The organism is Microbulbifer maximicatervae (SeqCode), assembly GCF_052468155.1.
Genome location: NZ_CP174335.1, coordinates 4615682 through 4673352, shown reverse-complemented (window position 1 = coordinate 4673352; position 57671 = coordinate 4615682). Strand labels below are relative to the sequence as shown.

Here is a 57671-nt window from a genome sequence, read left to right as displayed (position 1 = left end):
GTCGCTCGCAGAGTGCCGGAAGAGCTAGGATGCCAACTGCAACAAGTATTTGGTATGGCTGAGGGTTTGGTTAACTATACCCGCTTGGATGATGATGATGCTTTGGCTTTTTGCACCCAGGGATGCCCCATGTGTCCTAATGATGAAGTCCGGGTAATTGACGAGAACGGAGATGCGGTGCCTGCCGGAGAGACCGGTATGCTGATTACTCGAGGTCCATACACAATACGCGGTTACTACAAAAGTCCTGAGCATAACAAAAATACTTTCGATAGTGAGGGTTTTTATCGTACCGGGGATTTGGTGCAGCGCGATGACCGTGGATATTTAAAAGTAGTGGGTCGGCAAAAGGATCAAATCAATCGCGGTGGAGAAAAGATAGCGGCTGAAGAGATAGAAAGTCTTTTGTTACGTCATGCATCCATTGCTCAAGCGGCCTTGGTAGCAATGCCGGATGATTTACTGGGTGAGAAAAGTTGTGCTTTTTTAGTGTCAAGTGATGATAGCTTGCGCCCTGTAACTCTGAGAAAGTACTTGCGAGAGCTCGGGGTAGCTCAATTCAAGCTGCCAGATAAATTTAAATTTGTGCAGACTTTGCCGCTTACTCCGGTAGGAAAAATAGACAAGAAAGTTTTGCGCAAAGAACTGCTTGAAAGTACAGCCGCTCCAAAAATTTAAGGTCTTAATATTTATGTCAATTCCATCACTGGATAACTATAGTCTACCCACGATTGATTCTCTCCCCCAAAATAAGGTGGGCTGGAAGATTGACCCCTCCAGAAGTGCTTTGCTTATTCATGATATGCAGGAGTATTTCGTCCGCTTTTTTGGTGAAGGAAGCGAGTTGGTCCGCAATATAGAAAACAATATTGTTGCGGTGCGGGTTTGGGCTAAAAAGCATCAGGTACCGGTAATTTATACGGCTCAACCCACTGAGCAAAGCGATAAAGATCGCGCATTGCTAAACGATATGTGGGGGCCAGGACTTACCAAAGCTGACCCCAGCTTACAAAAAGTAGTGCCTGCTTTGGCGCCAGATGAAGATGATATTGTATTGGTTAAGTGGCGATATAGTGCTTTTTACCGATCTGAGCTTCAGGAAATTCTTGCGGAGAAAGGAAGGGATCAACTCCTGATATGCGGTATATATGCGCATATCGGCTGTTTAACCACAGCATTGGATGCTTTTATGCGAGATGTTCAGCCATTCATGGTGGCTGATGCTGTTGGTGATTTCTCTGAAGAAGAGCATCTTATGGCACTTAAATATGTAGCTAATCGTTGCGGAAGTGTTATTGCAACAGATGATGTCGTATCTCTCGGGGTTTCATCAAAGGATAAGTTAACCTGGTCTTTTCTCAAGGAGCAATTGCTGGAGCTGATTGATGAAGAGCCTGACCAATTTGATGCAGATGAAAATCTCATTGATTATGGACTGGACTCAGCCCAGCTAATGGGCTTGATTACTGATTGGCAAAAGCTCGGAGTCCAAATGACATTCGAAGAGCTGGCTGTTGCCCCCTCACTCAATGGGTGGTGGAAGCTGATTCAGGGTAAATACCCTGAATTAAAAGAGTAGTGGACATATGAATTTTTCAGGGAAAAGGGTTTGGGTTACTGGTGCCGGACGAGGAATTGGAGCAACCATAGCGGATTTGTTTTGTGAACATGGTGCTGCTGTATTTGGTTTCGATATTAAATTTCCAGAGGCTGAGTATGGATATGAGACTGTCCCTTTGGATCTTTCAAATTCGGATCAGATTGCTCAGGTTTGTAAGGGATTACTTACTGACAACATGGGCCCGGATATTCTAGTTAATGCAGCGGGTATTCTACGGGTTGGAGGTATATCCGAACTGACACTTTCCGATTGGCGTGATTGCTTATCAGTAAATGTGACAGGCCCCTTTAGTTTGATAAGAGAGCTGGCGCTCCATTTCAAAAATCAGGGTAAAGGGGCTATTGTAAATGTAGCCTCTAATGCAGCCCATGTTCCAAGACTGGGAATGACGGCATACTGCGCATCAAAATCTGCCCTGGTTGGACTGAGCCATTGCGTAGCTCTTGAGCTAGCAGAATATGGTGTCCGTTGTAATTTAGTTTCACCAGGATCTACAGATACTGAGATGCTGCGTGAACTGTGGGGAAGTGAAGGCAGTGAGGCTGCTACTGTTGCCGGTAATCCAGAAGGATATAAGCTGGGTATCCCCTTAAAAAAAATCGCGAGTACTTCTGATATAGCAAATACTGTTATGTTTCTAGCCTCGGATATGGCTGCGCATATCACCATGCAAGATATTGTTGTTGATGGTGGGGCAACTTTAGGAGGCTAAATTTGCCTTTTTCTCTCCTGCAAATTTTGATTTGCGTTGATAAGAGGGATAGTACACTAAAAATCACCCCCTCAATCGTTTTTTGTGTGTGCATTAAAGTATCTGTTGTGGGTAGAAAGGTGGGCTTACTTTTAAGTCTCTATTTAATTTTCTTTGGTTGTTTACTTACTTTTTTGATGTGTCCTTTTTTGCTGTATTTTTGTCTTAATTTAATGTTGTGATGATGTGGAATTCAGAAGTGTATTTTGCGTAAAAAATAGTGCTTTAAAGTTGGTGCGGTATTAATGTCTGCAACCATTGCCTTGTTTTTTTAATCCCCTTCGACCCTCACTTTATCCTGTTTCTGGTTTTTCTTTTCCCTTAAGCTTGGTAGAGTTGCGCGCGATTCAAATCATACTCTTTAGGGAAGGATGTTGTGAAATTTAAAAGCAGTTCAGTAGTCGTTGCATGTGGTGTGATCTTGAGCGCTTGTGGGGGAAGTGATAGCGGCGGAGGTTCCTCAATCTCAGAGGCGGCGACTCCCTATCTATATTTCAATTCAGCAAAAGTGTTCACTTTTGAATGGTCGGATGTTGAGGGGGCTACCTATTATCAACTTCTTGAGAACAAAGATGGGCAATCTGGCTATGAAGTAGTTAGCGATAAAATTTCTGCAGGTTCTGAAATTGTAGAAATTAAGGTGCCTCTATTTGAGCGATTGAATGCTCGCTATATATTGCAAAGCTGTGATGATACAACTTGCCTGGATTCAAATGAAATATCGATTGATGAGGAAGTTGTCGATAGTATTGGTTATTTCAAGGCTGGTAATGCCGAAGCCGGTGACCAGTTTGGTTGGTCCGTTGCGATTAGTGATGACGGCTCTACCATAGCTGTTGGTGCGACTGGCGAAGATAGTAATGAGTTAAATGAATTTAATAATGCAGCTAGCGGGTCAGGTGCTGTATATATTTTTGATTACGGTGAAGATGGCTGGGTTTACCGAGCTGTTTTAAAAGCTTTAGAGGTTGAAAGTGGAGCTGCATTTGGATCTGCAGTGAGCCTTAGTGGCGATGGGAATACTTTGGCTGTTGGTGCCTACAAAGAAAATGGTGAGGATGATAACTTTTCAGCTGGCGCAGTTCATATATTCACCCGTGAGGATTTGGAGTGGACTCACAGCGCTAAATTAAGAGCAGATAATCATGGCTATTATGATTTCTTTGGTCGGGCGTTGAGTTTAAGTGGTAATGGAACAACCCTGGCAGTAGCAGCCCCATATGAAGATAGTAGTGCTACCGGTGTTAATAGCGGCCCTGATAATGACGAAGCTCTGGATTCTGGTGCGGTGTATATCTTCCAGTATTCTGGGGTTGAGTGGAGTCAAGAAGCTTATTTGAAGGCAAGTGATAGTAATTCAAATATGGACTTCGGCTCATCCGTTAGCTTGAGTGATGATGGTTCCATGCTGGCGGTTGGTGCTATTGGTGGGCATGGTGGCAGGGGAGCAACTTATATCTTCTCCAATAATGGTGGCTGGGCTCAACAACAGTTGCTTACTGCAGATAGTGCAAGTGTGGGCGATCGCTTTGGTTGGGATGTTAGTTTTAGTGGCGACGGCAGCCTGCTTGCTGTGGGTGCCCCACTTCAGGCTGGTGCTTCAGAGGACCCCGATGATCGTGATGGCTTCAATAATGGTGCTGTCTATCTATTTTCATATGAGGAGAATTCTTGGTACCAAAGTGCCTACCTTAAAGCGAGTAACACCGATGAAGATGATGCTTTTGGTACGTCTATTAGCCTGAACAATGATGGCTCACTACTTGCGGTAGGTGCTCAGGAGAGTAGTGCTGGTATAGGTTTCTATGCTGATAGCAATGACAACTCGGCATCTAGGGCGGGTGCGGCCTATATGTATTCGATGGTTGATGGGCAGTGGATTGAGAGCACTTACCTGAAAGCTAATAACACCGATGAGCGTGACTACTTTGGAACTTCAATCGCTTTAAGTGGCGATGGTGATACCCTGGTAGTGGGCGCTCCAGAAGAGCAGGGCTCGGATACTGGGATTATGGCTGATCCAGATTTAAATGATGCGGATGCTGCGGGAGCTATTTATATCTACTAGCTAGACGATATCTTTCTCAATCTCTAGGAATATTTCTATATCAGTTGGACCCATATTCGTGGGTCCAACCATGCTTTACCAACCTGTCTTCTGTAAGTTGAGACCTCAATTTCTTTCCTTTATTTATCTCTCTGAATTTTACTGTTGGTACGATCGAGAGATTAGGGCTCAATTTTTTTAGCCCTATACTTTGAAGATTCTATTTACTTTGCATATTTAGCAAGCAATGGTAGGTGATTGGATTTTCTTTTTGCCAGTTAATGATTAACTTCTTTCTTGGTTGTCAAAGGTTAGGGTTTTTCATTTTGGTGTTGGGTGTCTTGATTTCAAGTATTATTAAACTAGGGTGAATTTGAAAAAGATAATTTTAGCTACCCCCAATTGATTGCGAGCATATCCAATCATTATCGCTCACACGGTTATAATTTAGAGTGCCTGCACGATCACTAGCTCAAAACGCACTATGTGCTGTTTGTGAAGTTAGTTCAATGGGAATTTTAACCTAATTCAGAAAACTCTTCCCTGCTACGGTAATGAGAGCTTATTTCTTCAAGCTTTTGAACAGTCAGAGGGAGGATCCCAGTATAAATAGCAGTTGTTGGTTGTTAGCTGAGGTTTCACAAGCCCGGCACATAAAAAATATAGGCACGAAAATGATCTTATTGGAATTTATTGCGTTTGTTTTAATGTCAAAGCTGCGTAGAATCGGTGGATATTTTTAGTATTTTGATCGTAATTGAGTGAGCCGATTAAAAAGGCTTTACAAACTTGAAGGTTTCGAGTGAACCGAGAATTTTCTAAAAGACCCATCCCCTTAAAGGAGAACGGTAGCGTGACATAAGAGTAAGTAAAAGGCGCTGACCCAAGGTGCGCGAACACCCGGGGCCAGCTAACCAAATTGATACATGTCCTATCAAAATGGCTATATGGATAATACGCTAGAAACCCACTCGTCTTCAATAAAGTGGAGTACATTCAGTAGTTTGGGACCGATTCCCAGGCTCTGGAAGTCTAGCGCCCGCCTTTTCCTCTTCTGTGCCTACCGCCCTCGCGCACCACCCCACATTTCCTCCAAACGTTGAATCACAAGTTCCCCCATCCCGGAAGTGCCCAAACTTTGATTATTGAAGGAAATGAGAATGTTGATTTTAAAGCGACGGACAGGTGAGTATCTAAGAATTGGATCAAATGTCTCAGTCACAGTGCTGGAGGTAAAAGGTAATCAAGTTAAGATAGGTATAAGCGCACCCAAGTCACTGCCTATCCACCGTGAAGAAGTCTATGTGAGGATCAAAAAGAAACAGAAATTGGAGGCTTGAATATGTCGTAAGGAGACAATTCCGGGGGGCAGGCGATTAAGAAACTAGACTCCAAGCATAAAGTTTTAGCCTTTGGCTGGCAGGCGATATACGCACTCTGGTTCGAGTGTCTCTTTGCTGCCAAAAGGCTCTTTTGAATATCAAAGCTAGTTAGGTGGCGGAAGGGCTAATTGTTTTCTGTTAGGTGAACTTTAGAACTCTCCGTTTCTTTTTGTATTACAAGTTGAACTTGCAATCCTTGCTAAAAAGCCAGTTTTTATTTATGCCCCTTTGAAGATACCTTCCACCTTATCTCGATGCAGCGATATTTCCGAGCTTCTTTCGCAATTGCACTCAATAGGGCTTGGGTAATCTCTTCTTTTCGGTTTGTATCGCAATCCTCGATATATAGCTCACTGATAATAGCCCAGGCCGCCGAGCTTTCACTTTCTGGAATAATATTAAAGCTGATATACCCCTCAAGGTTGTGGTCTTGTTCCACAACTAGCACTTGATGCTCTTTCCTCTGAAATAACCTATTTTGCAATTCAAATTGGGTAATATGGAAAGAGTCAGTTGAATTATTATGCCTGGCTAAGCAGCGCATCATATTGTAGAGATAAAAACAGTCGGTGGGATGGGCGTGGCGAACAAACATATCAGTACCAATTAATCAGTATTTCTTTGAGTAGGCGTTTGATAGCTTGGCACATCCTTGTGCCAAGTTATGTCATCCTGGAAAAGGCTAACAATAGGAGTTAAATTGATTTGGCTGTTTCTTGGATGAGGGTAAACCCTTCATCTAGCCATCCGGTGATGCCGCCGATCATTTTCTTGACCGGCCTGTTAAGCGTGGCCAGCCTGATAGCAGCTTTTTCTGTCGCATTACAGTGTGGGCCTGCACAATAGACAACAAATAAAGTATCTGAAGGGTATTCGCTCAGCCTGTCTTTATTGATACGGCTGTATGGTAAGGATTCAGCTGTTTGTATATGTCCGTTTTTATAGGCCTCTTCACCTCGCACGTCTAAAAGTACAAAGTCCTTGCGATTTTGGCTGACTGCGTGGTGTACATCCCAGCAGTCTGTTTCAAAAGATAGGAGGTTTTGGAAGTGGTTTAGCGCATCTTGGCTGTTGGCAGCGGGTACTCTACTTACGGCTGAACTCATATATTACTCCCGGTGGTTTCTCGGTGTTCGTCAGATTTCCAAGTGGCGATAGTGTCCCTTTTTGATTGCTCCCGGGCGATCTACCTCTGAGCCAGATAGCATTAATTTTGCGCCAATTCTGCGTGCAAACTTGTGGGTCGGCCTTGGCTAGTGGGGTTCGGCTTTACTTATTTGAGGATGATGGTGATTTACCGATCAAATAATGCTTCAAAGCTTGAGGGTTTTATTCCCGGCATTGCTTTCAATAACTGCTCAACTGGGTATGCTGGATTGGATTTATTCGTTAACCTAATTTAATTAACTGCTGAGGGTTAGGGGTACCTATGTCGACGTTGGCACAAAAGCCTAATAAGAGCCAGAAAGTGGCTGTTCTCGCCCACCGGCAGGTCTCACTCTTCGAACTCGGTTGCGCTACCGAACTCTTTTGCCTACCCCGACCTGAACTTAGCGAGCTCTACACCGGTGAAATTGTGACTTTCGCTGAGGAAAACCCTCTGGCGACCGGCGGTCTGGCTCTGGCTTGTCGGCGGGTAGAGAGTTTGATGGATTATGATCTGCTGGTGATTCCCTGTTGGTCGACCAATGCACAACCACAAGATGCTTATTTGGAGCGCGTACATAGGGCGGTGGCTGAGTTTGCCGCTGCCAGCCGCCAGATTCTTACTTTTTGCTCCGGTGCTTTTCTGCCTGCGGAACTGGGACTATTTGATGGTCGGCAGGCGACTACCCACTGGTTGTTTGCGGATCGTTTTCGTGAGTGCTTTCCTGCGGTGGAGTATGTGGGAGACGTTCTCTATGTGTGGGAGGATGCACTGGCTTGCGCAGCGGGTAGTAGTGCCGCCATCGATCTGGGCATTGAGTTTTTGCGGCGCAATCACGGTTATGAATTAGCCAATTCGGTGGCTCGTCGGTTGGTGATGGCACCCCATAGGCAGGGTGGCCAGGCCCAATATGTGGAGATGCCCGTTGCCAAACGGCCAGACCACTTCTCCGCCGCGCTGGATTGGGCGATTGGCAATTTGGATGGCGCTATCAAAATTGATGATATGGCGCAGCGCGCTCATTTATCCCGCCGTAGTTTTGACCGAAAGTTTCGCCAGTCGATGGGAATTGCTCCCAAGGAGTGGCTGATTCAGCAGCGCTTGCGGGCGGCGCAGAAGGCGCTGGAGTCCGGTAGGGAGTCTGTAGATCGGGCAGCCCAACTGGCTGGTTTTGAGAGTAGTGCGACCTTGCGTCACCATTTCCGTCGGGCGTTTGGGATCTCACCCAGTGAATATCAGCGCCAATTCCAGGTTTCCGCCAAAGTGGCGCTTGAGGCTTAACGTTGGCCGCGTGTTGGTACGGCTATGGGGAGTCGGTACCTTTGGTTGATACACCCCCGGGCACTAAAGGGGTATGATTCGGTCTCTATTGCCTGATGACAGTACAGACTACGAAGGAATTATGACGAAACAGCGCGTATTAACCGGTATTACAACAACCGGTACTCCACACCTGGGGAACTATGTGGGTGCAATCCGCCCGGCGATCGCCGCGAGTCAGGATGAAAACAACCAATCGTTCTACTTTCTGGCCGATTACCATGCACTGATTAAGTGCCAGGACCCGGCACAGGTCCATCAGTCCACCCTGGAGATCGCTGCAACCTGGCTGGCCTTGGGCCTGAATACCGACAATGTGGTGTTCTACCGTCAGTCCGACGTCCATGAGATTCCTGAATTAACCTGGCTGCTCACTTGTATGACCGGCAAGGGCCTGATGAACCGTGCCCACGCTTATAAAGCAGCGGTAGATGCCAACCGTGCCGATGGCGAAGATTCCGATTTTGGCGTCACCATGGGGCTGTATAGCTACCCGATCCTGATGGCCGCCGACATCCTGATGTTCAACGCCAATAAGGTGCCGGTGGGTAAAGACCAGGTACAGCATATCGAAATGGCTCGGGATATTGCCCAGCGCTTCAACCACCACTACGGCGAGCACTTCGCTTTACCAGAAGCGGTAGTTGACGACCACGTAGCTGTGCTGCAGGGCCTGGATGGTCGCAAAATGAGTAAGAGTTACGGCAATACTATTCCGCTGTTCCTTCCTGAGAAGAAGCTGAAAAAGCACATTAATAAGATCAAAACCAACCTGCTGGAGCCAGGTGAGCCAAAAGATCCGGATACTTCCACTGTATTCCAGGTTTGGCAGGCATTTGCCAGCGAAGAACAGACAGCAGAAATGCGCAAAGCTTTTGAGGAGGGCATTGCCTGGGGTGAGGCCAAGAAGCAGTTGTTTGAGCTGGTGAACGGCCAGATCGGTGAAGCTCGCGAGCGCTACAATGAGCTGCTGGCTAACCCGGACCAAATTGAAACGGAGCTGGAGAAGGGGGCTATTAAGGCTCGCGCTTACTCTGCGCCCTTTATCGAGAAGTTGCGTCACGCGGTTGGTATCCGCAAGATAGGTTAAAGCTTTTCCTGAAAAAGCAGGAGGCCATGGAGTAGCGGCCTCCTTTTAAATAAAAAATAATAAATGTACAGGGTGCAAACATGGAAAACGTTCAGGCAAATCCTGATGCCGGCAATAGTGCCGATAATAAAAATGGCTGGATTAATCGAGCGCTCAATTTTATTGAGGTTGTCGGTAATAAATTACCCGATCCGGCTGTTCTGTTTTTGATCTTGATGGTGGGAATCTGGGTACTCTCCTGGCTTCTCTCTGGTGTTAATTTCGAAGCCTTACACCCCGCTACCGGCGAGGCGATACAGGTAACCAACCTGCTTTCCAGTAGTGAAATGGCTCGCTTCCTGTCTGGCATGGTAACTACCTTTACCAGTTTTGCGCCCCTGGGGGTAGTACTGGTAGCCATGCTGGGGGTCGGTGTGGCTGAGCAGAGTGGCTTTATCAATGCGGTATTGAAAAAGCTGCTGGCGGTAACGCCGCAGATGCTTCTGACACCTATGTTGATTTTGGTGGCCATCGTCAGTCATACAGCCGTAGATGCAGGTTATGTATTGGTAATTCCTCTCGGAGGGGTGATCTTCTATGCGGCAGGGCGCCACCCTTTGGCGGGTATCGCTGCCGCATTTGCCGGAGTTTCAGGCGGCTTCTCTGCCAACTTTGTTCCTTCAGCGATTGATCCCTTACTGCAAGGCTTTACCCAGACAGCGGCACAAATCGCCAACCCGGAAATGCAGGTAAACCCCCTTAACAACTGGTTCTTTACTTCGGCATCCTGCCTGCTTGTGACCCTGTTGGGGTGGTGGTTGACGGATAAAGTCATCGAGCCCCGCCTCAAGAATGTAGAGGTGGATGGCGATGAAGCGGATATGCCAGTAATGCAGGAACTGGGCGCCCGCGAGAAAAAAGCCATGTACCTGGCGGTAACTGTGATGGTGGCGGGTATCGTGGGGCTTGTGGCCTGGATGCTGCCAGAGACCTCAGCCTTGCGCGATGCAGAAGGGGAATTAGCCTCCTTCACTGCGCCAATTATGAAGTCGATTGTGCCGCTGATCTTCCTGCTGTTTGTGATTCCCGGTGTGGTGTTTGGCTATGCGGCCGGTACCTTCCGCCAGAGTAAGGATGTTATTGATGCGATGTCCAAAACCATGGGCTCCATGGCTTATTACATCGTGATGGCTTTTTTCTGTGCGTTGTTTATCTCTGAGTTTGCCCGCTCCGGTTTGGGTACGCTGCTTTCGGTAGAGGGAGGGAGCTTGCTCGCGGCGATGGAGCTGCCGGGCCCGATTACCCTGATGGGCATTATTGTACTGGTAGCCTTTATCAACTTATTTGTGGGATCTGCCTCTGCCAAGTGGGCGCTGCTGTCCCCCATCTTTGTGCCTATGTTGATGCAGATCGGTTTCTCCCCTGATCTCACCCAGGCCGCTTACCGGGTAGGTGATTCCTCCACCAATATCATTACCCCGTTGATGCCTTACTTCCCCTTGGTGGTTGTGTACTGCCAGCGCTATGTGAAGGGAACGGGTATTGGGACACTTGTATCCATTATGTTGCCGTACTCCATTGTGTTCCTGATTTGCTGGTCACTGTTCCTGGTGGCTTACTGGACACTGGGGATGCCTTTGGGAGTGCAGGCTAGTTATACCTACCCCTAAGGGTGCAAGGTGCTTTAAGGTCAATTGATCGAATGACACCCTAAATGGATGGGTGGTGGCTTGCGAGCTGCCACCCAACCCCCTCTCTGCCCAAGCCTTTCAGTCCTTCCCGATAGCTTAAATAATTTGGTACGACCGTGCGCTTTTGGCGTGGCTAAACCACCTTTTCATGCTGTTTTTTTGTCATTAACCGCCGCGAAGACATTTTTAATAAAAAAATGTTCCAATAATGTTGTAGATGATAACGATTCCTATTAGGATTCGCGACCAGTTACTTGTATCACAGTCTAAGTGTGATTCACATAAATTCAGTTGGCATTGAGGGACCTTCATGAGTACCGCTCGAACAAAAAGTATGCAAAAAGCTTCTCCTGTAATTTCTGGAATCAGTCGCTCTGTATTGGCGTTGGCTATTGCTGCGGGCGGTTCTTCTGTGGCGTTTGCTGCAGAAGATAAAAATGAAGGAATTGAAGAGGTTAGTGTTATCGGAGATCTGAACCTGGATCGTCAGACCTCCATTGGTAAACTGGATATTCCGGTCGATGAGACCCCGTATTCGATCACGCTACGGGATAAGGACTTTTTTGATGCGACTGGCTCTAAATCCATACAAGATGTTTTGCAGTATTCTGCCGGTGTTAACGGTGGTTTGTTTGGTGTAGACGCTCGCGGGGACTGGTCCACAATTCGCGCTGTTGAACCAGTACTGTTTGTTGATGGTCTCCAGTCTATTTTTGGTAGCTATACGAGTTCCAGAGCAAATCTTTATTCATATGAGCGTGTTGAAATCCTGAAGGGCCCTTCATCTGTACTTTACGGGCAGAGTTCTACAGGCGGTATTGTCAACTTAGTTTCTAAGCGCCCCAAAGAGGAATTTGGGGGTGAGGTAATGGTTCAGGCTGGTGATTACGACCGCATGGTAGTCGCGGGAGATGTTACTGGCTCTATCGACGGGTCTGGAGAGTGGCTCTACCGCGTGGTTGGTTACAATCGAGAGGCTGATGCCCAGGTTGATCACGTTGAAGATAACAGTACTTTACTAATGCCTTCGATTTCCTGGCGTCCGAATGCTGATACTGAAATCACTTTTATGGCGAGCTATCAGGAAGATGAATCAGGTACTACCGCAGCATTTTTACCCTGGGGTGGCACCATTGTTGAGAACGTAAATGGTGAAATCCCTACTGACACTTTCCTGAGTGAGCCGGGTTGGGATAAATATGATACAGAGCAGACTGGTTACAGTTTGTGGTTAGATCACAGATTCAGTGACAATTGGGGAGTTAACGCGGCTCTTCGGTACTCTGAAGGTACAGTGGACTACAACAGTATGTACGCTGACTTCTCAGCTAGGCTTCGCCTACAAAGAGATATACGTGAAGTATCACGTACCGTCTACATGAAGGACGCTAACAGCGATTTCCTTATTTTTGACTTGCGACTTTCCGGGGAAATCTCAACTGGCCCGTTGGAACACCAGATTTCTTTTGGCTTGGACAGCCAGGACGCTCAAATTGATGAGAGTACTCTGAGAGCGAGAAGTTATGGTGGCGTGATCGATATTTTTGATCCTGTTTATGGGTATGTACCTACGGGCCTTGAGGATCTGGCCAGAACGAAAACTGTTACCGATTCTGAGCAGGTTGGATTTTATTTCCAGGATCAGATTTCCTTCGGTAACTTTATTCTGAATACCGGGATTAGGAAGGATAACACCAGTAGTCAAGCAGATAGTAATGACCCTGAAGCGGATCAAAGAACTCACAAGGAGGATGCTGTAACCAAGCGTTTTGGTTTGATGTACGCGTTTGATAATGGCATTTCACCTTACGTTAGCTACTCTGAATCGTTTGAGCCGATCGTATCCGACCCGGATGGTATGGGGCGTGACTTTAAAGCGGTAGAGGGGGATCAGGTTGAGGCTGGTGTTAAGTTTCAGCCTGAGGGAACCGATATCTTGATGACGGCGTCTGTTTATGAGATCAAGCAAAAGAATCGTTTGACTTATGGGGATTACGGGCTTTTCGAGCAAATTGGTGAGGCGAAAGTTGATGGTTTCGAACTTGAGGCCAGCGGTAAGTTAGGCAATCTCACTCTTATCGCTAACTATAGTCAAATAGACACTGAGATCACTGAGAGCAGCAGCTCCTTTGAGCAGGGTTCTGAAATCGAAGGCGTGCCAGAAGAGCAGTTTTCTATTTGGGGAGACTATGATCTGAGCGACTGGGTTCCAGGGCTTACTATTGGCGTTGGGGCGCGTTACGTAGGAGACAGTTACACCGGTATCGATAAAGTACATGCACAATATGTTGTTTTCGATCCAGAAAATGCAGCTTATTACGATTCGGAGTTTGCTCATTTCCCGACAGAGAACCCTTCGTATACTCTGTATGATGCGACTATCGGATACACCCTTGAAAGCTGGAAGTTCCAGCTGAATGCGAAAAACTTGACCGATGAAGAGCATACAACGGTTTGCCTGAGCCGCGGTGACTGCTTCTACGGTGAGCGTCGCTATGTAACTGCGGAAGCACGCTACATTTTCTAAGTTAGTGTAGACTGGGAGCTTGTCCACAGGGGGAGTCTGTGGGCGGGCTCCCTTTTTTACGTTTAAGCAACCAGACGAGAGGCGAGCCTCTCGCTGTTATGGTTATGCCAATGTCTTTTTATATGATTGCAGGAGTCTCCAGCGCCTTTGCTTTGGCCGGGATTTTGCTCCTTTATTCCGCCTGGTCCCGCAGAGGGGCAGAGCCCATGCGCCGTTGGAGTGGCTGGGGAGCCATGGCGTTGTCGGCTTTTGGGTGGAGTTCAATTGTTGGGGTGGAATATGGGATCAGTATTGCCACTTTAATTGTGATGCTCGGAGTCTTTGCTTTATTGGCTCTTAAGGGTGACTGGCCCAGTGGCCCTAGGCCCATTGAAAAGCAGCGCTCGGGAACACCCGAAACGCAAGCCCTGCTTCCATTGTGGTTGCGGGGCTTCTTGCGTTTTATGGCTGCCTTTCTTTTGCCCGCGGCTAGTGGTTTGATCGCCGGTTTGCTTTTCTTTGGTTTTACCGGGTTTTCTGAAACTGTCCGCTTGGTCGGCGGAGCCTTCCTGTCGGTGATAATCTGGACCCTGGCGATGGTTTGGTGCTGTGCCGATAAAAAGCTTCTGCGCCCTTCGGCTGCCATGTTGGCTTTCTCGGTGGTCAGCGGCTTGTTGCTGACCTTTGCGCTTCCCGCTTCGGCAGCATAGATCAACGGACTTGAGTAGGAATTTAACGTGAAATTTTCCTTTAAACCGACCCCAGGCTTTGTCCGTGATATGACCGATGGACACTCAGTTCTCGGCCTGGCGGTATCCACTCTTTTATACATTGTTTGTGTCAGCGGAACACTGGCGGTTTTTTACAATGAGTTCGAACGCTGGGAGCAGGCCTCCGAGTTTGAGAACCTCAATGTTGAAGCCTCTGTGTATCGGACGGCTACAGAAAATGCTATTGCGTTAGCTAAGCAGGAAAAAGAGGATCTCGATTCAATTACCTTCACCATACCCAATCAGGATAAGCCCAGATTGATGGTTGAAGTTGGCGATATGGAGCGATATGTCGCTGAAGATGGTTCCCTGCTGGGCAAGGTGGAGCATGAGTGGACCCACTTCCTGGCCTACCTGCACTACGCGCTCAACCTTCCTGTTGGTTATGGGGTCATCCTGGTTGGTTTGATCGGGATGGTGATGTCCGCTCTGATCGTCTCCGGTTTGCTGGCCCATCCCAAAATTATTAAAGACGCTTTCTCTTTCCGTCTTTCTGGCTCCAAGCGTCTTCAGCAAGTGGATTTGCACAATCGCCTGGGGGTTTGGGCCTCTCCCTTTCATCTTGCCATAGCCATTACCGGGGCTTTTATCGGGTTGTCCCAGGTAGCCGCTTTTGCAATTGCCGGCGTATTCTTTGAGGGTGATACGGAAAAGGTAGAGCACATGCTTTACGCGGATCATCCGGTGATGGAGGAAAACGCCCCTGAAGTTGATTATCCGGATTATGCTGCAATTCTGGCAACAATGGATCGTATCGCACCGGAAGAAGAGCGCACTCGTTTAGAAGTGGCATTTCCTGGACGTGAAGGCCAGGTTGTTGAGGTGTGGACCCGGGTCCCAGAGCGTTTGGTCTGGGGTGAGCGTTACCATTTTAATCCCGATGGCAGCCTGATTGAAAAAGAGGGTTGGTCTGAGGGAGACGCGGCTAAACAAGTTTACCTTTCTACGTACCGTTTACACTTTGGCCACTTTTCCGGTTTCCCAGTGAAAGTTGCTTACTTCCTGCTGGGGGTGGGGATGTGTTTACTGGTGGTATCCGGCATCAATATCTGGTTTGTTCGCAAGCGTCAGCGCGGCAATCCCGCCGTACGTTTGGAGCGAGTCTGGATTGCTCAGGTATGGGGTGTACCATTTGCGATTGCTCTGAGTGCGGTGACTTATCTGGCGTTTAAGCTAAATGCTGCGCAGGTGTTCTGGTTGGTGACCTTGGCGTTAAGTGTTGCGGCTGCCTTTATGGGGACAGTGGCCAAGTGGTCTATGTCTCTGCGTATTGCCACAATTATCGCCTGCGCCGGTGCAGTTGTAGTGCACGTTGCTCAGTTTGGTGAGGATTCCTTTGTGAGAGCATCACTGGTCGTTAATGTTGTGTGGTTGCTAATTGCTGCTGGAATCGCGGCCTCTTGCCTTTATAGCAGGGCGCGTCAGTCGGATAGTGAGCCTGTTTCCGCCGGTGCCAATCCACTGGGTAGCAACTAGATTTTTTGGGGTCCCGCAGTGCCTCTGCAGGACCCCAAAACTTCCATCGGACTTACAAGATCCCTTTCAATTAATTGGCAGGGCGTAACATCTCGATATGCGGGATGCCGTCTTCCTGATATGGCTCAGACACCTGCTCAAAGCCAAACTCCCCGTAAAATCTATCCAAATGTTGTTGAGCTGAAATGCGAATACCAGTGTTGGGGTATTCCTCGCATGTGTGCATTACGGCTCGGCGAATCAGCTCCTTGCCCAGGCCTGTTCCGCGACTGGCTTCTGCGGTTAACACTCTTCCTATCGAGGGTTCCCGGTATTTAAGGCCTGGGAAAACAACTCTCAGGTAGGCCATAACCTGCGGGTTATTTTCGTCTCCCTCCCAGCAGATCAGGTGCCAGGAGTGCTGGTCTTTGCCATCGGCATCCTGATAGGGGCAATCTTGCTCTACCGTAAAAACTTCCTGCCTAACTCGCAAAACTTCGTAAAGTTGACTGAGCGTAAGCTCTTTAAAGCTGCACCATTGCCACTGCATAAAGGTGAATTCCAAATTATTGTCACTAATTTTGTATTGTGATTGGAGTTAAAAGGTATAGATTATTTATAAGATCGATTAATTTTAATTGGATGCCTGATTGCCGGCTCTATGAAAGAATCCATGCTTGAGGTAATGGATAACTTGCGAGATAACTTTTTTATCTTTCATCATAAATACATGGGTCACTGGCATTTGCAGATGATCATTCATGCCATCCAGTTTTGTGCTGGATACGGAGACTTTACCATCATCGGTTTCTGGGATAAGGCGGGATAGAATCAGGTTGATGCTGCGAGTACCGGCAATAATACCTACATCAAAATCTGCACTACCGAGCTTGTTGGGGACGCTCATCTCACCAGTACCCAGCTGTAGCCCAGCATCGCCAAACATAAATTTGAAGCCGGGGAATGTTCCCAGTTTATCAACTACTTCGCTGCCTTTATTGGGTGGGCCCAACATGACAACGCGATTCAGGTTTTTGATTTCAGCTGAATGTAGATATTGCCTTACCAGAATGCCGCCCATGGAGTGAGTGACAAAATTGATTTCTTGCGAGTTACCGCACTCCTCGACAGCAGGCGCTATGGCCATGCTGGCCAAGGTTTCAATGGAGTGCTTGGTCGAAGGGTAATCAATATTGACCGTTTGGAAACCTTCGGCATCTATGGCCTTTGCCAATTTCTCCATTGAGCTATCTGATTTGGCTAATCCATGCAATAAAATCACACAAGCGGAGTGAGTACTTGCTGATAGCAGCGTAAATGCAGCGGCAATTATAAAAGCGAACTTTTTCATCGGTTTGAACTTCCTGTCGACTTCTCGTGCCTATTCGTGTGGCGTTGTTGTCGGAGCAATTAATTTGGATTGGGTTGAAGTTGGCAGTGTTGGCGGAGAATGTCCGCTGCCCGCTCCGGTTTATCGGGGGTGATCACGATAGTTTGTGTGGCCAGGCGCAGTACGACAGATTTTTGCTGATCGGTAGCAAATGCGCGATAGCGCCCCAACTTTTGGTTTTGAAACAGGCCTATATAGCCAAATAAGCCGGAATTGCCAAAGATGCGGACTGATCCTTGCATGGCGGTTGAGTCGGGGAATGCTTCAGATAGCCCCTCCAAGGAGATGGTGGTTTTCCAGCCCGGGCGCAATATCAAGAGGTTGCCATTTTTGATGGCGTAACCACGGATGGCAAAGAAGGCACTGAGAGCCAGTATTGCAGGCGGAAGTGCTATGGCAATGCTATAGAGGGTAGATGGAGCAGCTGGTGCTCTCGATGCCAGAAAGAGCGGCAGTCCCAGTAGGAGTAATGTGCATATGGCACTGATAATTTGGAGCTGGCGGCTCCACGGCGCTTTAAACGCGATTGTTGGCATACTTGGTTTAACTCAACGGATTACCTGAATGCCTCAATCATAGTGCTATTGGAATCTGCTTGGCAAAGGTAGAGATGGTTTGGTTTTAACGGTTGCTCGCTATGGATGACTGTATTTTGATTAACGAGAATTCCCAGTCAGCCCTTGTGGTTGAAGGGGGTGCTATGCGGGGGATTTTCGCTGCTGGCGTATTGGATGCATTTTTGGAGGCGGACTATCGGCCATTTGATTTTGCGATCGGTGTATCCGCAGGCTCCACCAATTTGATTGGTTATCTGGCGGGAAACCATGGGCGAAGTCGGCAAATACTAATGGACCATGCCCGGCGGGCAGACTTCATTGACTGGCGCCGCTATCTCCGAGGCGGTCATTTTTGTGACATTGGCTGGTTGTGGCATGAGTCATATCAGGATATTCCGCTCAGTGTCGATAGTTATGTTGAGAATGGAATACCGCTTTATGCCGTGACTACCAGTATCAACACGGGGGAGGCTAGATACCTGAAAGTAACTCCGGAAAATATGCACGAGGTTTTCCCGGCCTCTTGCGCCATTCCGGTTGCTTACCGGGGGTTTCCTGAAGTGGATGGGGAGCCTATGACCGATGGCGGTCTGGCTGATTCGATACCGATTATTCAGGCCTATCAGCAGGGGGCCAGAAATATAACCGTTATTCTTTCGCGCCCTCTGGGGTATCGGAAAATTAAGGGGCCTGCTCCAAAATTTATCAAACAGTTTTTCCGTGATCATGCCCGGCTATTTGAGGCCGTGCTGGAGAGGGGGGAGAAATATAATCGGGCTCTGGAGTTTATCGAGGTGCCTCCAGAGGGTTGCCAGGTTTCGGTTATTGCGCCTCCAGACAATTTCCCGGTTAAGCGCTTTACTCAAGAAGCAGAGTTGCTCGAGGAAGGTTATGAGAGCGGCAGGGCCCGGGGTTGGGAATTTCTTCGTGAGCTTCCCGATCAGCGGGACTCTTTGCCGTCAATTGAATAGTAGCGCCAGTATAAAGGGGTTGATTGAGCTTAATCAGAATGTGAATGGTGAGGTAGTCGACTGGTGGAAATACGTTTGCTCGGAGTGACAGATGCGCCCGCCATATCAGCTTTTTATTTATCTAATGAAGAGCACCTGAAGCGCTGGGAGCCCATCCGCGAGCCCGGTTTTCACAGTTCCGGGTCCTGGATTCGACGCATAAGCTCTGGAGGAATTTTAAAGTTTGCTGCATTAGAGTCCGGGTGTGATCAGTTACTGGGCGTTTGCTCCTTGACGAATATCATCCGAGGCCCATTTCAGGCCTGTAATATGGGATATGCAGTTGACCAGTCCCACGAGGGGCGGGGCTTAATGAGGAGCTTGTGTCGTCATGTCGTTGATTATGCTTTTGACACCTTAAATTTGAATAGGGTGATGGCTAACTATATGCCTGGTAACGATAGGTCGGCAGCTTTGCTGGAGGCGTTGGGCTTCGTTGTCGAGGGTAGGGCGGCAAAATACCTGAAGATCAATGGATGTTGGGAGGATCATATCCTCACGGCGAAGCTAAGCCCAAGATCCTTGGATATTTAATGATGTTCGTTGAATGGGGCGCCAAATGGCATTTACTTCACTGTGTGTCTATAGGAGTCTTGGGTAGGACTGAGATATTGTTGCTAACCTATTGCGATTTCATGGACGACTTCGAATAACAGTTTTGCGGAAGGAGATAGGGATGAATGGGAAGTGCCTATGCGGTGGGGTTGAGTTCCAGTTGGAAGAGCCAATTCCAAACCTTTACCAATGCCATTGCTCGCTCTGCCGCAAATTGAGTGGTTCCGCCTCGGATACTGCCATGTTTATTAGCCGGGATCAGTTTCGCTGGGTGCGGGGCTTAGACAGAATCTCTTCATTCCGGACTCCTACGGGCTATCGATCTGACTTTTGCAGTGGATGCGGAAGTACAGTTCCTCACTTAATGAGTAATACAACGCACTTCTGGGTACCTGCGGGATTGTTGGAGGGGGATATTGATGGGAAAGTCGTGGCCCATCTTTGCACTGAATCCAAAGCATCCTGGGATGAAATTTCTGGTGAAGCGGAGTGCTTTAACGAAATGCCGGAGCTGGAGCGATTGATGCATCTATTGCATGGCGGCGAAGAAACGGTGGATGGGGAATGGGAGGAGAGTCAGGCGGCTTCAGCTGAAGTTTAAAAACCCAAACTCTTTTCTAATTGGCGCATACAAAAAAGCCCCGCTCTTGCGAGCAGGGCTTTTTTGTATATGGCGGACCGGACGGGACTCGAACCCGCGACCTCCGGCGTGACAGGCCGGCATTCTAACCAACTGAACTACCGGTCCGCATTCCTGCTTCTCTTGGATGCTCTTGCCGGGCAAGAGTAAGAGAAGTGGTGGGTGGTACAGGGGTCGAACCTGTGACCTACGGCTTGTAAGGCCGTCGCTCTCCCAACTGAGCTAACCACCCCGTGTCAGGAGCTGCGTATCATAATGATTTTTTTACTTAGGTCAACAACTTAGGGAAGTTTTTCTAAAAAAGTTTGCGTCTGGCTTTAAGTGTGAGAAGCGGGGGTGTATTTGAAGAAATTGCTGCTCGTCTATTGGCAGTATTTGGTAATAAAACAGGGGGCTACTTCCATTACCCCGATTTTCTATTAATTTTGTTAGTCGGTCTGCACAGTTTGTGGTGGGGAGCGGGGAGGTGGTTGTGTGTTGAAAAGTGGTTTTGAATTTTTCATATACAAAAAAGCCCCGCTCGTGCGAGCAGGGCTTTTTTGTATATGGCGGACCGGACGGGACTCGAACCCGCGACCTCCGGCGTGACAGGCCGGCATTCTAACCAACTGAACTACCGGTCCGCATTCCTGCTTCTCTTGGATGCTCTTGCCGGGCAAGAGTAAGAGAAGTGGTGGGTGGTACAGGGGTCGAACCTGTGACCTACGGCTTGTAAGGCCGTCGCTCTCCCAACTGAGCTAACCACCCCGTGTCAGGAGCTGCGTATCTTAATGATATTTTTTTTGCGGTCAACAATTTTGTTGGGAGATTTTTAAAAATTTTTTTAAGAATAAAAAACATCCAAAAATTGTTTAAAAATTAATTAATTAGAGGATTTTTTGAGGATTTTTTAAGCTGTTTTTATCGATCAAAATCAGCTGCGTAGAAATTCAGAAAATAAAAAATCAGGCTGGAGAAAATTGTTGCAGAAAAATATTGTCGGCACTGCGCTCGCACTATTTTTTTACGCTGAGAATTGGTTATTTTTTTGTGGCTCTTTCAAATTTCCAGCGTAAGCAACTGAAAATAAAATATTAGAAAAATGAAAAGATGTGAGGCACAAACAAAAAAGCCCCGCTCTTGCGAGCAGGGCTTTTTTGTATATGGCGGACCGGACGGGACTCGAACCCGCGACCTCCGGCGTGACAGGCCGGCATTCTAACCAACTGAACTACCGGTCCGCATTCCTGCTTCTCTTGGATGCTCTTGCCGGGCAAGAGTAAGAGAAGTGGTGGGTGGTACAGGGGTCGAACCTGTGACCTACGGCTTGTAAGGCCGTCGCTCTCCCAACTGAGCTAACCACCCCGTGTCAGGAGCTGCGTATCTTAATGATATTCTTCGTGGCGTCAACGCCTTTTTTGAATTTTTTTTTGTCTTTCAATGAGTTAACGCGCTTTTGTGTGAATTCGTGGGCGTGTCCGCCGGGGGGTGACACTGTTATAATCGCCCCAATTCCCGTTAGTTAGAGCGTGAGAAAAGCTGTGACACAGAAGACCTGGCTGGCCCAACTTGTACTGGCATTCGGTATGTTTTGCCTGTCCATCGCTGCACATGCGGTAGTGGAGACACAAAAATTGTCCTCTCCCGAGCTGGATGCAAGGTATCGCGTGCTTATTGAAGAGATGCGCTGCCCCAAATGTCAAAACCAGAACCTGGCAGACTCCGATGCGTCTATTTCCTCGGACTTGCGTCGTGAAATCCGCCGTTTGCTGGAGGAAGGATTTACGGACCAGGAAATCGTTGACTACATGGTGGCCCGCTATGGGGATTTTGTGCTCTACCGCCCACCTGTTCAGAAAAATACCTTGATCCTGTGGTTGGCTCCGGGAGTTTTTGCCGTTTTCGGGCTTCTGGCCTTGATTGTGATCGTGATGCGCTCAAAAAGTGGTACCGGGGCTCGCCAAGATGACGGCAGTGGGGAACTCACTGATGATGAGCGGCGTCGATTAAAGCAGTTGTTGGGAGAAGGAGCTGTAGATGAAGGTGATAGCGGGAAGGAAGGTAAATGATTGATATCTGGTTTGGTGTAGCCCTATTGCTACTGTTGGTAGCTTTTGTATTTCTGATTCCTGCTTTGAGAGCTGCAGGCAGACGTCGCAGCGGTAGTAGCAAGCGAGAGGCTATGGCAGCGCTCTACCGGGAGCGCAGTAAAGAACTTCGCGCTGCGGTGCAGAGCGGTGCGATGGATGAAAAGCAGTTTGCCCAGCTGGAGGCAGATCTCGCGCGGGAACTGCTGGCGGCTCAGCAGGAAAGTCAATCTGGTGAAGCCAGGCAGGGTGGCGGCCGATTGCTAATCGGCCTGGCGGTTTTGGTGCCTGCAATTGCAGCAGCTGCCTACGGGTTTTCCGACCGACCGTCCGAAGTAGCTTTGTATCGCGATATGGTGGCGAGCCAAGGTGGGCACACCTCTTCGGAGGAAGAGGCAAAAATCACCCGTCAGTTGCAGGAGCGGGCTAAAACTCATCCAGATGATCTTAGTAGTCGCTATATATTGGCGCAGCGGCTACTGGTGAGTGGCGATTTGGCTGGGGCGGTAGATTCCTATCGCTATGTTGTGGCTCGCGAGCCACAGGCGGCCAACGTTAAGGCTGAGCTGGCACAAGCGCTATTTTTTGCTGGCGGTTCCAAGATTACCGATGAAATCCGCTCCTTGATCAAGCAGGTGTTACAGGTGCAGCCATCCAATGGCACTGTGCTGGGCTTGGCGGGTATTGCCGCTTTTGAAGATGGGGACTACCGCAAGGCTCGCCAGCATTGGCAGCTAGCACTTAGCCAGCTTCCCCCAGGATCTGCAGCAGCAGAGGCGCTTCAGGCTGGCGTTGCCAGGGCCGAAAGCGCTTTGGCAGACAGCGGTGAGGCTGTAGCGGTGCAGGCAAAGGTAGAAACGAAAGAGAAAGGCCCGCAGATTCGAGTTCAGGTCAGTTTGGGGGAGGGAGTTGAAGCCCCAGAATCTACCCCGGTATTTATCTATGCACGCAGTGCTGCGAGCCCGATGCCTCTGGCTATCGTGCGCCTCACGGCTGGGCAGTTACCGGCAGAGGTTGTGCTGGATGAGTCCCGAGCAATGATGCCTGGAAGCTCCATCGCCACTGTCGACTCTGTGCAGTTGGTAGCGCGACTGGCCATTAAGGGAGATGCGCGTCCGGCCCCGGGGGATTGGCAGGGAATGATTAGCGAGTTGCCTAAATCCCGCTGGAGTGAAACTCAGTCAATAGCCATCGATAGTCAGCTGTAACTGGCTGTGACTGTCGAAAATGAGGTCACAGTGTAAGCTGTGGCCTCATTTTTATTTGCGGCCGGATGGCATTCTTGCGTCTAATTGGCCTCAAGCTCACATTGCCCCGATATTGATGAGTTCTATTGGGGCAAGTTGGCATTTGGTAGCGATCGTCATGTTTGACTTGACCGCTGCTTGGTCGGATTGATAATCCCGACTGAACATTACTGTGAAGAATAGCGCTGAATGCTCTGGCGACACCAAGTAATATTAAAGGTTTGGTGTCCCGCCCGGCAGAAAAAAATATCGAGTTTATAAATACATGCGTCTGAAGTGCATCAAGCTAGCGGGTTTCAAGTCTTTTGTTGACCCTACCACTGTCTATTTTCCGACAAACCTCAACTCGGTGGTGGGTCCCAATGGCTGTGGTAAATCCAACACCATCGATGCGGTGCGCTGGGTTATGGGGGAATCCTCCGCAAAGAACCTGCGCGGCGATTCGATGACGGATGTTATCTTCAATGGCTCCAGTGGCCGTAAGCCCGTGGGGCAGGCCTCGATTGAGTTGGTATTTGATAACTCTGAGGGCAAGCTTTCTGGAGCCTATGCGTCTTTCTCGGAGATTTCCGTCAAGCGCAAGGTAACCCGGGAAGCACAGAACACCTATTACCTGAATGGCGAGAAGTGCCGCCGCCGCGATGTAACCGATCTCTTCTTGGGTACCGGCCTTGGCCCACGCAGCTACGCCATTATTGAGCAGGGCATGATCTCCAAGTTGATCGAAGCCAAGCCCGAAGAGCTGCGCGTCTATATCGAAGAGGCCGCCGGTATCTCCAAATACAAGGAGCGCCGCCGGGACACCGAAAACCGGATGAGACGGACCTCTGAAAACCTTGAGCGCCTCACGGATATCCGCGATGAGCTGGATCGCCAGTTGTCCCGACTGGAGCGACAGTCCGCAGCAGCGGAAAAATACAGCCGATTTAAAGAGGAAGAGCGCAGCCACAAGGCTAATCTTCAGGCGCTCAAATACCGCGAACTGGATGACCAATCCAAGGCCAAGCAGCAACAAATAGGTGAGCTTGAACTCACCGTTGAAGAGCTGGTTACCCGCCAGGTCACCTGTGACACAGGCATTGAGCAAAAGCGCGTGGGGTACCACGAGCTGTCTGATAGCTTTAACGAAGTCCAGGGACGCTTTTACGCCGTCGGTGGAGATATCGCCCGCTTGGAGCAGAGCATTGCCCACGCTCGTGAGCGCTCTACTCGCCTGCATTCCGATTTGGCGCAAACCGAACAAGAATATCGCGAGGCGGAGACCAATCTCGAAGTGGATCGCGAAAAAGCGGCCCAGTTTGAGGAGGAGCTTGAGATTATTCTGCCGGACCTGGAGATGGTTTTGGCAGCAGAAGAGGAGTCTGCTGCGGCACTGCTCGAATCTGAAGAGCAGATGCGCAATTGGCAGAACGAGTGGGACCAGTTTAACCAGGGTGCCTCTGGCTCCCGTCAGAAAGCTGAGGTACAGCAATCCCGCATCCAGCACTTGGAAACTTCTGGCCAGCGGCTGCTGGAGCGGGTCAACAAGCTATTGGCGGAGCAGTCCGGCCTCCAGGTCTCTGACGACGATGAAGAGACACTGCAGCTGAACGAGCAGATGGCCGAGCTGGAAATGCAGGCTGAAGAGCGCCGCGAGGAAGCGGCAGAGCGTCGCGAGTCTCTGGACAGTCTCCGTGTGCAGGAGCGGGAGCTGGCTACCGAACTCGATCAGTTACGCTTGCAGCTGCAAACCGGGCGCGGCCGTCAGGCGTCTCTGGAAGCCTTGCAGCAAGCTGCTTTAGGGCAAGGCAAGGCAGTTGAGAATTGGCTGCACCAGCAAGCCCTGGCTGACAAGCCCCGGCTCGCCGACCAGATTAAAGCCCAGCCCGGCTGGGAAACCGCAGTTGAAACTATCCTCGGCCCCCAATTGCAGGCGGTATGTGTTGAGCAGCTCGAGTCCGTGGCTGAAGGATTGGTGGCACTGGAAAGCGGTCAAGCGGTTCTGATCGATAACAGTGCTGTAAATAGCAGTGCGAAGGGAGCACTTCCTTCGCTGCAGGATATGGTTCAGGGGCCGGCATCTCTCTCCGGCATCTTGGCGGGAATTTATACCGCAGAGGATTTGACTGAGGCGCTGTCCAGGCGAGCGAATTTGCAAGCTCATGAGTCTATTGTGACTCGCGATGGGCTCTGGCTCGGTCCTAACTGGTTGCGAGTGAATCGCGCCAGTGATGCAGAGGCCGGGGTCCTGGCGCGCAAGCAGGATCTTGAAACCCTGGGGCAGGAGTTGGCCCTATGTGAGGAGCAGATAGAGAGTATTGCCGAGCGACGCGAGTCCCTGCGCACGCAAACGGTCGATCTCGAGCGCTCCATCGAACAGGCTCGCAATGAGTCCGACCAGCTCGGGCGTCGCGAGGCAGAGCTGCGCAGCCAGTTGTCCGCCCGACGGGCGCGTGCGGAGCAGATGAATGAGCGCCGTATCCGAATTGAGCAGGAAATCGATGAGGTGCGTGAGCAGCAGGAGCTGGAAGGAGAGTCCCTGTCGGAAGCTCGTCTAATGCTGCAGGAAGCTGTCGAAGCGATGAGCGATGATACCGATCGTCGCGAAACGCTAATGGCACGCCGGGAGGAATTGCGCGAAGCTTTGGATGCCGTGCGCCAGCGCGCGCGGGAGGACAAGGATCGCGCCCATGAACTGGCTATGCGCGAGCAGTCAGTGCGCACCCAGATGGTGTCTCTCGAGCGCACTTTGCAGGTGATGAGCGAGCAGCTGGAAAGGTTGCGCAGTCGTCGTCAGCAATTGCAGGAGCAAATGGAGGAGACCCAGGACCCCTCCCAGGATTTTCAGGCTGAGTTGGAAGAAAAACTCGGCGAGCGTATTGAGGTGGAAACGGAACTCGCCGATGCGCGCAAAAAGCTGGAAGAGGTTGAGACCGGCCTGCGTGAGCAGGAACAGGAGCGCCACAAAGTGGAGGCGGCTCTTCAGGGAGTGCGCGCCCAGCTTGAGCAGGAGCGTCTCGCTGCGCAGACTCTGGAAGTGCAACGAAACGGATTGGTAGAGCAGCTGCGCGAGAGCGAGCACGATATCGATCAGCTGCTCGAACAGTTACCTGGCGATCTGACGATTAAACAGGTACAGGAAGATTTGGAATTGGTAGCTGCGCGTATCTCGCGTCTCGGGCCGATTAACCTCGCCGCTATCGATGAATACAAGCAGGAGTCTGAGCGCAAGAACTACCTGGATCGCCAGCATGGGGATCTGATGGAAGCGCTGGAGACCCTGGAAAATGCAATTAAGAAAATCGACAAGGAAACGAGAACCCGCTTCAAGGAAACTTTTGATCAGGTAAATGCGGGCCTGCAGGAACTCTTCCCGAAAGTTTTCGGTGGTGGTAATGCCTATCTGGAACTTACCGGTGAAGATCTGCTCGATACTGGTATCGCGATCATGGCCCGCCCGCCGGGCAAGCGCAACAGCACAATCCATCTGCTCTCGGGTGGAGAAAAAGCGCTGACGGCGATCGCATTGGTATTCTCGATTTTCCGTCTGAATCCAGCACCTTTCTGTATGTTGGATGAGGTGGATGCTCCCCTTGACGATGCTAACGTTGGTCGTTACGCACGAATGGTTAAAGAAATGTCAGAACACGTTCAGTTCATCTATATTACCCACAACAAGATCGCAATGGAGATGGCGGATCAGTTGCTGGGGGTTACCATGCACGAGCCGGGTGTATCCCGACTGGTGTCGGTGAATGTGGAAGAAGCAGCCGAGCTGGCTTCTGCATAAGAGCGTAAAGGGAGAGGCGCTAAAAAATGGATAACTGGCTGGTTACAATCCTGGTTGTCGTTCTGCTGGTCGTTGTGGTCGATGGCATACGCCGGGCGATCTTGCGGCAGCGCGCGGCAGTTAAGGTCTCCCGCAATCTGTCGCGGGCCATGCAATCTGAAGTAAAAAATGAAGCTGATCCGGTCTCAGAGAAGGCTGAAGAAGAGCCCTCGGTCCGCAAACCCCTGGAGACGCGGGAGCCCAAGCCCGCAAACAGCGAATTGCCGGGGCAGGCTCGCGTTGTTCAGCGCCGTCCGCTAGAGGATGCGCTACATGTGAATCGCCAGGTGCAGGAGAGCTTTATTTCCTCGCGCAAACCGCTCGCCGGCAGCAGTCCCCAGAGGAGTCCGGAAGAGCAGGGTATCCTCGATTTGGAAGAGCAAGTCCCCACCCTGATGGAGTCGGTCGGTGAAGAGCAGCGCTATGAGCCTGCATTAGATGAGGCTGAAAGCCTAAATGCGATGGATAGCGCTCACAGTCCTGAGCATGAAGCGGTGCATGAGGATTCTCAACCCGAGCGATCTTCTCAGTCTCCAAGCTCTGGCAGTGTTGGTGAAGGTGCCCCCACCCGTGAGGTGTTGGTGATTAATGTAATGGCGCCAGAAGGGGATTACTTCGAGGGCAATGACTTACTTCGGGTGATGGTTGCCTGTGGCATGCGCTTTGGTGAAATGAATATTTTTCACTACCATGAGCACGGCGGTGCTGATGGGGCCATTATCTTTAGCCTCGCCAATATTGTTGTGCCCGGCGTTTTCGATCTGGCCCAGATGGAAGAATTTGCCACGCCAGGTGTTAGCCTGTTCCTGACACTACCTGTGGAAGGCGAGGCGATTAAAGCTTTCGATCAACTGCTTTCCACCTCATACAAAATTGCCGAGCTGCTCGGTGGCGAATTGAAGGATGAGAATCGCAGTGTATTTACCGCGCAAACGGCGGAGCATTATCGTCAGCGGGTTGTGGAGTACCAGCGCCGCAGGACTTTAGCGATGGCGCAAAGCTAACTCGCAATCTCTAAATAATTGTTGCCATTTTTAATGCGGCCCGGGATGCCGGCTGATTTTCATTTTGGAAATTAGCCGTAAGCTCGGGCCGTATTTGCATGTAAAATCGAAATAATTTTCTAACTATTATTTTTATTCACTCGAATTGCCGATGACTCATCAAACTATTTCCCCTCAAGTGCGCGAACGTGTTCAGGAATTACATGAAATCCTCCAGCGTGCGAATCACCAATACTATGTGCTTGATGATCCCGAGTTGCCGGATATTGAGTACGACCGGCGCCTGCGCGAGTTGCAGGACTTGGAAAGTGAATTCCCTCAGCTACTGACACCGGATTCTCCCACCCAGCGGGTAGGCGCAGAGCCGCTCTCCTCTTTTCAGGAAGTTCGCCATGAGGTGGCGATGTTGTCTTTGGATAACGCCTTTAATGATGAAGAGTTGCTGGAGTTTGACCGCCGGGTGTGTGAGCGCCTCAACAGTAAAGGGCCGGTGGAATACGCCTGTGAACCCAAGTTAGACGGTATCGCTATCAGCCTTTTGTATCGCGACGGCGTACTTGAGCGAGCGGCAACGCGAGGGGATGGCACGACGGGTGAGGATATCACCCAGAATGTACGCACCGTGGGATCTGTACCTCTGCGTTTGCGTCAAGCAGATGGTATTGAAAAGCATCCGGGTGTATTGGAAGTGCGCGGCGAAATCTATATGCCGAAAGCGGGCTTTGCCGAATTGAATCGCAAAGCGGCCGCGGCGGGTGAGAAGCTTTTCGTAAATCCTCGAAATGCCGCTGCCGGTAGTTTGCGTCAATTGGACTCCCGCATAACCGCGCAGAGACCGCTGGAATTGTGTGTTTATGGCACTGGCCTTGTAGAGGACGGTGAGCTGCCGGAAAAGCACGTTGAGACTTTGCAGCTGCTGGGACATTGGGGCTTCCGTACAAACCGGGAGATGCGCGTCGCTAAAGATATTCAGGGCTGCATCGACTACTACCGGGAAATCGGCGAGAAGCGCGAGGACCTCGCTTACGATATTGACGGTATTGTTTTTAAGGTCAACAGTATTCCCCTGCAGCGCCGCCTCGGTTTTGTTGCCCGCGCACCCCGTTGGGCCATGGCCTACAAATTTCCCGCTCAGGAGGAAATGACTGAATTATTGGATGTTGAATTCCAGGTAGGGCGCACCGGCGCGGTCACCCCGGTTGCTCGCCTGCAGCCGGTGTTTGTCGGCGGCGTTACCGTTTCCAATGCAACTCTGCACAATCGAGATGAGATCGAGCGCCTCGGCGTGCAGGTGGGTGATACCGTCATTATTCGCCGTGCTGGAGATGTTATCCCGCAGGTGGTTTCTGTAGTGGAGAGCAAGCGCAAGCCGGGTGGCCACGCTATTGAATTCCCCACGCATTGCCCGGTATGCGGCTCGCCGGTGGAATCCACGCCCGGTGAGGCGGTGGTTCGCTGTAGCGGCGGCCTGATTTGTAGTGCCCAGCGCAAGCAGGCCATCAAGCATTTCGCTTCGCGCAAAGCAATGGACATTGATGGTCTGGGAGACAAGCTGGTAGAGCAGCTGGTAGATGAGGACTTGTTACATTCGGTGTCCGGGCTCTACCACCTCACCTTGGAGCAGGTGGCGGGACTTGAGCGAATGGGGCAAAAGTCTGCCCAGAACCTCCTTGATGCACTGGAGCGCAGTAAAGAGACCACGCTGCCTAAATTCCTCTATGCCCTGGGTATCCGAGAAGTGGGTGAGGCTACTGCGCGCAATTTGGCGCGGCACTTTGGCGAATTGAATCCGCTAATGTCGGCAGATGTCGAGGCTTTGCAGGAAGTTGAAGATGTGGGCCCAGTGGTCGCTCATTTTGTTGCTGAGTTTTTTCAGCAGCCTCATGCCCAAGAAGAGGTGGAGGCACTGCAGCAGGCGGGTGTGCATTGGCAAGCGGAGGAGAGTGACGAGCAGGATCAGCCCCTGGCAGGGGAAACCTGGGTGCTCACCGGCAAACTGGAAACCCTGTCCCGCAGTGAAGCAAAAGACTACTTACAGAGGCTGGGTGCGAAAGTCGCAGGAAGTGTTTCCGCCAAGACCGGCACTCTGGTTGCCGGGCCAGGCGCTGGCTCAAAATTGACCAAAGCGCAGGAGCTAGGTATCACAGTTATGGATGAAGAGGCGCTTCTGGATATGCTGCGCGAAAGGGGCTTTGAGATTTAGTTCTAGTATTTTAGGCGGGGCACCATTAGTAACTGAATAGCCGAACTTTTGAGCACTTTGCAGGTTCGTGTTTTGTTTTGTGGCTTTCTGGTCGCTTCGCCGTTAAAGTTGATACCTTAGATCTGTTTTGCCCTGGGTACCTGATGTCCAGTGGCACTGTGGTAAGGAATGGAATTAATGCTTCAGGGCGATCAGGAATCCATCGTTTACGGATGTATCAAAGACAGCAATAGCCTCGCTGGCGGCAGCGATCGGCGCAGGGTGAACCGCAATGCTGTGCTCGCTCTGCCCAGTGCTGACGAATGGCCATTCCTGTGCCGGGATATGTTTGCTATTCCTACCATTAAGGTGAAGCAATCCCAGTACCAAACCGATGTTATCCATTTTGGCGCTTCCTATCGGGCGGTAGAGTACGAGTGGGATTTGTGGATACAGAAGTTTGAAGAGTTGTTGAAGAGTATGTATTGGGTTTCGGCAACTGTGCATTTGGAAACTGAGCTTTCCGGCGTTCACTCTTTCAGCTGGGAATCCGCTGGCCTCTATCACGAGCCGGGCAGTGGCGATATGCAGGTTCGCTGCGAATGGACCCAAGAGGGTAGGGTGAGTATCTGATTTTTCTGGCCCGGTTGGTCCGGGCCCTCTCTTGCCTAATTGCCGCAAAGCAGATTTAAATAAGCAGCCCTGTCACAAATCCTATCTCTCTTTTTCTTTCCGCAACTATATTCCCTGATAGTCTCTGGAACTGAAACTTTGGTCTGTTAAAGTGTCTTTGCCGAACGGTATCAAGGTGCCGCGGCCGAGAAGCTGTAAAGCCAGATTATAAGAATTGGCGCGATCTGGGCGCCCTATCAGGAAGGAATACACATGATTAAATCCAGTTCTCTGCTGTTTGCCAGCGCACTGATGCTATCGCCGCTGTTACATGCGTCCGAGCACGAAAGCAAAATGGATATGAGCAGTAAGGCCCCAGCAGATGCCAAGGTCTATATTATCTCGCCGAAGGATGGAGAGAAGGTGCCCCAGACATTTACGGTGAAGTTTGGTTTGTCTGGTATGGGTGTGGCACCGGCGGGTACCAATCAAGAGAATACCGGCCACCATCATCTGCTGATTGATGTGGATGATATGCCGGATATGAGCAAGCCTTTGCCGGCGAGTAAGAACATCATTCACTTTGGTGGCGGGCAAACCGAGACTCAAGTTACCTTGCCACCCGGCAAACATACGCTACAACTGGTTCTGGGCAACTATATGCATGTGCCACATAAAGAGCCTGTGATGTCCAAGAAAATTACCGTCGTGGTCGAGTAGGGCTGCAGCGGCTAAATAACCTTCTGTCGATGCATTAAGCGCATCTGGGGAGAGTGAAATGGGTGGCGAATTCCGCACTGAAAAGGACAGCCTGGGCGAAGTTCAGGTGCCGACTGAGGCGATGTATGGCGCGCAAACCCAGCGCGCCGTGGAGAATTTTCCTGTCAGTGGTCACGGCTTGCCGGCAGAGTTTATCCGCGCCATTGTGTTGATAAAGAAATCTGCTGCGGAGGCCAACCGGGACTTGGGGTTGCTGGATAAAGCCCAGGCTGAGGCCATTATCAATGCTTGCGACAGTCTCGGTGATGAGGAGTATGCCACTCATTTCCCCGTCGATATTTACCAGACAGGTTCTGGTACCAGCTCAAATATGAATGTTAATGAGGTGCTCGCCCACCTCGCAGAAAAGCACAGTGATCAAACCATCAGCCCCAATGATCACGTGAATATGAGTCAGAGCAGTAATGATGTGGTTCCTACCGCAATACATGTGTCCGCCCTGCTTGCAGTGCGCGATACCCTGCTGCCTGCGTTGCGCCATTTGCACACTGGCTTGTGCGACAAGTCCACGGAGCTTGAAAGTATTGTAAAAACCGGCCGCACCCATCTGATGGATGCAGTGCCTATGACAATGGCGCAGGAAGTTGGAGGCTGGGCAGCACAGATAGAAGCGTGCCGGGAGAGAATTCGCGCGGTAATGCCACGGCTTGCCCAGCTGGCTCAAGGCGGTACGGCGATTGGCACCGGACTCAATGCTCACCCGGATTTTGCCGAGCTGTTCGCGCAAAAAATCAGCGCCCACACATCTCATCAGTTTCGCCCGGCAGAGAACTTTTTTACCGCAATTTCCAGTCAGGATACGTCGGTGGAATTGTCCGGGCAGCTCAAAGTGTTGGCAGTTTCCCTGATGAAAATTGCCAATGACTTGCGCTGGATGAACAGCGGTCCCCTTGCTGGCCTCTCCGAAATCGCCCTGGAGGCCTTGCAGCCAGGGAGCAGTATTATGCCGGGCAAAGTGAACCCAGTTATTGCCGAATCAGTTACTATGGTTTGTGCCCGGGTGATGGGTAATGACACCACAGTGACCGTGGCGGGACAGAGCGGCAATTTTCAATTGAATGTTATGTTGCCTTTAGTAGGCAGTACGCTGCTGGAAAGTATTAACCTGCTCGCGAATGCATCGACCCTATTGGCTGATCGAGCTGTTGCCAGTTTCGCGGTGAATCGGGCGCATATTGAGGGAACCCTGGGCCGCAACCCCATTTTAGTGACCTCCCTTAACCCAGTGATTGGCTACCTGAAAGCGGCGGAGATTGCCAAGGCCGCCTATGCCAGCTGTAGGCCAGTGCTGGATGTTGCTGTTGAAATGACGGACCTGGATAGAGAAACGCTTGAGGAATTGTTAGACCCCGCCCATTTGGCCAAGGGTGGGCTGATTAGCTAGGGGCAAAAAAGGCGATTCCCAACAGTATTAAGGATATAATGGCGGTCAGGCACATAAGCCAGTGCAAAAGCCTTAACAGCGTGGCTCGATCCTCTGGTTCCAGCATTCTTCTGCTCATTGGTGCCTCCTGCGGCGTTGACAGGAACCGGCCAATCCCTCACGATTCGACGCCGCGTCGGTACTGGGTGCCGACAATACAATGGTAGCGCCACAAAATGTGGCAGTCTCACCTGTTTTGAAAATCAATGTATCCAGATCGTCATGGCTAAAAGAAGTCGCCGCTCCTTTATTACCAGTGTCCTCGCCTGTGTCGCCTTTGTAGTGGCGGCAGTCTACAGCTGGGACCTGCCCGTTAAGGATGTTGTCACCTATTTCATTCTTCTGTTGGTGATATTGCTTGTCATCATTGCTCTGGCGTTTGGGTGCGGGGCTTTATTGAATTGGTTGCGCAGGCGTAAATAATAGATGGCGTCAACGGAAGAGGATATTCGCATCCCTATCGCCTACCTCGAGCGACTGCTCGAAGAGGCGACCAAGCATGGGTGTGATCGCAAGGAGCTTTTAGCTTCTGTCGATATCGATGAGTCTGAATTGCAGGGCGTATCCGCATTTTCAGCAGTGAAGTACGGCCGCTTGTACCAGCGCGTGATGTGGCTGGCGCAAAATGAGTGGTTTGGCATGCTGAGTGGTGGAAGGGTCCGTTCCGGGTCTTTTCGCTTGTTGTGTCTGGCGGTGGTGAACTGTGCAACCCTCCGCCAGGCGATTACGCTCTGTGCCGAATTTATGGAAATCTGCCGAGGTTTTAAGGTGAAGCCGGTGCTCGGAGAAGGTGGCCATGGGCGCGAGCGGGTTGAAATTTGCGGGATCAGTTCGCTGGGCAAGGGCGAATTTGAGCAGCTGCTGAATAACACGAGCCCCAGTGTGGTGCGTACAACTCTAGCGGTTTGGCACAGGTTTTATTGCTGGCTGGCAGGGCGGGAGATTCCGCTGGCCAGGTTGCACTTCTCATTTGCTTGCCCGGAAGAGTTTCGCAGTCTCGCGCAAAGCGAGGCCAATGAGTTGTTATTTGAGCAACCGTTTAATGCGCTCGAATACGATACCCGCTACTTGGAATACCCTGTGGTGCAAAGCCCGCAGATGGTTGAGGACTTTATTCGCACCGCTCCTTACCACCTGGTGATCAGCGACGGCAGTGCCAATAGTATCAAGACCAAAGTGAAAACCATTTTGAACCGGGACGTGAGTGAGTCCATGCCTGCAGCAGAGGCGGTGGCGGAGAGACTCAATATGTCGGTGACCACGTTGCGCCGTCGCCTTCAGCAGGAGGGCACCTCCTACCAGAAGCTCAAAGACGAATGTCGGATGGAAGCGGCTTTCCACTACCTGAGCTGCCCGGACCTTTCCAATGGGCAGATCGCAGAGATGCTTGGGTTCGATGAATCCAGTGCTTTCTTCCGCGCCTTCAAAAAATGGACGGGAATTACGCCAGGCGAGTATCGCCGGGGTGGTCGCGCCGCAGCTGGCCTGGATATTTGACTGGGCCAGTCACCTTTTTTCATCCTCTCGCCTCGATTTGTCACCGCTTTGGACGGGTTTGGCCATAGAGGGGGCTGCTCGCTTACTACTATGATGAACCAATCTTAGAAATTAGTCATAAATATGACTGGATGGTTTTGCCTCCGGTCCCAAACATAAGCGAATTGAGGTTATCAGGATGACCGATATCAAAATGCCACTGCGTGATTTGCGTTTCGTAATGCGCGAGATGCTGGACTCAGAAAAGCATTATGAGTCACTTGGATATGAGGAGGCTACTCCTGATGTCGTGGATGCCATCCTGGAAGAGGGTGCAAAGTTTTGTGAAAACGTTATTGCACCGCTGAACCAAATTGGCGACCAGCAAGGTTGCACCTGGAAAGACGGTGAAGTTTCTACCCCGGAAGGCTTTAAAGAAGCCTACCAGCAGTTTGTAGAGGGTGGCTGGGCTGCGCTGCCCCACGATCCTGAGTACGGTGGCCAGGGCCTGCCGCCCTCGCTCGGTACTATCATGAGCGAGATGGTTGGCACCGCCAACTGGTCCTGGGGCATGTACCCCGGTTTGTCCCACGGTGCCATGAACACCCTGGAAGAGCACGGTACTGAAGAGCAGAAGCAGGTTTACTTGACCAAGCTGGTTGAAGGTAGCTGGACTGGCACTATGTGTCTGACCGAGCCTCACTGCGGTACCGATCTGGGTATTCTGCGCACCAAGGCTGAGCCAAATGACGATGGCTCCTACGCGATTACCGGCACCAAGATCTTTATCTCCGCCGGTGAGCACGACATGACTGACAACATTGTTCATATCGTACTCGCCCGCCTGCCAGACGCACCTGCTGGCACCAAAGGTATCTCCCTGTTTATCGTACCCAAGTTCCTGCCGAACACTGACGGCTCTGCTGGTGAGCGCAACGGTGTGGTATGTGGTTCCCTCGAGCACAAAATGGGTATTCACGGCAACGCCACTGCAGTGCTGAACTTTGACGGTGCTAAAGGCTTCCTGATCGGCGAGCAGAATAAAGGCCTGAGCTATATGTTCACCTTTATGAACACTGCGCGCCTGGGTACTGCTCTGCAAGGCCTGGCTCACTCCGAGATCGGTTTTCAGAAGTCCCTGGCTTATGCAAAAGATCGCCTGCAAATGCGTTCTCTGTCCGGCGTGAAAAACCCGGAAGGCCCGGCTGACCCGATTATTGTTCACCCTGACGTGCGCCGCATGCTGATGACCCAGAAAGCCTTCTCTGAAGGTGGTCGTATGCTGGTTGTTAAGTGCGCACAGCTGGTTGATATCACTCACAAAGGCGATGCTGACGCGAAGAAAGCCGCTGACGATATGCTGGCGTTCCTGACGCCGATTGCAAAAGCATTTTTGACAGAAGCTGGTTTCGAATCTGCCAACCTGGGTATGCAGTGTTTCGGTGGCCACGGTTATATTGCCGAGTGGGGCGTGGAGCAGAACGTACGTGATGCGCGTATCTCCACTATCTATGAAGGCACCACTGGTATTCAGGCTCTGGACCTGTTGGGTCGTAAGGTTCTGATGACCCAGGGTGAATTGCTGCGCGGTTTCACCAAGCAGGTTCACAAATTCTGCCAGGCGGAAATTGATAACGAAGCACTGGCGCCTTTCGTTGCTAAATTGCAGGAGCTTAACAAGCAGTGGGGCGACCTGACCTTGCACGTTGGCGGCAAAGCTATGGAAAACCCAGACGAAGTCGGTGCTGCTTCTGTAGATTACCTGATGTTCTCCGGTTACACCGTGCTGGCCTTCCTGTGGGCACAGGCGGCTAAAGTTGCCAATGAAAAACTGGCAGCGGGCACTGGAGAAGAAGATTTCTACAAGGCGAAAATTACTACCGCGCGTTTCTTCTTCGAGCGTATCCTTCCTCGCACTTCCAGCCACGCAACGTCCATGTTGAGTGGAGCAGGCAACTTGATGGAATTGGATGCCGAGCATTTTGCATTCTGATCCCGCTCTGAGATTAAAACCGCCGGCAAATGCCGGCGGTTTTTTTGTGAGTAATAAAGCGGCTTAAACGGAGAATTTCCGATGCAATTGCCGGATTCAGTTCAAGAGCGCCTGTGTCACTTAGCTTGTTCGTACCCGCTGGCTCGGGTACAGTTCCGGCTGCCAGATGCCTGTGACTTCTATGTTTATGTCACCGAAGTATCTAAAAATTACAAAGTGATTTCCGAATTTGGTCAGACTGATAATCCAGAACTAACATTGGAAATGGAAAACAGCACTCTCAGTGCTATATTGGACGGTCAATTAAGTGGGCGTCACGCCTTCCTTTTGGGGGATGTTCAATATTCTGGAAATCGCGAGTTGGCCGCAGCATTGGCAGGTTTATTTCCTGCGAATAGTGAAGAGGGAGATCGGTAAAGAGAGGTTTTAAACCCTTCTTTTTCACCGTCTCAAAGATACTACAAACAATAAATAAATTCTCGCTCGCCAAGAGATATGGCAGCTTTCGCCTATGGAGACGGAAGGTGTGGGCAAGCGACGACAACAATCAGGAATGGGAGAAGAGAGTTGGACATTGATCGCAGCATACTTGATGTCTTTAAAGGCGCTTGCGCCAAATTCGGTGACCGGCCGGCTTTCACATGCCTGGGGCGTACACTTTCAATCAATGATATTGACACGTTAAGTGGAAAATTCGCCTCTTATTTACAAAATCATACCGACTTGAAGCCCGGCGATCGCATCGCTGTCCAGCTGCCCAACGTGCTGCAGTATCCAGTAGTTGTTTTTGGTGCACTGCGCGCAGGTCTGGTTGTAGTAAATACCAATCCGCTGTACACGCAGCGCGAGCTTAAGCATCAGCTGAATGATTCAGGGGCCAAGGCTCTGGTCGTACTGGCGAATATTGCCGATACCGCTGCTGCCGTGGTTGCTGAAACTGATGTAAAACAAGTTATTGTTACCGAAATTGCGGATCTGCACAGCCCGCTGAAACGTACCTTGATCAACAGTGTGGCGAAGTACGTTAAGAAAATGGTGCCTGAATTTTCTTTTGCCAATGAAGTTCGTTTCCGCGATGCCATGGCAAAAGGTGCTGAGCGTCCACATAAGGATGTTGAGCGCACTAAAGAAGATATTGCGGTTTTACAATATACCGGCGGTACCACTGGAGTTGCCAAGGGTGCAATGCTGACTAATGGCAACCTAGTTGCCAACATGGAGCAGGTGCGTATTGCCTTTGCCAATGGCATGAAAGAGGGCGAGGAGTTCTATATTGCACCTTTGCCGCTTTATCATATCTACGCATTTACCATCCATTGTATGTGCCTTTTCTCCACGGGTAACCATTCGCTATTAGTACCCAACCCGCGCGATATCCCGGGTTTTGTGAAGATGTTGAAAGGCCTGCGTTTCACAGGATTTGTTGGGCTCAACACCCTATTTAATGGGTTGATGCGCAACAAGGATTTTGCTGAGCTGGACTTTAGCAAATTGCACTCGACAGCTTCTGGTGGTATGGCGTTAACTCGCGATACGGCTAAGCGTTGGGAGGAAATGACCGGCTGCATTGTTATGGAAGGTTACGGTATGACCGAGACTTCCCCGGTTGTTTCATTTAACCCGGCTGATGGTGTGCAACTGGGTACAGTGGGCGTTCCGGTTCCCGGTACCGAGGTTAAGGTTGTCGATGAAAATGGCAATGACCTGCCGAATAACTCCCCTGGTGAGTTGTGTGTACGTGGGCCGCAGGTGATGAAAGGTTATTGGCAGCGCCCGGAAGCGACTGCGGATACTATCGATAGTGAAGGTTGGTTGAATACCGGTGATATGGCCGTTATTCAGGATGACGGTTACATCAAAATTGTGGATCGCAAGAAGGACATGATTATTGTGTCCGGCTTCAATGTATATCCCAATGAAATTGAAGATGTGATCAGCGCGCATTCGAAGGTCACTGAAGCTGCCGCTATCGGTATCCCGGATGAGAAAAGTGGTGAGCAGGTGAAGCTCTTCCTGGTGAAGGCTGATCCATCTTTGACTGAAGATGAAGTTGTCGCCTACTGCCGTGAGCATATGACGGCTTATAAAGTGCCGAAGCATGTGGAGTTCCGTGAGGACTTACCCAAAACTAATGTGGGTAAAATCTTGCGCCGTGAACTTCGCGATGAAGAGTTGAAAAAGCTTGAGGCTACTAGCGCTGCTTAAGTCGCTATTTAGCTAAAGAGTTAATTCGCTTAAAAGGCCCTGCTGGAGACAGTGGGGCTTTTTTATTGGTTTCGATTCAGGGAGATGCACCTGCAGCTAATGCAGGGTTGATGTTTGGGGGGGGAGGTTGGTGGCACCGAGGAGGTACCACCAAGGAAAAACGGGATATTTATCCTGCTTGGTTATTTGCGGCTTTCGGCACTGGCGTCGCGAATAGCGCGGAACTCATTGCCTTCATACCAGTTGGGCCAGTCGCGGCTGTTTGCCAGCTTCAGGCCCAATTGCAGGCCCAGCTGCAAATTCATAGCGGCGCCTTTCAGGTTCCAGTTGGGGTCGTACTCATCTCCCGGCTTGTGGTAGTGCTGGCTGAGATATTCCTTGTCCTTGGATTGTGCCCACTCCCGGCCGTGCTCATGGTTTTCTCTACCGGAATCAAAATACAGCATTGGCACGCCTTCTTTTGCCAGGCTGAAATGATCTGAGCGATAGAAGTAGCCGCGTTCCGGGTGCTCTTCAGCAGCCAGGTAGCGGCCCTGCTTTTTGGCGGCTGCTTCTAAGAGATTTTCCAGCTCGCTGCTGCCGAAGCCTACGACGGTGATGTCTTTGGTGGGGCCCAAGACATTCATGGCGTCGAAGTTAAAGCCGGCAACCGTCTTTTCCAGAGGTTCAACTGGGTTGGCGGCATAGTATTTGGAGCCGAGTAAACCGGACTCTTCAGCAGTTACTGCGACGAATACCAGGGAGCGATCAGCTTGATCCTCTTTTACTGCTTGGGCTGCAAGAGCAAGTAGTCCAGCGGTGCCGGTGGCATTGTCCACTGCGCCATTGAAGATATGGTCTTCGCCAGAAGCGTTTCGGTTGACCCCTAAGTGGTCCCAGTGGGCAGTGTAAACAATGGTTTCATCTGCGTACTTTTTGCCGGGTAACTTAGCAATAACATTGCGAGAGTTGGACTTCTCAAGGCTGTTGCTGAGTTCGATGCTGGCTTTGAGTTCCAGTGACTTAGGCTTGAATCCCGATGCTTTTGCCGCTGCCATTTCTTCGGCCAAGTCGAGACCTGCTGCCTGGAACAGATCCTTCGCTGCCTGGTTGGTGATCCAGGCCTCAATCGCCACGCGATCGATATTCTTGTTTTCTGCTTCAAGGCTTACCTGGGCGCCAGACCAGGAGCCGCTCACTACCTCCCAGGGGTAACCGGCAGCGCCATTCTCATGGATAATAATGGCCCCTGCGGCGCCCTGACGGGCAGCTTCTTCAAACTTGTAGCTCCAGCGACCGTAGTAGGTCATGGCATTGCCATTAAATAGAGCCTCATCTTGGGTGGCATAGCCGGGGTCATTCACCAGAATGACTGCGGTTTTGCCTTCCATATCCAGACCTGCGTAGTCATTCCAGTTGTTTTCTGGAGCTACGATGCCGTAACCGACAAAAACCAATTCGCTTTCATTAAGGCTGGATGCGCTGGTTTGGCGCTGGGTAAACGCGACCATGTCGTCAATCGGTTTTAGAACCTGGCCTACACCTTCGCCCTGAATAGTAAGGGGGGTGGATTGAATATCCATCTCTACAATGGGGACTTCCTGGAACCAGCTGGGGTTACCGTCGGAATCTACAGCACCAGGGGTAAGTCCGAGCGCCTTAAATTGCTCTGCCAGATAGTTTACCGTCAGCTCCTCACCTTTACTGGCGGGAGCGCGGCCTTCGAATTCATCGGAGGCCAATACGGCGACATGCTTGTGCAGGTCGGCAGCGACAATATCAATTTGAGCCTTCTCAGCGGCTTCTAGATTGAGCTTTTCAGTGCCGTGCTCGGTATGTTCTTTAGGGGAGTGCGCTTGTGAGCTGACTTCTTCGTTGCCCTTGCTACAACCGCTGATAACACCGCCGATGGCTATAGCCAAGCCAAGGCGGCGCCAGGTAGTAGGAATTCGCATAATTTTGTCCTGACAGTCTTGTTAGGAGGCAGATTATGCCTGATCTTGTCTTAACTAACGACATATCAGCGATCAGTGGAGAGTTGAGTGTGACTAGGCCCAGAGCTATATTCCCGTTTTGGTAATTTAGTTGAATATGGTGACAGGGTTTGTGTTTGAGAGGTTTCAATAAAACTCGCCTTGGATAGGAGGCTCGGGCTTAGCCTCCTATCCAGCCTAAATCCTCAAGTCGAGATTTTTGAGGTTAATTGTGCTGCCACTGGCCCTCAGTTATCTGGTCCTGATAGTTAATCCATACCTTGTCATAGCCAGTGGTTTCCTTGGCGCTTTTAAGGGCTTGGTTGTCCTGGCTATTGGTAGGGGCGGAAAACACGTAGTCATTGCCCAGTGCTTGGCACACCCCGGCACCATAAGAGAATGGGCCTGTTGAGGCGCTGACCAGCCAGCTACCGTCAGCCGTGTTCTTACATGCGAAGCTATATTGGTTGCTGCAGTTGGCATCATTCCAGCGCCCGTTGCCCCACTGCATGGCGCAATCCTCATTGTTCAAGTTATTTGGCTCATTCTGATCCCATGACCAAATAGCTGCAGCGATGCGGCCATCGGTCGTATTCATATTATCGAGGTTGATTATGTTGTGGCCTATAGCAAAGCCATTGCGCACATCGTCGGCTGTGATTCGTTCAATACCACCGCTAAAAATTTCTCCTATAGTGCCAATAGTGGTGCTGTCTTCCCACACTCGACCGATTTCCCCTAATCCGGTGAAGGCCATGTTCTTCATGTCACCATTTCCAGAGCAGCCGCTATCTTTCCACACGACGACTTGTTTCCCTGCAGCAAGCACATCATTTTTTGTAAGGCTGCTGGGAATACTCTGGCAGCCGCCACTGTAGAAAATCTTATCCCCGAATCGATCGGTTATTTGGTTGTAGAGATCTTGATGGCGCCCATCAGAGTGGTCCTCGATATATAAAATGATGACTTCGTCCTGATTGGCGCTGTCATTTAGCCAGTCCTTTATTTCGTTAAATCCTTCAGTCGCATACTTATCATTGATACTGCAGAGCCCATGGCATAGAAGTAATCTTTTTGGGTAGGAAAAAAGGCTCTCCATCTTCGTTGTCCAATGGACATCCAGCTCTATAAAGCGAGCTCCCATGCGCAATTGATCTTTTATGGAATGCTCCTGTTGAGGGTCCAGGTAGCGGCATCCCACTGAGAAGTTACAGGCGCGATACACTTCTGAGTTGTAAGAATTGTGTGTCCCCAAAATATTGTTTTCACTCATGGGAGTGTGGTTGTCTATTTGACGCTGTAGATCCAAGGCTGTGCCTGTCCAGCTGTTTTGGAAATCAGAAATGCTATCGGCCCAAAGGGGGGGGGAGGCGAAGGAAAGTACAAATAGAATCGATAGGATCATCTGTCTGATAGTGTGTTTCATTATTTTTCTCCGGACTGAGTAGGTACGCTACCTTTGCAGTAGACGCTAGTGAATATTTTTTAATTTTTATTGGTGTGTGGTGCCTTAAGGTACCGTTTTTATTATTTTTGCTTTTTACTACGAATTGGACTTTTTTGTCTATGTGAAGAGGGTTGGTTTCTTGTTGTTTTCTGGTGGCATCATAATTCTATTGATAATGGATGGGTTGTGTAGCTCTCTCAGCAATAAATGCCGATAAATTATTCAGGGTCTTTCCTTGCTTTAATTAACAAGCTGCATAAGGGGAATTATGCGACTAATGAATAAGTGGGTTGTTTTGCTTGGCTCCTTTCCAGCCACCTTTATTTTGGGGTTGGACTACACCATTGTCAGTATTGCGCTGCCGACAATCCAGCAGAGTTTAGGTGCATCCTTTATTCAAACCCAGTGGGTTATGAATATATTTATGTTGATGCTATGTATCCTGATGGCCAGTATGGGGAGATTGGGGGATATTGTGGGCTCCCTGAAGATGCTCAATATTGGATGGGTATTACTTGCAGTTAGCTCCCTTTTCGCGGGGTTGGCTGAGGATCCACTTTGGTTAATTGTCTGGCGGGCCTTTCAAGGTGTCTCCATTGCCATAATCGTGCCGAATAATATTGCTTTGCTGTCCCACACTTTTGTAGAAAAAGAAGCCGGATTTGCAATGGGATGGTGGATGTCGGTATTGGCTGTCGGCTTTGCCCTTGGTCCGGTGTTGGGTGGGGTCCTATGTGAGTATTTGTCTTGGAGGTCGATCTTTTTTATTAATATCCCCTTTGTGCTGGTCAGTATGGTGCTTGGCCTTTTTGTAATGCGGAGCCCGCAAAATTTAGATAAAGAAAAAAGTTATATTGACTGGCGTGGAATGATACTTCTTGCGCTTAGTGTGGGTTCGCTAGTGGTGTTAGTAGTTGAAGGGGCGCAAGTGGGTTGGTTGAGCTGGTCGATACTGTTGTTATTGGTTATTTCTATATTGAGTTTTATTGCCCTTTTTCGTGTTGAGCGAAAACTGGAGCAACCGTTGATCCATTTTGCCTATTTTAAGAATTCGCTATTCTCTGCTTGTGTTTTAACCAATTTCAGCTTGTTGATATTTCTCATTTCTGCTTTCTTTTTATTGCCATTTTATTTGCATATTGTGCGTCAGGATACAACGGTAATGTCCGGCCTGATTTTGCTCCCTATTACCTTGGTGATGGCTTTGGTATCTCCTGTGGCGGGCAGAATGGCAGCTAATTCCGCACCTGCGGCTCCAATCTTAATTGGTGTCATATGTATTTTGATTGCGGCAATCGTAATGACGCAATTCTCAGTGGATACCAATTTTTCAACGCTTTTGCTGGCTTTTATACCTTTTGGTGTGGCTTGGGGGTTTGTATTTAGTGCGACAGCGCCAATCGCTATTGGCGCTTTGCCGCCTAATAGTGCAGGTATAGCAACCGGAATGTTGTGGGGCATACAAAACATAGGCGCAGCACTTGGTTTGGCTGTAGTGGGTACTGTATTCCGGATAATGGAAAAACAGAGTTTGCTAAATCAATTGCAGGAAAGTGGGGTGCAGATTACCAGTGCACTGGAAAAATATATTGAAGCATTGCTGATTAACCCTGAAAGGATAGAGCGTGGCGCAATGGGGGTGTCTGCTGCTCTGCACGGTCGCATCGCTAACATGTTTAATGAGGCTTTTGCCCAGGCTTTTCAGTCGGTGATGTGGGGGTTGGTGGTATTTACTTTTCTTTTGTTGGTTGCTGTAGCTGTATTATTGAAAAAATCATAGCGTAAGAAGGAAAGTTAGAAATGTTATTTTAATGGTCTCTGCAAGCTTTGAAATATAGAGGCTGTCCTGTGACTTTTGGATCAAAATAAGCGCCTACTCGGTTTTTATAAATTAAAAATTGCAATAAGAAAAGTCTCTCTAAACTGGGCTGCCGTTTGAAACAGCCCAGCTCAAATTAATTTCTCTTACCGGTAACGGTGATTTAGTTCACCGTATAGAGATTATTTGAGTGTTTTTAACACTTCGCGAATTGGGAAAAGAATATCGCGAGCGAGTTGCTGGCTTCGTGCCGGGGACCATCCTTCGATCAAGTCGGGCAGGTCATCATTGTCTTTAAACGGCATCTCCAATGTTAGAGCCAGGGTGCGGAATTGATGTCCAGCCCAGGCGGTACCAATTGTCAGATTTGCTTCGCCGGGTTTGTCCAGCTCATATCCATGCTCCGTTTGGAAGTCGGGGCTGATGGCCTCATAAGCTTGCTTAAATGTCTCTTCCAACTTGGCGTGGCGCTCGTCATAGCCGGGAATACCTTCACAAGCCGCAACAAAGTTATAGGGCAGGGCTTCATCACCATGAATATCCAGGAAGATATCCCCGCCTAGCTCCAGCATCTTCTCCCTGACTAAAAAGACTTCCGGGCTGCGCTCCATTGTGGGGTTGAGCCACTCACGGTTCAGGTTGGCGCCCGCAGCGTTAGTGCGCAGATGCCCGCGAACGCTGCCGTCGGGGTTCATATTGGGTACTACATAAAATACGGTATCTGCCAGCAAGCTTTGCGCAGTAGGATTGGCATGGTCGAGCAAGGTTTCCAGGAAGCCCTCAACAAACCATTCCGCCATGGTCTCTCCTGGGTGTTGGCGGGCAATCATCCAAACACGATGTTTCGCGGTGTCGGCATTGCCAACCGTGAGCATGGTCATATCGCGCTCATCAAGGGTTTTACCGAGAGTTTGCAGTTTGACCAGGTCGTGGCTCTGCGCCCAAGCGAGCAGATCCAGGTGGCGTTCCCAGGAGTAGGGGGCGAAATAGGCGAGATAGATGCTGGGTTCATCCAGGGTTACAGTGAAGTCCAGAGTATTGCCGTCGTAGTTGGCGCCAATTCTGAACCAATTTTGACGATCGTATGAGGCACAGATGCGGTAGTTTTCCCAGCCTTCCGGGTAGGCGGATTTGCCGGCATTAACGATGCGCAAGGGATAGCTGGTGCCAATATCGCCTTCCAGACGAAAGTGAAACCATTGGTAGAAGTCAGAATTGTTGTCCTGACGGATTGCTAGCTCAATTGGATTGCTGTCGGTATTGATAACTTCGATATTGCCGCTGTCAAAGGCGCTGCTGATATACATGTAGAGAGCTCCACTCTTGTTCTTGGGCGCAGGATACAGCGGTAGTGGGAATTTTCCAGGAAGAAAGGTAGGGGATCTCGCCAATTTTGGGTGCGATAGGACGAAATCTCCTTTATTTAGTGAAATAGAAAAGCACGGTATCGATAAGGATACCGTGCTTTAGCCAATCCCTGGCGGCACCTGCTACGACTACTGCTCCCTGAAATTTCCGGTGTCGGACCCCAGGCGACTGCTTACTGCCCGGTCAGATCACAAGTGCGTCACTCCACACTGTCAGAAATTAGTAAATCTCCTTAACATCCCGCAGCAAGTGCTGGTTAAAGTTTAGGCAATCGAGCCTGCTTGATGTTGTACGAACGTTTCGATCGGCGTAAATTTGATGATCTTTTTGTCTCAGGGCTATCTGACGTGAATTTGTACAGATAGAGAATAGGTCCCATGGCATTAGTGGGAATAGAAAGAACAAGTAATAGCTCCGCATAGGGGGCTTTCGTGAGAGGTGACACCATGAATAGAGTGATTAAACGAAGTATCGTGGCATCCGCTGCGCTTGTAACAGTGATGAATCTGAGCGCCTGTGGCTATTTCCTGTACCCGGAGCGCAAAGGGCAGGCGGGTGGGCGAGTTGATCCTGCGGTCGTAATCTTGGACGGCGCAGGCCTGCTATTTGGCTTGCTGCCGGGCATAGTGGCTTTCGCTGTCGATATTACCAATGGCACCATTTATTTGCCGCCAGGGCATAGCTCGGTTTTTGATCGCCATTTAAGCAGTACTGACCAGGGGGCACCTGCGGAGGTTACAGACGAAGAGGGGCAGGTCTGGATCCGACTTCCGGTGGAGGGCGTCGATGAGAATACCCGACTAGAAGTACTCAGTGATCAGTTGTCAGGGATAACAGGGCAGCAAGTAGATGCTGAAGATATTGTTTGGTTACAGGACTCAGCCGAGCTTCGTGCAGTAAGCCGTTTTCAGGCTGCGTCTCGCTAGTTTTTCCCAGCTTTGAGCGCCTCGGGAGTTGAAGGCTCCCGAGCTTAAGCTGTAGAAGAGACCTTTCAGGTGGCTGCGCCAAAGGGGGTAAGCCCCTCGAGGGCCAAGGGGATAACGCTTGCAGCAAGCAACAATCCCATAGCAATGTTAAAGCTTCGCAAGTAGCGTGGTTCAGTCAGGAACCGTTTTAGCCCAACGCCAAAGAATAGCCAAATGGCAACGCAAGGCCCGCCAATGGTGATAAATGCCAGTGCAACCTTAACAACTCCCGACCATATTTCTGTGCCGGGACTGGTGAAAGCAGCCAGTGCTCCAGTGGCCATAATCCAGCCTTTAGGATTGATCCACTGAAAAGCCATCGCCTGAGTAAAGCTCAGGGGTTGGCTTGAATTTCCAGAACCCATTTCCCGGGTCGAACCAATTATCCATGCCAGGTAGAGTAAATAGGCAATGCTTGCCCAGCGAATAACTTCATGCAGAAAAGGGAAGTGATTGAAGGCGGTTCCCAGTCCCAAGCCAATGGCAACCACCATGGCGGGAAATCCCAGCCAAATTCCCAGTAGGTGAGGTGTTGAACTGTAGATGCCGTGATTGAGTCCTGAGGACATAATCATCAGGTTATTAGGGCCCGGTGTAATACTGGCTGAGAAAGCAAAAAGGGCGATCGGCAAAAGAGATTCAATCACAGGTGTACCAGAGGAAAAGGCGACTTCATGCTAATATGCGCGCGAATAATGGGTATCACAAGTGAAATTTATAGACAGTCATTGCCACTTTGATTTTGAGGTTTTTTCTCTGGACCGGGAGCAGGTGTGGCAAAGATGTCTCAATGCTGGAATAGATAGGGTCATTATCCCCGGCGTTTGCGAGGCTCAGTGGCAGTCGTTGGGCGCTCTGGTATCGGAACAGCCCGGTTGGATGATGGCTGCTGGTGTTCACCCTTGGTGGGTGAAGAAAATCCCGCAAGATTCCCGTTGGCGGGAAAACCTGATGGAGTTGGGAGTACGGCTTAGTGAGAGCCTTGAGAAATACTCATGTGTCGCTGTTGGAGAGTGTGGCTTGGATGCCTCTATCGGCACTGACTTGAATAAGCAGGAAGATATTCTCAAGCTTCATTTGGAGATTGCTAGTAACCATGAACTGCCGATTATTCTGCATGTTCACCGGGCCCACAATGAACTCCTGAGGCTGTTAAAGCAATTCAAGCTCCCGCGGGGAGGTGTGATCCACGCTTTCAGTGGAAGTGAGCAAATGGCGCAAGAGTACTGGAAGCGCGGCTTCTATCTGGGTATCGGTGGAACAATTACTTACCCACGGGCAGCGAAAACCCGACGGGCTGTGTCACGTGCGCCGCTGGAGAGTTTACTGCTTGAGTCGGACGCCCCGGATATGCCTCTTTCAGGTCAGCAGGGTATGCGTAATAGCCCTGAAAACCTTTCTAAAATTGCACAAGCACTGGCTGATTTACGGGGAGTTTCCGTGCGGGAAATCGCCAATGCTACCTGTCGAAATACTGAGAAGTTATTTTCCCTATGAGTTTTTCCGCTGAATCATTCAGGCAGTCATTTCCCCTCTTTGCTCAAGAGGAGAATAAGGAGTTGGTATACCTGGATAATGCTGCAACGACGCAGAAACCAGAGACAGTGATTAATGCTGTACGCGATTACTATGTGCACAGCAATGCCAATACGCACCGCTCCAGTCACCGTCTAGCCCGTAAGGCTACAGAGATGGTGGAGCGAGTGCGTCGCCAAGCGGCACAATTTGTTAATGCTGCCAGCACAAGGGAAATTGTATTTTGTCGCGGTGCTACTGAGGCACTGAATTTGTTGGCGCACAGCCTGTGCAGTGAGTTGCAGGCTGGGGATGAAATTGTCATCTCAACAGCGGAGCATCATGCAAATATTATCCCTTGGCAGATGGCGGCCAAGCGATTCAATTTGAGTTTACGCTATGTACCCCATGTAGCGGGTGTCCCGGAATTTGATCGCCTGGGAGAAGTGCTGAATGAGCGCACAAGAATTGTATCCCTGACCGGCGGTTCCAACGCACTCGGATTGCGTCCGGACCTGGCTGCAGTGAGGCAATTGCTGCGCAGAAAGCACTTGATGTGGATTGTTGATGGCGCCCAGTTGGCAGCTCATGAAGTGATTGATGTGCAGAAAATTGGCTGTGATTTTTTTGTTTCCTCAGCACATAAGTTTTATGGCCCGTCAGGAATTGGTTTCTTATACGGTAGGGAAACACTTTTGGAATCTATGCCGCCATGGCTGGGTGGTGGAGAAATGATCTCCGACGTTGAACTTGAAACGAGTCATTATGCAGGCTTGCCGCACAAATTTGAGGCAGGCACTTCTCCGCTGGCGGCAATAGCGGGTCTTGGAGCGGCACTGGAATTTCTTGAGCAGCAAGATAGGGTCGCTATAGCGGCGCATGAGCAGAAATTGGTGCGATGGATACATCGCGAACTGATAGCGTCCCCCAATTTTAGGGTTATCAGCCAAGTGCGCCACAATCTGGGTATTGTCTCTTTTGTGCCTATTCATGGTAGCGCTGCCGATTTGATGCACTGGCTGGACGAGCGCGATATTGCAGTGAGAGTAGGCCATCACTGTGCACAATTGTTAGGTAAAGAGAGCGGTGATTTGGTGACGGTCCGAGCATCAGTCGCAGCCTACAATACTGATAGTGATATTCAGGCTTTTTTGCAGGCCCTGAAAGAGTACTGTGAGATCCAGAAGTCAATTGAACAGGGGGATAGTATTCAGAGTGATGAATGGGCCAGGGATGATTTTTCCTCGTTATTGCTGGAGAGTTTGGTTTCCCAGCGCAACTGGCAGGGACGTTATAGAGAATTAATGCTGTGGAGTAAAACTATTGCCCGAAAGCCCGAGATACGTACCGAAGAAAACCTGGTGCGGGGTTGTGAGTCCGCAGCTTGGTTAGCGCACCGGACAGAGGGTGGTAGGCACTATTTTGGATTGGAAAGCGACAGCCGGGTTGTAAAAGGCCTGGGAGCGTTATTACTTTCACAAATTGATGGCCGCACGGCTACTGAGATTCGAGAGAGAGATCTTTCTCTGTTATTTGCTGAGCTGGGACTCGGTAAGCACTTAAGTGAATCGCGCAGCAATGGTTTTTACGCATTGCTGCAACGTGCTTTGAATCTGGTGGAGCAGACCTCCCATTAACTTAACTGGAGCGGGGTATGGGGGCCTCCACCGCAATAGGCCTTATATTGGAAATAGGCTTTAAACCAAACAGCGGCCGTAAAACTGGATTTCTTCGGATGATAAATTCATATGAAGCCCAGCAGCCGAAAATAGTGATTAATAATACTAGCAAGGGCTCCAGGATGGGCCCCAGAGCGAGTTGCCCCAATTGATACACAGCGATTACGGTAATGGTTTGATGGAGGATATACCAGGGATAAACCGCTTCAGTGGCATAGGGTAACCAACGGAATTGCTTATTGAGAAATCGATAAGCGCAGGCTAAAACAGCCAGGAGCCATACCCATCGATTTGTATAGATAACAATAAAAAGCAGTATTTTCTGCGCGGGAATACTGTTATCAGGTAGTACTCGATCAAATAATAGATATAGGGCGAAAGTGAGGGGCGCTGCAATAATCAAGCGATTGCGCAGCCTTGCCAGTATTTCCCAGGGAGCGTTACTGCTGACCAGCAAGTAGCCGCAGAAGAAATAAGTAAAAAATCTGGCATGGGTGTACCAGTCGTCGACGACGGCATAGTTTATTCCACCAAAGCGCGGAAATAGGACCAGGCCGTACACCATCATAGGCACAAGCGGTAGAATTAGCAGTTGCCAAGATTTAATATTCTCCATGAATCGGCCCAGCCACCGTTGGTGTTTAAACCACAGGGCTAGAGGAATAAGGGCCAGGGTGTAGCATGCCAGATAGGGTAGATACCACAGGTGGTTCCAGGTCAGGCCAAACTCACTTCCAGCAAAGGCATTTTCTGGCCAGGGGCTGAACGAGAAGTACTTCAGCAGGAAAGATAAGTATCCAGGCTCAATAATGCCGTTGCTTAGCGCTTCATAGTAGGCCTGGGGTGGAACCACCACCAGCATTCCAAATGCCAGCGGAATCAATAGCTGCTTCATTCTTCTCAGTAAGTAACCCCCAGTGCCCAGCTTGTGGAAGAGAAAATAGCTGGCTGCACCTGAAATCAGGAACAACAACGGCATCCGCCACTGGTTAACCGCTAGCATTACCAGTTGTAGTGGCTCGCTTTGGTAGCTGCTTTTTACATGCCACCCCCATTCCGCGACATAGGCCATTCCCAGGTGGTAGAGAATAAGTAGGCCAAAGGCTAGTACACGAAGGGCGTCAATATCGTGGCGTCTCTGTGTTATTGAATGCATAGGTTTCGTCGTTCGAGGCTGTTTTAGTCGCTTGCTATGCTCCCGTTAGTATTTGCCATTAGCTATCCCAAAGTGCCGATTTGTAGGGTATTAGGGGCCAGTGGTGGTTTTCGGGGGTGAATCGGGGGTAGACTGCCGATGAATTTTTATACTGGTTCAGGAGCAATGACGGTTCAGCAGTATTTGACGCACCGGCGACAGTTTGAGGTGGGGTTCTGGGTGTTGTTTTTTGTCGGCCAGTGGCTTGTTCAGTTCGCTTTGGCATACTTTGATCACCGCCGCTGGGGTTCTATTTTTCAGCCATGGGAATTTCTGGTGTGGGAGGGAACCAGTATCCTAATGATCGCAATCTTATTTCCGTTGATATTGCTTCTTGATCATTATTTTCCCCTGCGCAAGGGGATAGTTCGGCAGAACTTGGCCATACATTTATTTTTCACTTTGCCTTGGTCCTTGGTCCACGTTTCCGGCATGGTGTTTATGAGGACGGTCATTTACCACCTTAATGACGGTTCCTATAACTTTGGTAACTGGCCTGTAGAATTTTTCTATGAATATCTCAAAGATATTCAAACCTATGCCGCTCTTTTAAGCTCTGTTTATTTGTACCGCTTCTTATTGGTACGTTTACAGGGTGAGGCGCGCTTACTAGAAGAGCCAGATGAGGGAGATGCTGCTGAGCCAGTAGAAAGGCCGGAGCGTCTTCTGGTGAAAAAGCTGGGAAAAGAATTTCTGGTTAATGTGCAGGATATCGAATGGGTGGAAGCTGCTGGCAACTATGTCAATCTGCACCTGGGCGATAGAATTTACCCCCTGAGAGAGACTATGACCAAGTTACTGGAGCGTTTGGATCCAGGGTCATTCGCTCGCATCCACCGCTCCTATATTGTGCGCTTGGACTCTATTGCGGAGATTGAACCCCTGGAGAGCGGTGATGCGCGTATTCACTTGGTTGGCGGCCAGCTGATCCCGGTGAGCAGGCGCTACCGCGATCAGCTGAGGGCTCAATTAACCCCGGCTTAGTTTTTTGCCTGGAGAAGTCGCTCGATGGCCCGGTTGGCGGCCAAAAACCCAAAGGTGCCGGTAATCATAGTTGCCGCACCAAAGCCGCCACTGCAGTCTAATTTAACACCGTCCTGCATAGCGCTCTTCTGCTGGCATACTTGCCCATCTGGCTGCGGGTATACCATTGCTTCAGTGGAAAAGATCGCATCGATGCCAAACTGGCGCTTGCGACTCTTCTGGAAGTTGTGAAAGCGGTATAGATGTTGGCGGACTTTTGCCAGCATCGGATCATTAATTGTACGGCCGAGATCGGCGCACTCAATGCGATCGGGGGAGCGCTTACCTCCTGCGGAACCAACCGTTATCAAGCGTATTTTTCGGGCTTTACAGTAAGCGATCAGGGCGGCTTTTACCCGTGCGGAGTCTATTGCATCAATCACCACATCGATAGGGTGTATATCAGGATTGATCAGCTCTGAGAAATTGTCATTAGCGATAAAGTCCTCTTCCGTATGAACTGTAATCTCCGGGTTAATCTGCCGTAGGCGCTCTGCCATCACCTCGACCTTGATATGGCCTACAGTATCGGCGAGTGCGTGGCTCTGACGATTGGTATTGGTGATGCAGACGTCATCCAAGTCTATTAGCGTCAACTGGCCAATGCCGCTTCGCGCCAAGGCCTCTGCGGTCCAGCTCCCTACGCCACCAATACCGATCACCAATATGTGAGCAGAGGATAAAATTTCGAGGGCCTTATCGCCATACAGGCGAGCAATGCCGCCAAATCGCTGTAAATACTGGTCAGACAAGCTCATCTGGGGTCTCTTCAGGTACATCTTCCAAAAACCGCTGTTTGTCAGCGTCACACGGCAATAGGCAACTTTCCCGTTGACCAAACCAGCGATAGCGGTTTCGAGCAACCAAGTCGTAGAGCCAATCCCTTGCCGGGCGGGGAATGTAGCGCAAAATGGCCAATAAACGCCAGGGTTGTGGTAGGCGGCTGGCAATTCTCAGTGCCGCTTCACTTTTGTAAAAGGATTGGTAAGTGCCACCATGTCGTTCCAGCAAAATCATGGTCTGGTAAGTGTCCAGCGGCAGGTTCAGCTGTTTAAGGAAGTGCTGGCCTGCATTGGACTGCACTCGGCACAGGGTAAAGCGCTGCTCTCTGTCGCGCTTGAGTATTAGTTGACTCCAGCTATTGCACAGGTTGCAGATGCTATCAAACAGGATGATGTTGTTTGGCAATGACATTGGGGAAGGGGGGAACGCCGCGCGGCTGGCGGCGTTTCATATCATGGGATCAGTGCACGTGGCCGTGATCAACTTCTTCGGCAGTCGCTTCGCGTACAGAAACAACTTCAATTTCGAAGTGCAGCTCAACGCCGGCGAGGGGGTGGTTGCCATTGATAGTGACTTCGTCGCCGTCGATGTCGATAATTTCGACTTCAATCGGGTGACCTTCGGTGCTCTCTGCACGGAATGCCATTCCTACAGATAACTCTTCAACACCACCAAAGGCACTGCGCGGCATGGTTTGGATCAGCTCCGGGTTTTGCTCGCCGTAACCGTCTTCTGGTGCGATTACCGCAGTAAATTTATCACCGGGTGCCTTTTCCAGCATCTCGCGCTCAAGCCCAGGAATGATATTACCAACCCCTTGCAGATATTTGAGCGGCTCTCCATTGGCTGAGGAGTCAATGACTGTTCCGTCAGCATCTTTCAGGGTGTAGTGGATCTCCACAACTGTGTGGTTGGCAATCTTCATGAATAATCTCTGATATAAAAGAGTATGTGAATGAGCGCTTACCGCTGCGCAATAAAACGGGGGGTAAAGGCTGTGAAGCGCAATTGTATTGACAGGGCGGGCGCGCCGCAACTTGTGCGTGCGCGCCGCTGATAAAGATTAGCAAGCGATTGACAGGTCCTGCTCACAACCTCCATAGAGATTGGTTACGATCGCAACCAGTTGTGTGCTGAAGTCAGGGCGATAGCCCAACTCCAATAGGCGACCCTCGAAATACTCCAGCATTGAATCGAATAGCTCTGGGTTTAACCCCCTGGCTAAAAAACGGGCGCGACTACTCCGGTCTGGTTCCGGTGTAGATGACAACGCATGGCTCAAAAACTGAGCTTGACGACTTAATTGTTTGCGGAAATCACAAGTTTCGTAGGCTGAAAGGTGGTGGCTGAGAGCACCGTAAAATTCACTGACTGTACGGTTGACAAATTTAGCACCACCGACCTGATCCAACAGGCTTTCCATATCTCTCCCCCCGGTGAGCAGTTGGCACTGATTTAAAGTTTATCCGCAGAGCCGAAAAAGTATTTTGGTAACGAGAAGCACAATGTGCATTGGCTCAATGGCGGTACAACATTAATTGGTGACGAGCCTAAGACATATTCTTTCAGTATGCCAACTTGGTTTAAGAAAATTGTCATTCTGTTCGACAGGTTGTCACATATTGGGGGTTTATTTCGCCAAAGAAGAAAATCTATGTTTGCGCAAGTATTTTCTAAGCCTTTACACTTTATTTTTTCTTCTTGGTGTTAGACTGCACGCTTGCACCAAATAATAAATTTCAACCTTTTGAGATAATTTATGGCAAGTATTTTTACTCAGATTATTAATGGCGATTTACCTGGCAATTTTATTTGGAGAGATGAAAAGGTCGTAGCTATTTTGACCATTTCACCCATTAAGGCTGGTCATTGTTTGGTCATCCCTGTTGAGGAAATTAATCATTGGGATGATGTTCCGGAGGAGCTGGCGAGTCATCTAATGCTGGTTGCGCAAAAGGTGGCGAAAGGGCTGAAAGCAACTTACTCACCGAAGCGAGTGGGTGTGATGATTGCTGGGATTGAAGTGCCACATACCCATATCCACCTGATACCCGTAAATGAATTGTCAGACTTTGACTTCTCCAAGCAAAAGCCTGCTTCTTCTGAGCAGTTGGCACATGAGGCGGAAAAGATTCGACAATCCTTAAAGGAGCAGGGCTTTAGCGAGGCGGAGTGCGGCTAGGACGTTAAGAGTGATTTTTTAGACTGGCTGGTCACATGGTGTCCCCAAAATATTTGTGGGACACTGCATCCAAGTCCCCCTCTTACTGAGTCACATAGGTATGAACTTGTAATAACGATGAGATTTCTCTAATGATGATTTTGAAGAAGACGCTCTTTGCCCCGCTGGTAGTAGTCCTCGCCACAGTCGCTGTGTTTTGCACTAATGCCCAGGCAGAAGAAATGGAAACTAAGCGTTTCGATATGGAAGGGTTCACTCAGGTGTCTCTCAAGGGAAGTTCTCACTTGAAGTTGATTCAGGGGGACAGTTTTGAAGTTGTCGCTGTCGGCCCTGTCAGTACAATGCCCTACGTCAAAGTTGAGGTAAAAGGGGAAAGGTTGGAGTTATCCGTTGAGGAAAACACCCAGAACCTTTTTGGATTTGTCACCATATCCCGAGGGCAGGGAGATGAAGTTAACTTCACCGTGACGATGCCTAAAATTGAGGCTCTTAAGGTGACTGGCTCTGGTGAGGCTAGATCTTCAAGTGTTGAGAGTGAAGGCCTAACTTTGGGGGTGACGGGCTCAGGAATGATCAATATCGACAAGGTCGCCGCAGAATCCTTGAAAGCGTATGTTACTGGTTCCGGTGATTTGTTCCTCAACAAGGCATTGACTGTCAAAGGGGAAGTAGCGGTGACTGGCTCTGGCGACATGAAGATAAGTACTATTACCGGTGAGAGTTTACTTGCGGAGATACAAGGTTCCGGCGATATGTTGGTTGGCGGGCGAGTTGCCGATGTGAACGTTCGCCTCATGGGTTCAGGTGATTTTATTGGCCGCAGTTTGCGCGCCGATAATGCTAGCGGTTCAATAATGGGATCGGGTGATATTGTCTTGAAACGGCCGGGAACTGACTCCTTCTCAGTGATGGGGTCGGGAGACGTAGCGCTGGTCGACTAAGCGGCGGCTCCTGAGCCCCTTTGCATCTAAGGCGTTCGGCCAGTAAGGCTGTGCGCCTATTTCTTTTTGGAGGGTATTCTTGAGCCTCCATCATCCTCTCTATTCCCATTTCTGGAAGTCAGCTTTATATGGAACCCAAAGTGACAGAGTGTGTGTCGCTGGACCGCCAAGATTCTATGTCTCGCGAGAGTCAATCTCGCCCACATTTAAAAGAAAAGCTACGGCGCTGGAGCCGAGAGGCCCAGGATAAATCCCACTGGGCCGCCGAGCGCTTGTTGGACCGACGCATCTGTATCGGTATCACTGGGCTCAGTGGTGCTGGCAAGTCCACGTTTCTCACCAGTCTGATATACCAACTCTGCAATCCAGAGAAGTCTCAATTACCTGGTTTTGCCCCTGCACTCAATGGCGATCTGTTGGGGGCAGAGTTGAAGCCAGCGCTGGACTCGGGCTTGGCGCCGTTTGATTATCAGACCTGCCTGTCGGCACTGATGGCTGAGCCACCTAGTTGGCCACAGAGCACTAGAGATGCTTCGGCTATGGAGTTACACATCCATTTACGCAGCCGGCGCCGTTTTCGGGGTAATGGTAGGAAGACGTTGGTAGTGGAGTTGCGTGACTACCCAGGGGAATGGTTGATGGACTTGCCGCTATTGCGTATGGATTACGCAGAGTGGTGTCGTCATCAAGCACACCTATTTTCTACAGATGCGCGGTCAATGCTGGCCCCCCAGTTGACAGCTCAGCTGGCAGCACTGTCCCCCCAGGCGAATGCCAGTGAAGTAAATTTGGACGAATTATGGGGGGAATACCGAGCTTATCTCCTGAGTTGCCGAACCAAGTTGAATCTCAGTTATTTACAGCCTGGTAGAGCGCTGCTAGACGAGGAGGCGTACGGGGTAGTTCCACTCCTGGATTTGCGTGGTTTAGATGCTGGGCAGTTAGCTGCTTTGTCTGAGAGTAGTGTTTTTAAGGTTTTGCAGGCGCGTTACGAACGCTATGTGCAAGCGCAGGTAAAACCCTTTGTAGACAGCCATTTTCGACATATCGATCGACAACTGGTACTGGTAGATATGATTGGCACTCTATTTGCTGGTGAACAGTCCCTGGAAGATATGCGTCTGGCATTTGCTCATATTGCCGATACATTCCGCTATGGCGAATCGGGGATTTTAAGCAAGCTATGGCGCCCAAAGGTTAATCGACTCCTTTTTGCTGCGACTAAAGTCGATCAGGTACTTGCTGCCGACCACGATGCTTTGAGGCAGCTTCTAGGCCAGCAGTTACAACAGACTTTCTCCGATGCCCGTCACCGGGGTTTGCCGGTATTTAGTGAGGCGATTGCCGCGGTTCGCTGCTCTAGAGAGGGGCAGAAGAATGGACGGAGAATGCTGATGGGTTATGACCTCGAAGGGCAGTATTTGGGTTTTGAGAATGCGGAAATTTTTGCCCAGGCGCCCTATGAAGAGCAGGGGTGGAGCCACTATGCGGGAGCTGCACCACCACAGCTGCGGCCTCCAGTGGGAATGCAGGAAGGACATATTCCACATATACGGGTGGATGCTCTTTTGAACCTTCTGTTGGGAGATAAGGTTTGATTAACAGTGATAAAAATACTGAGTACCGTCGCGAAACACGTATCGAGTCGCTAGATGAGCCTGGACAGGAGGTCCCGCACAGAGATGCGACGCGGGTGGAACCGCTTGCGGATGAGTCAGTGGAGATTCCTAGGTCAATAACCACTGGAGAGTCTCTTCCTGATCGGATTGCTTTCTCCGAGTTGCGCCTACCCACTTTCCGGTTTAAGTGGCTAAAGCCAGCAGTGCTCTCTGCGCTTGCAATAGTGGTGGTCGTGGTCGGATGGGAGTTTTATGGACTTTATCAATGGGCGGTCGATAAACACTGGGGATTGGGGCTTTTTGTGGCTGTTTTGATGGCGGGCTTCAGTGCAATCATTGGTAGTTCCGTGTGGGAGTTTTTCCGAGCGGGGCGCCCACTGAACAAGCTTGAAAAAACTCAGGCAATGGCTGCCGAGGCCCGAGACTGCCGCAGTCACCAAGAGGCGCAAGTATTCAGGCGCAATTTGCAGGAGCAT

50 protein-coding genes and 6 tRNA genes (2 of these 56 running past the window's edge) are annotated in these 57671 nt (G+C 50.0%); 36 read left to right on the top strand and 20 right to left on the bottom strand.

The genetic code is table 11. The features are described from left to right. The 5 genes from ACJJIY_RS19985 to csrA form a co-directional block, all read left to right on the top strand. On the top strand, positions 1 to 678 hold the end of the coding sequence (locus ACJJIY_RS19985) for a (2,3-dihydroxybenzoyl)adenylate synthase (protein ID WP_444896658.1). It extends 948 nt beyond the left edge of the window; the window shows 678 of its 1626 coding nt (coding positions 949–1626); its start codon lies off the left edge, out of view; its stop codon occupies positions 676 to 678. A 13-nt stretch (positions 679 to 691) separates the two neighbouring features. Then, the gene (locus ACJJIY_RS19980; protein WP_444896659.1) at positions 692 to 1579 is read left to right on the top strand and encodes an isochorismatase family protein; all 888 of its coding nucleotides are present in this window, start codon (positions 692 to 694) and stop codon (positions 1577 to 1579) included. Positions 1580 to 1586: 7 nt separating this feature from the next. After that, complete coding sequence (dhbA, locus tag ACJJIY_RS19975; protein ID WP_444896660.1) at positions 1587 to 2333, top strand: 2,3-dihydro-2,3-dihydroxybenzoate dehydrogenase; 747 nt, start codon at positions 1587 to 1589, stop codon at positions 2331 to 2333. A gap of 415 nt (positions 2334 to 2748) precedes the next feature. Further along, entirely contained in the window at positions 2749 to 4440 is a 1692-nt protein-coding gene (locus ACJJIY_RS19970) for a histidine kinase (RefSeq protein ID WP_445358688.1), read from the top strand. 1139 nt (positions 4441 to 5579) lie between these two features. Then, the gene (csrA, locus tag ACJJIY_RS19965) at positions 5580 to 5759 is read left to right on the top strand and encodes a carbon storage regulator CsrA (protein WP_444894366.1); all 180 of its coding nucleotides are present in this window, start codon (positions 5580 to 5582) and stop codon (positions 5757 to 5759) included. A gap of 256 nt (positions 5760 to 6015) precedes the next feature. On the opposite strand, the gene ACJJIY_RS19960 is transcribed toward csrA, so the two are convergent. Next, positions 6016 to 6249, bottom strand: coding sequence for a hypothetical protein (locus ACJJIY_RS19960; protein ID WP_444935502.1), 234 nt, complete (start codon positions 6247 to 6249; stop codon positions 6016 to 6018). A 247-nt stretch (positions 6250 to 6496) separates the two neighbouring features. Continuing rightward, positions 6497 to 6907, bottom strand: a complete 411-nt coding sequence (locus tag ACJJIY_RS19955; protein WP_444935503.1) for a rhodanese-like domain-containing protein — start codon at positions 6905 to 6907, stop codon at positions 6497 to 6499. Positions 6908 to 7230: 323 nt separating this feature from the next. On the opposite strand from ACJJIY_RS19955, the gene ACJJIY_RS19950 reads away from it, so the two are divergent. From ACJJIY_RS19950 to ACJJIY_RS19925, 6 genes are all read left to right on the top strand, one after another. Next, on the top strand, positions 7231 to 8229 hold the full coding sequence (locus tag ACJJIY_RS19950) for a helix-turn-helix domain-containing protein (RefSeq protein WP_444935504.1): 999 nt from the start codon (positions 7231 to 7233) through the stop codon (positions 8227 to 8229). Positions 8230 to 8350: 121 nt separating this feature from the next. Continuing rightward, on the top strand, positions 8351 to 9358 hold the full coding sequence (locus ACJJIY_RS19945) for a tryptophan--tRNA ligase (RefSeq protein ID WP_282933487.1): 1008 nt from the start codon (positions 8351 to 8353) through the stop codon (positions 9356 to 9358). An 80-nt stretch (positions 9359 to 9438) separates the two neighbouring features. Next, on the top strand, positions 9439 to 11007 hold the full coding sequence (locus ACJJIY_RS19940) for an AbgT family transporter (RefSeq protein ID WP_444935505.1): 1569 nt from the start codon (positions 9439 to 9441) through the stop codon (positions 11005 to 11007). A gap of 331 nt (positions 11008 to 11338) precedes the next feature. Then, positions 11339 to 13555 (top strand): TonB-dependent siderophore receptor, encoded by a 2217-nt coding sequence (locus ACJJIY_RS19935; protein ID WP_444896667.1) that lies wholly within the window; start codon positions 11339 to 11341, stop codon positions 13553 to 13555. Positions 13556 to 13665: 110 nt separating this feature from the next. After that, entirely contained in the window at positions 13666 to 14244 is a 579-nt protein-coding gene (locus ACJJIY_RS19930; protein WP_445358687.1) for a hypothetical protein, read from the top strand. Between the two features lie 27 nt (positions 14245 to 14271). Further along, positions 14272 to 15780, top strand: a complete 1509-nt coding sequence (locus ACJJIY_RS19925; RefSeq protein WP_445358686.1) for a PepSY-associated TM helix domain-containing protein — start codon at positions 14272 to 14274, stop codon at positions 15778 to 15780. A 70-nt stretch (positions 15781 to 15850) separates the two neighbouring features. On the opposite strand, the gene ACJJIY_RS19920 is transcribed toward ACJJIY_RS19925, so the two are convergent. From ACJJIY_RS19920 to ACJJIY_RS19910, 3 genes are all read right to left on the bottom strand, one after another. Continuing rightward, positions 15851 to 16309 carry a GNAT family N-acetyltransferase gene (locus ACJJIY_RS19920; RefSeq protein WP_445358685.1) on the bottom strand — a complete coding sequence of 153 codons (459 nt, stop codon included), beginning with the start codon at positions 16307 to 16309 and terminating at the stop codon, positions 15851 to 15853. Between the two features lie 84 nt (positions 16310 to 16393). Beyond that, positions 16394 to 17110: an esterase/lipase family protein gene (locus tag ACJJIY_RS19915; protein WP_445358684.1), complete on the bottom strand. Its 717-nt coding sequence runs from the start codon at positions 17108 to 17110 to the stop codon at positions 16394 to 16396. A gap of 59 nt (positions 17111 to 17169) precedes the next feature. After that, entirely contained in the window at positions 17170 to 17685 is a 516-nt protein-coding gene (locus ACJJIY_RS19910; RefSeq protein WP_282933480.1) for a PH domain-containing protein, read from the bottom strand. A gap of 101 nt (positions 17686 to 17786) precedes the next feature. On the opposite strand from ACJJIY_RS19910, the gene ACJJIY_RS19905 reads away from it, so the two are divergent. The 3 genes from ACJJIY_RS19905 (at position 17787) to ACJJIY_RS19895 (ending at position 19872) form a co-directional block, all read left to right on the top strand. Then, complete coding sequence (locus ACJJIY_RS19905) at positions 17787 to 18677, top strand: patatin-like phospholipase family protein (RefSeq protein ID WP_445358683.1); 891 nt, start codon at positions 17787 to 17789, stop codon at positions 18675 to 18677. Between the two features lie 63 nt (positions 18678 to 18740). After that, positions 18741 to 19250, top strand: a complete 510-nt coding sequence (locus ACJJIY_RS19900; RefSeq protein WP_445358682.1) for a GNAT family N-acetyltransferase — start codon at positions 18741 to 18743, stop codon at positions 19248 to 19250. A 142-nt stretch (positions 19251 to 19392) separates the two neighbouring features. Beyond that, on the top strand, positions 19393 to 19872 hold the full coding sequence (locus tag ACJJIY_RS19895; protein ID WP_444932737.1) for a GFA family protein: 480 nt from the start codon (positions 19393 to 19395) through the stop codon (positions 19870 to 19872). A gap of 70 nt (positions 19873 to 19942) precedes the next feature. On the opposite strand, the gene ACJJIY_RS19890 is transcribed toward ACJJIY_RS19895, so the two are convergent. From ACJJIY_RS19890 to ACJJIY_RS19865, 6 genes are all read right to left on the bottom strand, one after another. Beyond that, positions 19943 to 20019, bottom strand: a tRNA-Asp gene (locus ACJJIY_RS19890). Positions 20020 to 20067: 48 nt separating this feature from the next. Continuing rightward, positions 20068 to 20143: transfer RNA gene (locus ACJJIY_RS19885), tRNA-Val, on the bottom strand. Between the two features lie 314 nt (positions 20144 to 20457). Next, positions 20458 to 20534: transfer RNA gene (locus ACJJIY_RS19880), tRNA-Asp, on the bottom strand. A 48-nt stretch (positions 20535 to 20582) separates the two neighbouring features. Next, positions 20583 to 20658, bottom strand: a tRNA-Val gene (locus ACJJIY_RS19875). Between the two features lie 396 nt (positions 20659 to 21054). Next, positions 21055 to 21131 (bottom strand) — tRNA-Asp (locus ACJJIY_RS19870). 48 nt (positions 21132 to 21179) lie between these two features. Continuing rightward, a tRNA-Val gene (locus ACJJIY_RS19865) sits at positions 21180 to 21255 on the bottom strand. A 176-nt stretch (positions 21256 to 21431) separates the two neighbouring features. Here ACJJIY_RS19865 and ACJJIY_RS19860 point away from each other — a divergent pair. The 13 genes from ACJJIY_RS19860 (at position 21432) to ACJJIY_RS19800 (ending at position 38707) form a co-directional block, all read left to right on the top strand. Next, complete coding sequence (locus ACJJIY_RS19860; protein ID WP_413665137.1) at positions 21432 to 21959, top strand: cytochrome c-type biogenesis protein; 528 nt, start codon at positions 21432 to 21434, stop codon at positions 21957 to 21959. Further along, positions 21956 to 23185 (top strand): c-type cytochrome biogenesis protein CcmI, encoded by a 1230-nt coding sequence (gene ccmI, locus ACJJIY_RS19855; RefSeq protein ID WP_413665138.1) that lies wholly within the window; start codon positions 21956 to 21958, stop codon positions 23183 to 23185. Before ACJJIY_RS19860 ends, ccmI begins: the two co-directional genes overlap by 4 nt. Before the next feature lie 304 nt (positions 23186 to 23489). Continuing rightward, positions 23490 to 26993 carry a chromosome segregation protein SMC gene (smc, locus tag ACJJIY_RS19850; RefSeq protein ID WP_445358681.1) on the top strand — a complete coding sequence of 1168 codons (3504 nt, stop codon included), beginning with the start codon at positions 23490 to 23492 and terminating at the stop codon, positions 26991 to 26993. Positions 26994 to 27019: 26 nt separating this feature from the next. Then, positions 27020 to 28036: a cell division protein ZipA gene (zipA, locus tag ACJJIY_RS19845; protein ID WP_445358680.1), complete on the top strand. Its 1017-nt coding sequence runs from the start codon at positions 27020 to 27022 to the stop codon at positions 28034 to 28036. Between the two features lie 151 nt (positions 28037 to 28187). After that, positions 28188 to 30239: an NAD-dependent DNA ligase LigA gene (gene ligA / locus ACJJIY_RS19840; RefSeq protein WP_445358679.1), complete on the top strand. Its 2052-nt coding sequence runs from the start codon at positions 28188 to 28190 to the stop codon at positions 30237 to 30239. A gap of 177 nt (positions 30240 to 30416) precedes the next feature. Continuing rightward, a complete protein-coding gene (locus ACJJIY_RS19835) occupies positions 30417 to 30851 on the top strand; it encodes a hypothetical protein (RefSeq protein ID WP_282933471.1) in 435 nt (144 codons plus the stop codon). Between the two features lie 252 nt (positions 30852 to 31103). Next, entirely contained in the window at positions 31104 to 31550 is a 447-nt protein-coding gene (locus ACJJIY_RS19830; RefSeq protein ID WP_282933470.1) for a DUF4399 domain-containing protein, read from the top strand. A 58-nt stretch (positions 31551 to 31608) separates the two neighbouring features. Further along, complete coding sequence (locus ACJJIY_RS19825) at positions 31609 to 32994, top strand: class II fumarate hydratase (RefSeq protein ID WP_413665142.1); 1386 nt, start codon at positions 31609 to 31611, stop codon at positions 32992 to 32994. Positions 32995 to 33255: 261 nt separating this feature from the next. Beyond that, on the top strand, positions 33256 to 33456 hold the full coding sequence (locus ACJJIY_RS19820) for a hypothetical protein (RefSeq protein WP_282933468.1): 201 nt from the start codon (positions 33256 to 33258) through the stop codon (positions 33454 to 33456). 3 nt (positions 33457 to 33459) lie between these two features. After that, positions 33460 to 34530, top strand: a complete 1071-nt coding sequence (locus tag ACJJIY_RS19815) for an AraC family transcriptional regulator (protein WP_282933467.1) — start codon at positions 33460 to 33462, stop codon at positions 34528 to 34530. A 178-nt stretch (positions 34531 to 34708) separates the two neighbouring features. Then, the gene (locus tag ACJJIY_RS19810; RefSeq protein WP_444927363.1) at positions 34709 to 36502 is read left to right on the top strand and encodes an acyl-CoA dehydrogenase C-terminal domain-containing protein; all 1794 of its coding nucleotides are present in this window, start codon (positions 34709 to 34711) and stop codon (positions 36500 to 36502) included. Between the two features lie 81 nt (positions 36503 to 36583). Next, entirely contained in the window at positions 36584 to 36919 is a 336-nt protein-coding gene (locus ACJJIY_RS19805; protein ID WP_282933465.1) for an SCP2 sterol-binding domain-containing protein, read from the top strand. A 150-nt stretch (positions 36920 to 37069) separates the two neighbouring features. Beyond that, on the top strand, positions 37070 to 38707 hold the full coding sequence (locus ACJJIY_RS19800; protein ID WP_444916080.1) for an AMP-binding protein: 1638 nt from the start codon (positions 37070 to 37072) through the stop codon (positions 38705 to 38707). 182 nt (positions 38708 to 38889) lie between these two features. Here the strand turns inward: ACJJIY_RS19800 and ACJJIY_RS19795 are convergent, their stop codons facing one another. Next, a complete protein-coding gene (locus ACJJIY_RS19795; RefSeq protein ID WP_445358678.1) occupies positions 38890 to 40641 on the bottom strand; it encodes a M28 family metallopeptidase in 1752 nt (583 codons plus the stop codon). A gap of 244 nt (positions 40642 to 40885) precedes the next feature. After that, positions 40886 to 42085 (bottom strand): phosphatidylinositol-specific phospholipase C domain-containing protein, encoded by a 1200-nt coding sequence (locus tag ACJJIY_RS19790; RefSeq protein WP_444932745.1) that lies wholly within the window; start codon positions 42083 to 42085, stop codon positions 40886 to 40888. Positions 42086 to 42437: 352 nt separating this feature from the next. On the opposite strand from ACJJIY_RS19790, the gene ACJJIY_RS19785 reads away from it, so the two are divergent. Next, the gene (locus tag ACJJIY_RS19785; protein ID WP_445358677.1) at positions 42438 to 43886 is read left to right on the top strand and encodes an MFS transporter; all 1449 of its coding nucleotides are present in this window, start codon (positions 42438 to 42440) and stop codon (positions 43884 to 43886) included. Between the two features lie 221 nt (positions 43887 to 44107). Here ACJJIY_RS19785 and ACJJIY_RS19780 read toward each other — a convergent pair whose 3' ends face one another. Next, the gene (locus ACJJIY_RS19780; protein WP_444894347.1) at positions 44108 to 45232 is read right to left on the bottom strand and encodes a M14 family metallopeptidase; all 1125 of its coding nucleotides are present in this window, start codon (positions 45230 to 45232) and stop codon (positions 44108 to 44110) included. A gap of 507 nt (positions 45233 to 45739) precedes the next feature. Between ACJJIY_RS19780 and ACJJIY_RS19775 the strand changes: the two genes are divergently transcribed. Beyond that, complete coding sequence (locus ACJJIY_RS19775; protein ID WP_444905786.1) at positions 45740 to 46219, top strand: hypothetical protein; 480 nt, start codon at positions 45740 to 45742, stop codon at positions 46217 to 46219. Between the two features lie 65 nt (positions 46220 to 46284). Here the strand turns inward: ACJJIY_RS19775 and ACJJIY_RS19770 are convergent, their stop codons facing one another. Continuing rightward, a complete protein-coding gene (locus tag ACJJIY_RS19770; protein ID WP_445358676.1) occupies positions 46285 to 46905 on the bottom strand; it encodes a LysE family translocator in 621 nt (206 codons plus the stop codon). Positions 46906 to 46966: 61 nt separating this feature from the next. Between ACJJIY_RS19770 and ACJJIY_RS19765 the strand changes: the two genes are divergently transcribed. Beyond that, the gene (locus ACJJIY_RS19765; RefSeq protein ID WP_444916085.1) at positions 46967 to 47755 is read left to right on the top strand and encodes a TatD family hydrolase; all 789 of its coding nucleotides are present in this window, start codon (positions 46967 to 46969) and stop codon (positions 47753 to 47755) included. Beyond that, positions 47752 to 49410 (top strand): aminotransferase class V-fold PLP-dependent enzyme, encoded by a 1659-nt coding sequence (locus tag ACJJIY_RS19760; protein WP_444916086.1) that lies wholly within the window; start codon positions 47752 to 47754, stop codon positions 49408 to 49410. The genes ACJJIY_RS19765 and ACJJIY_RS19760 overlap by 4 nt, the downstream gene beginning before the upstream one ends. A 1-nt stretch (position 49411) precedes the next feature. Here the strand turns inward: ACJJIY_RS19760 and ACJJIY_RS19755 are convergent, their stop codons facing one another. Further along, positions 49412 to 50608 carry an acyltransferase family protein gene (locus tag ACJJIY_RS19755; RefSeq protein ID WP_444905782.1) on the bottom strand — a complete coding sequence of 399 codons (1197 nt, stop codon included), beginning with the start codon at positions 50606 to 50608 and terminating at the stop codon, positions 49412 to 49414. A gap of 138 nt (positions 50609 to 50746) precedes the next feature. Between ACJJIY_RS19755 and ACJJIY_RS19750 the strand changes: the two genes are divergently transcribed. Then, entirely contained in the window at positions 50747 to 51631 is an 885-nt protein-coding gene (locus ACJJIY_RS19750; RefSeq protein ID WP_444912644.1) for a LytR/AlgR family response regulator transcription factor, read from the top strand. Here the strand turns inward: ACJJIY_RS19750 and tcdA are convergent. The 4 genes from tcdA to ACJJIY_RS19730 all read right to left on the bottom strand — a co-directional run bounded on the left by tcdA (position 51628) and on the right by ACJJIY_RS19730 (position 53876). Continuing rightward, a complete protein-coding gene (tcdA, locus tag ACJJIY_RS19745) occupies positions 51628 to 52428 on the bottom strand; it encodes a tRNA cyclic N6-threonylcarbamoyladenosine(37) synthase TcdA (protein WP_282933452.1) in 801 nt (266 codons plus the stop codon). The two genes, ACJJIY_RS19750 and tcdA, sit on opposite strands and share 4 nt — an antisense overlap. Next, a complete protein-coding gene (locus tag ACJJIY_RS19740; protein ID WP_444894339.1) occupies positions 52415 to 52864 on the bottom strand; it encodes a thiol-disulfide oxidoreductase DCC family protein in 450 nt (149 codons plus the stop codon). The genes tcdA and ACJJIY_RS19740 overlap by 14 nt, the downstream gene beginning before the upstream one ends. Positions 52865 to 52913: 49 nt before the next feature. After that, the gene (locus tag ACJJIY_RS19735; protein WP_413665157.1) at positions 52914 to 53378 is read right to left on the bottom strand and encodes an FKBP-type peptidyl-prolyl cis-trans isomerase; all 465 of its coding nucleotides are present in this window, start codon (positions 53376 to 53378) and stop codon (positions 52914 to 52916) included. A 138-nt stretch (positions 53379 to 53516) separates the two neighbouring features. Next, the gene (locus ACJJIY_RS19730; protein ID WP_444896694.1) at positions 53517 to 53876 is read right to left on the bottom strand and encodes a hypothetical protein; all 360 of its coding nucleotides are present in this window, start codon (positions 53874 to 53876) and stop codon (positions 53517 to 53519) included. Positions 53877 to 54212: 336 nt separating this feature from the next. Here ACJJIY_RS19730 and ACJJIY_RS19725 point away from each other — a divergent pair, with 336 nt between their 5' ends. The 4 genes from ACJJIY_RS19725 to ACJJIY_RS19710 all read left to right on the top strand — a co-directional run. After that, the gene (locus ACJJIY_RS19725) at positions 54213 to 54635 is read left to right on the top strand and encodes an HIT family protein (RefSeq protein ID WP_445358675.1); all 423 of its coding nucleotides are present in this window, start codon (positions 54213 to 54215) and stop codon (positions 54633 to 54635) included. A 131-nt stretch (positions 54636 to 54766) separates the two neighbouring features. After that, positions 54767 to 55576 carry a GIN domain-containing protein gene (locus ACJJIY_RS19720; RefSeq protein WP_445358674.1) on the top strand — a complete coding sequence of 270 codons (810 nt, stop codon included), beginning with the start codon at positions 54767 to 54769 and terminating at the stop codon, positions 55574 to 55576. Positions 55577 to 55704: 128 nt separating this feature from the next. Next, entirely contained in the window at positions 55705 to 57174 is a 1470-nt protein-coding gene (locus tag ACJJIY_RS19715) for a YcjX family protein (protein WP_445358673.1), read from the top strand. Then, positions 57171 to 57671 carry the start of a TIGR01620 family protein gene (locus tag ACJJIY_RS19710; protein WP_445358672.1) on the top strand. Its footprint extends 624 nt past the window's final position, so 501 of the gene's 1125 nt are visible here — the first part of the coding sequence; the start codon lies at positions 57171 to 57173; its stop codon lies beyond the right edge, outside the window. The genes ACJJIY_RS19715 and ACJJIY_RS19710 overlap by 4 nt, the downstream gene beginning before the upstream one ends.

Excerpts from the sequence above, each read along its gene's own strand:
- ACJJIY_RS19980 (WP_444896659.1), top strand. The coding sequence starts at position 692 with ATGTCAATTCCATCACTGGATAACTATAGTCTACCCACGATTGATTCT.
- dhbA (WP_444896660.1), top strand. The coding sequence starts at position 1,587 with ATGAATTTTTCAGGGAAAAGGGTTTGGGTTACTGGTGCCGGACGAGGA.
- csrA (WP_444894366.1), top strand. The coding sequence starts at position 5,580 with ATGTTGATTTTAAAGCGACGGACAGGTGAGTATCTAAGAATTGGATCA.
- ACJJIY_RS19955 (WP_444935503.1), bottom strand. The coding sequence starts at position 6,907 with ATGAGTTCAGCCGTAAGTAGAGTACCCGCTGCCAACAGCCAAGATGCG.
- ACJJIY_RS19950 (WP_444935504.1), top strand. The coding sequence starts at position 7,231 with ATGTCGACGTTGGCACAAAAGCCTAATAAGAGCCAGAAAGTGGCTGTT.
- ACJJIY_RS19945 (WP_282933487.1), top strand. The coding sequence starts at position 8,351 with ATGACGAAACAGCGCGTATTAACCGGTATTACAACAACCGGTACTCCA.
- ACJJIY_RS19940 (WP_444935505.1), top strand. The coding sequence starts at position 9,439 with ATGGAAAACGTTCAGGCAAATCCTGATGCCGGCAATAGTGCCGATAAT.
- ACJJIY_RS19935 (WP_444896667.1), top strand. The coding sequence starts at position 11,339 with ATGAGTACCGCTCGAACAAAAAGTATGCAAAAAGCTTCTCCTGTAATT.
- ACJJIY_RS19930 (WP_445358687.1), top strand. The coding sequence starts at position 13,666 with ATGTCTTTTTATATGATTGCAGGAGTCTCCAGCGCCTTTGCTTTGGCC.
- ACJJIY_RS19920 (WP_445358685.1), bottom strand. The coding sequence starts at position 16,309 with ATGCAGTGGCAATGGTGCAGCTTTAAAGAGCTTACGCTCAGTCAACTT.
- ACJJIY_RS19915 (WP_445358684.1), bottom strand. The coding sequence starts at position 17,110 with ATGAAAAAGTTCGCTTTTATAATTGCCGCTGCATTTACGCTGCTATCA.
- ACJJIY_RS19910 (WP_282933480.1), bottom strand. The coding sequence starts at position 17,685 with ATGCCAACAATCGCGTTTAAAGCGCCGTGGAGCCGCCAGCTCCAAATT.
- ACJJIY_RS19905 (WP_445358683.1), top strand. The coding sequence starts at position 17,787 with ATGGATGACTGTATTTTGATTAACGAGAATTCCCAGTCAGCCCTTGTG.
- ACJJIY_RS19895 (WP_444932737.1), top strand. The coding sequence starts at position 19,393 with ATGAATGGGAAGTGCCTATGCGGTGGGGTTGAGTTCCAGTTGGAAGAG.
- ccmI (WP_413665138.1), top strand. The coding sequence starts at position 21,956 with ATGATTGATATCTGGTTTGGTGTAGCCCTATTGCTACTGTTGGTAGCT.
- smc (WP_445358681.1), top strand. The coding sequence starts at position 23,490 with ATGCGTCTGAAGTGCATCAAGCTAGCGGGTTTCAAGTCTTTTGTTGAC.
- zipA (WP_445358680.1), top strand. The coding sequence starts at position 27,020 with ATGGATAACTGGCTGGTTACAATCCTGGTTGTCGTTCTGCTGGTCGTT.
- ligA (WP_445358679.1), top strand. The coding sequence starts at position 28,188 with ATGACTCATCAAACTATTTCCCCTCAAGTGCGCGAACGTGTTCAGGAA.
- ACJJIY_RS19835 (WP_282933471.1), top strand. The coding sequence starts at position 30,417 with ATGCTTCAGGGCGATCAGGAATCCATCGTTTACGGATGTATCAAAGAC.
- ACJJIY_RS19830 (WP_282933470.1), top strand. The coding sequence starts at position 31,104 with ATGATTAAATCCAGTTCTCTGCTGTTTGCCAGCGCACTGATGCTATCG.
- ACJJIY_RS19825 (WP_413665142.1), top strand. The coding sequence starts at position 31,609 with ATGGGTGGCGAATTCCGCACTGAAAAGGACAGCCTGGGCGAAGTTCAG.
- ACJJIY_RS19820 (WP_282933468.1), top strand. The coding sequence starts at position 33,256 with ATGGCTAAAAGAAGTCGCCGCTCCTTTATTACCAGTGTCCTCGCCTGT.
- ACJJIY_RS19815 (WP_282933467.1), top strand. The coding sequence starts at position 33,460 with ATGGCGTCAACGGAAGAGGATATTCGCATCCCTATCGCCTACCTCGAG.
- ACJJIY_RS19810 (WP_444927363.1), top strand. The coding sequence starts at position 34,709 with ATGACCGATATCAAAATGCCACTGCGTGATTTGCGTTTCGTAATGCGC.
- ACJJIY_RS19805 (WP_282933465.1), top strand. The coding sequence starts at position 36,584 with ATGCAATTGCCGGATTCAGTTCAAGAGCGCCTGTGTCACTTAGCTTGT.
- ACJJIY_RS19795 (WP_445358678.1), bottom strand. The coding sequence starts at position 40,641 with ATGCGAATTCCTACTACCTGGCGCCGCCTTGGCTTGGCTATAGCCATC.
- ACJJIY_RS19790 (WP_444932745.1), bottom strand. The coding sequence starts at position 42,085 with ATGAAACACACTATCAGACAGATGATCCTATCGATTCTATTTGTACTT.
- ACJJIY_RS19780 (WP_444894347.1), bottom strand. The coding sequence starts at position 45,232 with ATGTATATCAGCAGCGCCTTTGACAGCGGCAATATCGAAGTTATCAAT.
- ACJJIY_RS19775 (WP_444905786.1), top strand. The coding sequence starts at position 45,740 with ATGAATAGAGTGATTAAACGAAGTATCGTGGCATCCGCTGCGCTTGTA.
- ACJJIY_RS19760 (WP_444916086.1), top strand. The coding sequence starts at position 47,752 with ATGAGTTTTTCCGCTGAATCATTCAGGCAGTCATTTCCCCTCTTTGCT.
- ACJJIY_RS19755 (WP_444905782.1), bottom strand. The coding sequence starts at position 50,608 with ATGCATTCAATAACACAGAGACGCCACGATATTGACGCCCTTCGTGTA.
- ACJJIY_RS19750 (WP_444912644.1), top strand. The coding sequence starts at position 50,747 with ATGAATTTTTATACTGGTTCAGGAGCAATGACGGTTCAGCAGTATTTG.
- tcdA (WP_282933452.1), bottom strand. The coding sequence starts at position 52,428 with ATGAGCTTGTCTGACCAGTATTTACAGCGATTTGGCGGCATTGCTCGC.
- ACJJIY_RS19740 (WP_444894339.1), bottom strand. The coding sequence starts at position 52,864 with ATGTCATTGCCAAACAACATCATCCTGTTTGATAGCATCTGCAACCTG.
- ACJJIY_RS19735 (WP_413665157.1), bottom strand. The coding sequence starts at position 53,378 with ATGAAGATTGCCAACCACACAGTTGTGGAGATCCACTACACCCTGAAA.
- ACJJIY_RS19730 (WP_444896694.1), bottom strand. The coding sequence starts at position 53,876 with ATGGAAAGCCTGTTGGATCAGGTCGGTGGTGCTAAATTTGTCAACCGT.
- ACJJIY_RS19725 (WP_445358675.1), top strand. The coding sequence starts at position 54,213 with ATGGCAAGTATTTTTACTCAGATTATTAATGGCGATTTACCTGGCAAT.
- ACJJIY_RS19720 (WP_445358674.1), top strand. The coding sequence starts at position 54,767 with ATGATGATTTTGAAGAAGACGCTCTTTGCCCCGCTGGTAGTAGTCCTC.
- ACJJIY_RS19715 (WP_445358673.1), top strand. The coding sequence starts at position 55,705 with ATGGAACCCAAAGTGACAGAGTGTGTGTCGCTGGACCGCCAAGATTCT.